Origin of the sequence: Nonomuraea sp. KM88 (assembly GCF_052245635.1) — a bacterium.
Classification (GTDB): Bacteria; Actinomycetota; Actinomycetes; order Streptosporangiales; family Streptosporangiaceae; genus Nonomuraea.
The window spans coordinates 1-56,543 of sequence record NZ_JBQQCC010000031.1; the positions used below are offsets into that span (position 1 = coordinate 1).

Sequence of the window (56,543 nt, forward strand, 5' to 3'; positions counted from 1 at the left end):
GTACGGAGGGATCGCGCCGTACACCCGGTCATCTGCCGGATTCGGCCAGGCGCCCCGGGGTCCCAGCGTGCTCACCGCACCTGCACCAGAAGGACCCGCCCGAGCCGCATGGAGACCCGCTGACGATCGCAAGAGACCGGCGCCGGGGCCCGTCGACGACGCGGGCGAGGATCGTTGACGCGGCTCGACGCACGGCTACGACCTGGTGCCGATGCGTTCGATCGCCCGTGCGGCGGGGGTCGACAGCCGGATGATGAGCTACCACTTCCGAGGTGGCCGGCGGACCGGTTCCTGCGCCTCCTCGACGATCCGGCCACGGCCGAACTGCTTGCCGTACTGGCGCGCAGCCCTGCCACCCCCGTGGCGGTCGGTCTTGGTGGGGGAGTGGCACCTGCTGCCGGCCGGGCAACTGGCCGCCGGAGACGCGGCGAGGTGGTCGACCTGGTCGGCCCGGCGCTCCAGCGCTACCTGTGTCCTTGGCCAGCTCGGCGGTCGGCGACTCGTCGCCTGGTCAAATGGCGGATTCGCGCTCCGGGGCCGCGGCATAACGTGAGACGGCGTGACGAAGAAGATTACCGTAATCGGTGGCGGCCTGGCTGGCTTGACCGCGGCCATCACCTGCGCGGAGGCGGGCGCCGACGTGACTCTGCACGAGGCGCACCGCACGTTGGGCGGACGAGGCCGCGCCACGCCCGCGCCATACGTCGCCCACGAGGGCGCACACGTCTTCTACGCCGACGGCCCGCACTGGAACTGGATGGTCGAGCGTGGACTGACCGGCCCGCTCGGCCGGCCACCCGTGCGCGACGCCGCCAAGATCTCGTTCCTGGTGGACGGTCGGCTGCGCCGGCTGCCGCCCGCGGGCTTCGTCCGGATGATGTTCCTGGACCGGAGCCGGGTGGCGCCCGTCGACGTGGACTTCTTCACCTGGGCTTCCAGCCGGTACGGCGAGCGGATCGCGCGCGTCGCGGCCAACGCCATCAGCGTGGTCACCTTCGACGCCGACACCGGACGGCTGTCGGCGGCCTTCGTGTGGAACCTGCTCCGCCGCGTCTTCGCACCCGGGCCACCCGCGGTCCGCTGGGCGATCGGCGGTTGGCAGGCGGTCATCGACCGGATGGCCGCCCGCGCACACGAGCTGGGCGTGCGCATCGAACTCGGCTCCCGGGTCACCGAACTGCCCGGCGAGCTGACGATCGTCGCGACCGAGCTGGCATCGGCCCGGCAGTTGCTCGGCGACGACACGCTGCACTGGGAGTGCGGCGAGTGCGTGATGTTCGACCTGGCGGTACGCAGCAGCCGGCGCGACCGGTTCATCTGCTGGGACCTCGACGCCGGCGGCTTCCACGAGAGCTACTCCATGCAGGACCCCACGATCGCGCCCGCGAGCGAATCGCTCTTTCAAATCGACCTGCCGGTTCGCGTTGGGGAGAGCAAGGCGGCCGCGCGGGAGCGGGTGCAGGCGTTCGCCGACCAAACCGTGCCCGGCTGGCGCGATCGGGTGACCTGGCAGCGCGTCGGCACGGCCAAAGGGCGGACGGGCGCGCTGGACCTGCCCGGGCGCACCTGGCGCGACCGCCCCGCGATCGATCGGGGCGACGGCGTGTTCCTGGCCGGCGACATGGTCGCGGCCCCCGGGATGCGCGGTGAGATCTCCGTCAACAGCGCGATCCGCGCCTCCGAGTCTGCTTTGACCGCGCTGCACCTGGATCTACCGCGCACGGCCTGATCTGCCATACGCGAGGATTCAGCGGGCATTGCGCGAGTCGATGTCCCTTTTGCTCTCCCCGCCGACCCGCGCCCGGCGGCCACCTGTGAAAGACGCGTGGATGACGAGCCGCATGGCAGATTCCGCGCCCGCCACCGCCCGGTTAGCGTTTCGCCCCGGATGTGGATGACCTGAGGAGTGGGAATGCGCGCGATCCGGCAGCGGGACCGGAGCGGGACCGAGCCGTTCGAGCTGGTCGATCTGCTGGTGCCGAAGCCGGCGCCGACCGAGGTGATGTTCAGACCCGATCACCAGAGGAAGCATGAGAGAACAGTTCGTCTTCGCCCTGCCGGCCGCTGCGGACACCTCTGTCGTGGAGGCCGGAGGGGGCGCGGCACAGGCGGGCCCGTCTTCGCCGAAGACGCAATGCGGCTCTCCGCGGTTGGGCCCGCCGTCGATCCTGTCGCCTTTCGGCCTGCCGCTTACGGTGGGCAGGCGGCTGGGCAGCACAGCGTCTCCACCGACGTGGCAGCGGTAGGTTCCAGGACATGGCGGCAAGGATGACGGCAAGCGAGCGGTACAGCGTGTGCAACCTGTGCGAAGCGGTGTGTGGCCTGCGGGTACGGGTCCAAGGCGAGCACGTGGTGTCGATCAAAGGGCTGGAGGAGGACCCACTCTCCCATGGGCACATCTGCCCCAAGGGCGTAGCACTGGCCGACCTGCACCATGATCCCGATCGCCTGCGGCGTCCGGTCCGCAGGGTCGGCGACGAATGGCACGAGGTCGGCTGGGACGAGGCGTTCGATTTGGTCGCCGGCGAGCTGTCGCGTATCAGAGCCGAACATGGGCCCGACGCCGTCGGCGCGTACCTGGGCAACCCGGTCACTCACAGCCTCGGCGCGATGACCCATGCACCGGCGTTCGTCGACCTGCTGCGTACCAGCAACAAATACTCTGCCGGCTCGGCGGACACCTGGCCGGCCCAGTTGGTGGCGCTGCTGATGTACGGTCACCAGTGGTTGCTCCCGATTCCCGACGTGGACCGCACCCACTACCTGCTCGTGTTCGGCGCCAACCCGATCGCCTCCAACGGAAGCCTCATGACCGCGCCTGGCTTCCCGCGCAGGCTGCGTGAGATGCGCGGACGCGGCGGCAAGCTCGTGGTGTTCGATCCGCGCAGGACCGAGACCGCCAAGGTCGCCGACGAGCACCACTTCATCAGGCCAAGCGCTGACGCGGCTGTCCTGCTGGCGATGGTCAACGTGGTTCTGGAGGAGGGCCTGGCGACCCTGCCGGCTTACGCCGACGGTCTCGACGAGGTACGGCGGGGCATCGCCGACCTCACCCCGGCCCTGGCGGCGCGATGGTCAGGGGTCGACGAAGCCGTGATCAGGCGGGTGGCCCGAGAGTTCGCCATGGCGAAGTCTGCCACGTGCTACTCGAGAACGGGTCTAAGCACCCAGCGGTACGGCGCGCTCGCCCACTGGGCGGTTCAGCTGCTCAATATCGTCACCGGCAACCTGGACCGGCCAGGCGGCCTGATGTTCACCAGGCCGGCGGTGGACGGTATCGACAGCGGCACGCTCGCACCCGGACATGTCGGCTCGCACCGATCGCGTGTGCGTGGGCTGCCTGACTTCAGCGGCGAGTTCACCGTCGCCACGCTGGCCGACGAGATCGAGACGCCCGGCCCCGGCCAGATCCGGGCCTTGCTGACCGTGGCGGGCAACCCGGTGTTGTCCTCACCTGGCGGTCATCGGCTGAACCACGCGCTGGCGGGGCTGGAGTTCATGGCGGCGATCGACTTCTACGTCAACGAGACCACCAGGCATGCCCACGTCATCCTCCCACCGACCGGGCATTTTGAGCGCGACCACTATGACGTGCTCTTCAACGCGCTGGCTGTGCGCAATACCGCGCGCTTCAGCCCCGCGCTGTTCCCCCGCTCCGCTGACGCAAGGCACGAGTGGGAGATCTTCCAGGAACTGGCCAGGCGATATCGACCGCGCGGCACGATGAAGGAGCGGCTGATGCTTTCGCTCAGCCCCAACCGCATGATCGACCTCGGACTGCGGCTCGGGCCGTACCGGCTTTCACTGCGCAAGCTGCGCCGCAACCCGGCAGGGATCGATCTCGGTTCGCTACGTCCCGCGCTGCCCGAACGGCTACACACCCCGGACAAGCGCATCGACCTGGCGCCACGCGAGCTGCTCGACGACCTGCCGCGACTGCGCGACTCCGCGCCAGAGGACGGCGAGTTGCTGCTCATCGGCCGGCGCCACCTGCGGGACAACAACTCTTGGATGCACAACAGCGGGCGCCTGATCAAGGGAGCACCTCGGCATCATCTGCTGGTCAACCCCGCAGATCTGGCCGTGTTCGGGTTGAACGACGGCGACACGGCATACGTACGGTCGCGCTCCGGTCGGGTGATGGTCGAGGTCAAGGCCACTGATGAGGTGATGCGCGGCGTGGTCAGTCTGCCGCACGGCTACGGTCACCAGCGTCCGGGCACCCGGATGGCCATCGCCTCCGCAGTACCCGGCGCCAGCGCCAACGACGTCACCGACCCCGGGGTGCTCGACGACGCCAGCGCTACAGCGGTGCTCAACGGTGTCCCGGTTCGGATCGAACCCGTGCGAACCACGGCGTGAGCGACGCGATGTCGAACTTCATGCGGACCAACGCCGGGCATTGCTGATATTGAGGGCGGTCACCACAGTGAAACCGCGCGGCGAAGACCTGGCGTGTCGTGCACAGACGTTCTGGCTTGCGGTGGTCGGCGTCCTGCACCCTTCGCTGGACGGCCGCTTCACAGGGTGACCCGGGATACTCCGCGACGCCGGTAGAGCCACCAGGCCACTGGCAACCACAGCACTCCCGCCACACAGCACGCGACTGCCATGAGTGGTCCTTGGACGGTGAGCCATCGCAAGACGTACTCGATCGCCTGGGGTTGGGGCCCGCTCTGATCCCATGCCTGCGCTACCAGGCCGAACGGTATTCCCGCGGCCATGGCGAGCAGCAGCAGACTGACGACACCAGGTTGCCAGTACGGGCGGCCCACCACGTACGCGCAGGCCAGTGAGACGCCAAGCGACATGCCGAACCCAGTAGCGAGCGTCAGCAGCAAGATCACGCCGGCAGGCAGCAGATCGTCAGTGAGCGGCAGAGCCAGGCTCGCCCCGGCGGACAGAACAGGTAGGGCGCAGCCGAGCAGTACGGCGGCCGGCGTCCCTCGGGCGATGGCAGGGAAGTAGACGAACTCCCAGCCGAACCTTCCGTTGGCGTCTGGACGGGTCGCCGCGGCGTTGGCGCCGAGCGGATACAGCTTCGTGGATCTGCGACGCCAGTCGCGCGGGCCGCGCAGCAGGTCCGTCAGCCCGCCCCGGTCCTTGGCGACGCTCACCAGCGCTCGCCCGGGGTGAGGCGGAAAGAGCGGGAGGCCGCGTCAGGACCTGCTGCACGCCTGCACGGGGACGTGCGGGAGAGTGCCAGTGTCATGTGCTCACCGAGATTCTCTGCAGCTCCTTCTGCGCCGCCACGTGCTGCCTGAAGGACTCGCCAAGCCCCTTGCCGACGCTCTGGCCACCCGGGCCGGTTCGGGAGCCGTGTGCAGCCCGAGCTCCTGTGCCAGCTCGGCCAGGCGGGCGAGGACGCCTGGCCGATGGACAGCGGAGTACGGCGCGATGAACCGGATCAGCGCAAGCATGTTGGCGTAGGGAACGCCTTGCATGTCCAGGGCGATGCCGTGCACCTTGAATGGCAGGCTGAAACTCGCGCGGCTGATGCCGTGCGCAGCGGCTTGTATGGGCTCCTCCCGTACGCTGGTGCCAGGCAACTCGAAGATGTGCCCTGCGCACATGGTCGGGCTGGCCATCGCCCGTCACGCGGTTCGGGTTCGAGCGCTCGTGACTGCCGAACCGGGCGAGGTGCATCGCCTAGATCACCCCCACCTTCCAGCGCTACCTCACCGGCTGCTGAGGCCATACGCTGCCAATCGCCTGCCCAGTGTGCCCCGAGGAGCGTTCAGCATCATGGCAACGGCATGCTCCGGCTGAGACACGGAGTACACGACGACGCTGAACAGCTGTGGTTTGCCCCCTGGCATCTTTGCTCCTCAATGATCACGCTATATCCTCACTCAAGGACTTTCAAGTCTTCGCATGTGGCTTATTGTCGAATATCGCCGCATACACGAATGCGCTACCAGGAGCCGCGCTTCGCCGACCATCTCGTCGTGCCTGTGCATCGTCACTACAGACCCGTGGCACTTCAGACGGACTCCCGGCAGGGTCTGTACGGTCACTGGCTCTGGCCCGCTTTCGGTGGTGACGGAACGTGATAGTCCGTGTCGGTAAACGATCCGCTCGCCGTGCTGTGCCACCGTGACGCCGGTGTGACGACAGCCGGGCTGAAATACGGATCGAAGATCGGCGCCAGGACCTGAGCAATCGCCTGCTGGATCAACCTGTCCAGCACAGAGGGCACCCCCAACGCGCGTTCCCCGCCCCCGGGTCTGGGGATCACCGCCCGGCGGACCGGCAACGGCCGATACGTGCCCGCGTCCAACGCCTCCCGGACACCCGCCCAGTGCTCACGGATCCACGGCCGTAACTCCCGCGTGGTCATCCCGTCCACACCCGGCGCGCCCCGGTTGGCCTCCACACGCCTCAACGCCCTGCCCACATTCGCCGGCGAAAGGAACTCCTCACACACCGACGTCTCCAGCCCAGGGATCACGTCCTCCTCAGAAAGCGCCGACCCGCCGCTACGCTCCACCGTGGTACTCACCGGAACTCACCGGCAGCGTAGCTTGCGGAGGATCTTCCAGCTCTTCAGCTGGGCGTTCGCGCGTTCACCAGGTCCGCGAAGGCGGGCGTGGGAGCGGTTGGCCTGCTTCTGCGACTCGGGCTTGCCCTTGCCCTTGTACGGGATGACGACCGGGCCTTCCGCGCCCTGATAGGCCTTGTCGGCCAGGGTGATGATGCCCGCCTTCTCCAGCGCGCGCAGGATGCCCCACATCCGGGCGGCGCTCAGATCATGTTCCTTGCCCGGCAGCGCTCCCGAGGTCCACAGGATCGTCCCGTCCGGCGAGGCGATGACCTGCACGTTCATGCCGTGCACGCGATGCTTGCCGGAGAAATACGGCCGATCGGCGGCGATCCGGTCGGTGTGGATCAGCGTGCCGTCCAGGACGAGGTAGTGCAGCCCGTCCCGCTGGGCCTTCCGCAAGGCCTGCTCAAGCTTCGGCGAGCGCGCCGACAGCAGCGTCACGGTCTCCTCCACATAACGCCAGGCTGTCGCCGTGGACACCCCGAAACCGGCCCCGAGTTCGTTGAACGTCTCGCCTTTGCGCAGGTAGACCAGCACCAGCAACGCCTGCTGGCCGGGGTTCAGCCGCCGCCAGAGCGACCCGATCGCCTTACGGTGGCGCCGGATCATCCCGGCGACGTAGATCAGGGTCTGAGGCGACAAATCGACGGCAGCACGATAGAAAAGCACCGGAAGCTCCTGGTTGCGACGGTGTGGGTTGTGGTGATCAACCCGTCTACCAGGAGCTTCTGTACGTCACCGGCCGAACACCGGCATCGCGATCATGCTGTGACCAGGGGCGCTCGCTAAGTGGTCCCGCCCGTAAGCCGTTCGGGGGTCAGCGGCTGAGGTGGAGATAGCCATTGTCATCCCGGACGCTGACCTACGCGGGCAGGGCCGCCGCCTCCCGTATGGCGTGACGGCCGCCGTTGGGATGTAGTTCTCGGGCACGCCGTCGACCATGATGATGTCTCCCTCGATGCGCCGCGAGCGCAGCGGCGCGATCTCCCGGTACGCGGGAGAATCCCACCACGCCCGTGCCTCGGCGATCCCCGGGAACCCGATCATCACGACATGTCCGGGCCAGTTGCCTTCCTTCACCTCGTGCTGGGTGGCGTGGACGAGGTAACGGCCGCCGTACGGCTCGAAGGTGGTAGGGAGCCGTTCGATGTACTCGGCAATCTCCGGGTGCGGGGCTGCCTCCTGCAGGTGGGCGATGACGTAAGCCGGCATGATGTCCTCCCGGTGAAGTGGTGTTCGGTGCGCTGCCGATCCTGACACGCCCTTCGTAGGCAGGGCGATTACCTGGCAGGTAGGCGATCTGGCATCGCAGGCCGACTTGTGGCATTCGTTTGAGCCGGTTCTCGATGATCGCCTGAAGGTGGTCGATGCCGTGGGCGGCGAGGTTGCCCAGGATGGCGACATCGCCGGCCTCTCGCGTCCGCACAGCACTCAGCTCTACGTCAACCCCCGAAGGATTTACGGAGCCAACACTAAGGAGCCTGGAAAGGTTCATTGGTTCGCCTCTCGTCCGAAGGAGCTCCGTGCGTGGTGGGGCGGGTTCCCGCGCCTGCGCGATGTGCCGGCCGGCGACGTTGGATGAGCCGAAGAAGAGCGCTTCTCGGTGGGTTTTCCGGATCTCCATCGCCACTGTACGGCTCATGCCTCGACCCCCGAGTGAAGTTCGTGTGACGAACCATATTAGTACGGTACACGAACTTCAAGTGCGTGCGCCGGGAAGATGTTCGTGAATCTGCCCACTCATGAGCACCATCAGGTTCGTCGCGCGAACTTTCTGGCGTGGCCGGCCCGCCGCGGGTGCCGGACACCCTGCTCCGCGGCCGGGGCGCGGCGAGCTCGTCCACATTTTGAACGAACGTACTAGTTGTACTATGGTTCAAGTATGTCGATGGAGAAGGACGTCATGACGCATGCGGGGACGCCACGTGCCGGAGTGCGGGAGTGGTGCGGGCTGGGGCTGCTGGCGCTGCCGACCGTGCTGTTGGGGCTGGACGTCACGGTTCTCTACCTGGTGTCGCCGAGCATAGCCGCGGAGCTGGATCCCACCGCCGCACAGACGTTGTGGATCATGGACGCCTACGGCTTCTTCATCGCCGGCTTTCTCATCACGATGGGAACGCTGGGAGATCGGATCGGCAGGCGGCGCCTGCTGATGATCGGCGTGGCAGTGTTCGCAGCCGTTTCGGTCGTCGCCGCGTTCGCCCCGAACGCCGGCCTGCTGATCCTGGCGCGAGCGCTGCTCGGCATCGCCGGCGCCACGCTCATGCCCTCAACGCTGTCGCTGATCAGCAACATGTTCACGGACGTCCGCCAGCGGGCCGTGGCCATCGGCGTGTGGGCCACCATGTTCGCCCTCGGCATGGCCGCCGGTCCGATCGTGGGCGGCGTCCTGGTCGACCGATTCTGGTGGGGGGCGGCCTTCCTGCTCGCGGTGCCGGTGGCGATGATCGTTCTGGCCGGTGCGCGTACGCTCCTGCCCGAGTACGCGGCGCCCGGCAAGGGACGGCTCGACCTCATCAGCGTCACCCTGTCGTTGGTCGCCATCCTGCCGGTGGTCTACGCCGTGAAGCACTTCGCCACGCACGGGGTCGACGTGCTGACGCTGCTGCTCGTACTGATCGGCGCGGCGGCCGGGTTCGCCTTCGTCCGCAGGCAACTCCGGCTCGCCTCCCCGCTGCTGGACATGACGTTGTTCGCCGACCGTGCCTTCTCCGCCGCCTTGGCGGTTCTGCTGATCGGGCTCGTCAGCGTGGGCGGCACGATGTACCTGGTCACCCAGTTCCTGCAGTTGGTCGAAGGGCTCTCCCCGGCTGTGGCCGGACTGTGGATGGGCCCACCGGCGCTGGCGATGTTCGCCGCCGCCATCGGCGCCCCCATCGTGGCCAGGAGCATCCGGCCAGGGACGGTCATGGCGGCGACCCAAGGGCTCTCCCTGATCGGATACGCACTCTTCGCGACGGCGAACACCGACAGTGCGGTGAGCATCGTGATCGGATTCGCGTTCGTCTATTTCGGCTTGGGGGCCATCGCCGCGCTGGGCACCGACATCGTCGTCGGGGCCGCTCCGGCCGCGAAGTCAGGATCGGCGGCGGCGATGTCCGAAACCGTGCAGGAACTCGGGCTCGCCGTGGGGGTCGCCCTGCTGGGCAGTCTCACCACGGCGGTCTACCGTTCCCAAGCCCAGCCGCCGTCGCAGGTGGCGCCCGAGATCGCCGCCCGCGCCACCGCCAGCCTGGACGGCGCCGTGGCGGTCTCCGACCGGCTCCCGCCAGACACCGTCCAAGGCGCACAGGAAGCGTTCACCACCGGGCTGAACATCGCCTCCCTCACAGCAGGAGCCGCGATTGTGGTCGTGACCGCGCTGTGCCTGCTCATGCTCAGGCACATCCGCCCCATCGGGGAAACCCAGCCGTGATCGTCTAATCTGATGCTCAGGAGGGGGCATGGGCGACGACGACAGATCCATGGATGCACGCAGAGCCAGAGGGCAGAAGCGCCGAGCTGAGATCATCGAGGCCACCCTGGCCGTCGTCCAGCGTGACGGCGCGGCCGGTGTCACCCACCGCACCGTCGCCAAGGAAGCCGGCATACCCGTCAGCCTGAGCACCTATTACTTCGCCACCATCGACGACCTGCTGATCGCTGCCCTGACCAGCATCGTCGAGGCCTACACCGCGCGCATCCGCCACATCATCGACAACCGCGACGACAAGGTTCGCGGCCTCGCCGAGCTCATCGCCGAATCCGCAGGCCCCGGACGGGACCGCGCCCTGGCCGAACGCGAACTGTCGACGCTCGCCGCCCGAAGACCCGCCCTACGCCCCATCGCCCGCCGCTGGCGCGAGAGCGTCGCCGAACTCGCCCAGCACTGCACCAACGCCCCCGATGCCGTAACTGCACTCGTCGCGACCTCTGACGGTCTCTGTGCCGCCATCCTGATCGACAACGCACCCGCCGACACCGACTACGTGCATGCCGTTCTGCGGCAAGCGCTCGGCTCCCAGCCCGAGACCACCAAGCAGTGAACGAACCTCAACCCGAAGTCATGGGTTCGCGGCCCGACCCTCCCGGGGCGGCTTCCAGCAACAGCTCCCTGAAGCCGCCCCGGCCCAGGGACCCTCGCGCGGGCAGACCGTGCGGGGACGTAGTTCGTCCCGCGAATTTGTTACCCTTGGGTAGTGAGCAAGCAGGTTGACGGTCCGCTCGGAGTGGTGGCCGCATTGGTGCGGTCCACATTTCTGGTGAACGCCGTGTACACGGAATGCGCCCGCGAGTACGGGCTCACCCAGCAGCAGGGCCAGCTGTTGTGTGTCCTGATGGCGCAGCCGTACGGCATGAGCGAACTGGGCGCGATGCTGGGGCTGGCCAAGTCGAGCCTGACCGGCCTGGTGGACCGGAGCGAGCGCAATGGCATGGTCCAGCGTGGATCTGATCCGCGCGACTTCCGCGCGGTGCGGGTGGCCCTCACCAGGCGGGGGGCCAAGCTCGCCGACGATTTCTACGCCGAGGCCTGCCGTCGCATCGAGGAACTTGCTGCCGGGTTCGCTCCCGTCGAGCGCGACACGCTCGCGGTCCTGCTCGGCCGGATCGTGGAGGACAACAAGGTGCCCAGCGTCTTCATGGAACCGAACCATTGACGCCGGCGGAGAGTAGGCCGCCGTACGAACCAATCGAGTTCGTCGTCTGAACGGCAATTCTGTTGTCGTTGGGATGTTGATCTCCGTCACGACCAGAACTCGAAGTCCTCGTCGATCTCCTCGCCCGCCAGGAACGGTGCCAGCAGTCTGGGCAAGAGGCGTGGGTAGAACCGTTCTTCACTGGCCACGGCCTCGGCGACGGGCCACCAGCGGAAGTTGAAGTAGTCCTCCTTCTCGTCCTCGTGCCGGCCGGACTCGTCCACCGCTGGACCGCAAGCCTCCAGCCGGACCTCGACGACGACCTCGTTCTGCAGAAAACGCACGTTTCTGTGGCGGAAGCAGGCCTGGCGCCGCCACGTGGGTAGTCCCACCTGCTCCGGCCTCACGACAAAGCCGGTCTCTTCGCGGAGCTCCCTGATGGCGGTGTCCAGGTAGGTCTCACCCTCGCCGATGCCTCCGCCGGGGAGTTCCCACCAGATGCCCAGTTCGGGCGCGGAGGACTCGCGGGTGTGGAAGAGCAGTATCCGGCCGTCAACGTCGCGCACCACGAGCCGGACGACATCACGTTCGACGATGGGAAGGTCTCGGGGAAGATCGAGCATCAGGGTCAGGCGCCCTCTTGACTGCGGCGGTCGCGCTCACGAGCCACGACGATCAGCTCGCATTCGACGGAGACGCCCTCGGGGAGCGCGGTGACGCCGATCGTGGTCCGGGCATGGCGTCCTACGTCTCCGAACATGTCGATGAGCATGCGTGAGGCGCCGTCGGTCACACTGGGCAACTCGTGGAAATCGGCTACGCACCGTACGTATGCGTTCATCTTCAAGATGCGCTCGACAAGGTCGAGGTCACCCAGCGCGGCCTCCAGGGATGCCAGGCAGCCGAGCACCGCGAGCCGAGCCGCTCGCCTGCCGTCCTCGAGGGAGAGTTCCGCGCCCACCCGTCCCTTGTGACGGAAGTCGCCGTCTCTGTAGGGGGCGTGTCCGGAAACGAAGATCATGTCCGCGTGCCGGATCGCGGGGACGAATTCGTGTGTCGGAGCCAGGTCCGGCCACCGCAGTCCGAGCGTCCGCAACGTGTCCTGGAACCGTGGTGCCCGTCTCAGCATGAGTTCAGGGCCTGGTCGAGATCGTCGATCAGATCTTCTGCGTGCTCGAGCCCGACGGACAGACGCAGGAGGTCATCGGGGAGCGAAGTGCCGGTGCCGTGCGTCGGGGAGGACGCCTGGTGCTGGATGAGGCTGTCCACCGCTCCGAGACTGGTCGCACGCCGGAAGAGCTTCACAGCGCCCGCGACCTGCAGAGCCCTCCGCTGCCCGCCCGCCACCCGGAAGGAGACGACGCCTCCGTAGCCGCTGAGAAGAGACGCGGCATCTGTACGGCTCGGCGATCCCGCCAGGCCGGGATGGTACACCTCGATCACATGCGGGTGGGTGGCGAGGAATTCGGCGATTCGGACGGCATTGGCGGCATGCGCACGCATACGGCATGGCAGGGTCTTCAGCCCGCGGTGGGTGAGCCAGCAGTCGAAAGGCGAAGGGACGGCGCCGTCGATCCATTGGAGCTCGCGCAGTCGTTCGGCAAGCGGGGCCGAATCGCTGAATATCACGCTGCCGCCCACCACGTCACCGTGGCCTGACAGGTATTTGGTGGAGGCGTGCACCACGTAATTCGCCCCGAAAGCCAAGGGCTGGTGAAACATCGGGGTAGCGAAGGTGTTGTCGACCACGTGGACCGCGTCCCGCTGGTGGGCCAGCGACGCGATCGCGCCGATGTCTGCCACTTTCAACAGCGGGTTCGACAGCGTCTCGGTCCACACCAGGGCGGTGTTCGGCTTGAAGGCGCGCCCGAGTGTCTCCATGCTGGTCATGTCGACCGCATCATGCTCGACTCCCCATTCGGAGAGGCGTTTGAGCAGGCGGGCGGTGCCCTGGAACACGTCTTCGGGCAGGAGCACGTGAGCGCCAGGGGAAAGAACCGCGCGCAGGACGGCGCTGATCGCGGCGGAGCCGCTGGAGAAAGCCAGTGCCTCGCCTCCACTCTCGAGGGCGGCCAGTGCACGCTCCAGAGCGGAGCGATTGGGGTTTCCCGCCGCCCCATAGTGATAGCCGCGAGAATGGCTGCCGTCGGCGTCCCGCTCAAAAGAGACCGACATGGTGATCGGCTCTGTGATCGCTCCGGTGCCGGGATCCACATCATGCCCGGCGCGAACGGCGACCGTGTCGATTCTGGTCGATGCCCTCATCGTCCTCGTTCCCTCCGTTCGCTCGGGACGCGGCGAACTTGCCCCGCACACCGCCGGACGCGATCGCCGACGGTCAGCGCCCATGGTCCGCACGCAGCGCTCTGCAATCCAGCTCAACCTTCAGCATCGGCTGAATCGGGGGAAGCTGCTTTCACCACGCCCGTTCGTGGCGGCGATGACCTCGCGAGCGGAAAGTCAGTCAGTCGCCGGTGCCGAGAGCAGGCGGCGCAGCAAACGTCTGGTGATCTGGAGGAGGTTCTCGCAGCGTCCGGCGAGATCGACGAGGAACGTGATGGTCATTAATTCGCTAATGGTCAAGGCGATAGTCTTGTGATATGCGCTTCGGGGTGCTGGGCCCGTTGCAGGTGTGGACGGCAGAGGGCGAACCGGTGCCGATCCCCGAGACAAAGGTGCGCGCGCTGCTGGCCGATCTTCTCGTGCACCAGGGACGCCCGGTGCCTGCCGCGGCCCTGATCGACGATCTGTGGGGAAACGACCTGCCCGCCAATCCCACCAGTGCGCTGCAGCTGAAGGTGTCACGCCTGCGAAACGCGTTGGAATCGGCGGAGCAGGGCGCGGGCAAGAGGGTGGTCTCTCATGCTTCTGGATATCTGCTCAAGACCGATCCTGATGGGACGGACGCGGACAGGTTCGCCGAGCTGATCTGCGAAGCGCAGAGAGCCGTGGGTCCTGAGACCAGGACGGCGGTGCTGGCAGAGGCGCTGGCGCTGTGGCGGGGGCCGGCGTTCGCTGATCACGCCACGGAAGGTTTCGTCCGCGCGGCCTCGCACCGGCTGGAGGAGCAGCGGTTGTCCACGATCGAGGCGCAGGCCGAGGCACGGCTCGAACTGGGCGACTTCGTCCAGCTGGCCGCCGAGCTCGGTGACCTGGTCGACCGATACCCGCTGCGCGAGCGGCTGCGCGCGGTGCAGTTGCGGGCACTGTACGGCGCAGGCAGACAAGTCGACGCCCTGGCCGGCTACCAGCGGCTGCGCGAGCAGCTCGCTGACGAACTGGGTCTCGACCCCGGGCCGGACCTGGTCGCCCTGCACCAGAAGATCCTGCAGCGGGACCCAGCCCTCGACCCGCCGGCCTCGACTGTGGCGCGAGCCGTTGCGTCGACCAACCTTCCCGCTCCGCTCACCGATCTGGTGGGCAGGACCCAGGCGATCGCAGAGCTCCGATCGCGCTTGGCCGTGGGACGGTTGGTGACGCTCACCGGACCTGGGGGAGTGGGAAAGACCCGCCTGGCCATCGAGACCGCCAGGCCCATGGTTGATCACTGCCCGGACGGCGCCTGGCTCGTCGAGCTCGCGGGGTACGGTCGCGGCATCTCGTCAGCAGAGATGGACCTCGTGCCGCGGGCGATCGCGGCGGTCCTCGGCATTCGTGACGACATTCTGACGGCAGGAGCGCCGCTTTCCTCCAGTGGACGACTCGCCGAAGCACTGCGGGCCAAGCGGTTGCTTCTTATCCTCGACAACTGTGAACACGTCATCGGGCCGGTGGCCGAAATGGTGGAGCTGCTGCTCAGGGAGGCACCTGACCTACGGGTTCTCGCCACCAGCCGCGAACCGCTCGCGCTGGCCGGTGAGACGGTCTGGCCGGTGCCGACCTTGGCCCTGCCCTCGCCGTCTGCGCCCACCGCCGAGCTCGCGCAGGCTGAGGCAGTCCAGCTCTTCGTGCAGCGCACCGCGGCCGTGGCTCCGTACTTCACCCTGGACGATGGTAATGCTCAGCAGATCGGAGAGCTGTGCCGACGGCTCGACGGAATCCCGCTGGCGCTGGAACTGGCGGCCACGCGCATGCCGTCTCTGGGCGTGCGCGAGTTCGTCGGCCGCCTCGACGACAGGTTCCGGCTTCTTACGGCTGGGCGGAGGGACGCGCCCGAGCGCCAGCAGACTTTGCGCGCGGTGATGGACTGGAGCTGGGACCTGCTCAGCGATCCGGAGCGGGCCGTTCTACGCCGACTGGCCGTCCATCCCGGCGGGTGCACCCTGACGGCGGCGGAGGCTGTCTGCTCCGGCGGCGACGTCCGTGCCGACCAGGTGGTCGATCTGCTGGCGCGCTTGGTTGACCGCTCCTTGGTCACTGTGAAGGAAGACTCCGACGGTGCTCGCTATCACCTCCTGGAGACGGTCGCCGACTATTGCCTGCAGCGCCTGCGTGACGCGGGCGAACTGGCTCCTGTGCAGGACCGCTTCCACCGTTACTACCTCGCGCTGGCCAAACGTGCTGAGCCGCGTCTGCGGGGTCATGACCAGCGCCGGTGGCTCGATCGCCTGGATCGCGAGAGCGCCAACGTGTCGAAGGCGCTGGATGGCATGGCGCATCAGGGCGATGACACCCATGCGCTTGAACTGGCGATGAGCCTCGTGTGGTGCTGGTTCCTCCTTGGCCGGCTGTGTCAGGCGCGCAGCGCTCTCGAGCGGTTGCTGTCCCCGGGCACGGACGTGCCGGCCGGCGCGCGTGCCATCGCCGGATCATGGCTGGCCGGGATGACCCTCCTGACGGGGTGGAGCCGCGACGATGCGACGCCTGCAGAGGTGGCGGAGCGGATGCTGGCGGACATCGAAGAGCCGCGTGATCGTGCCCGGGCGCAGTGGTTCCTCGGCTTCGCGATCTACACCAGCGCGGTCGACCTCGCGGCTAGTGAAGATCTTGTGCATCAGGCACTGGACACCTTCCGCGAGATCGGCGACCAGTGGGGGACCGCCGCGGCGCTCGCGACGGCGGCCAACCAAGCCATGGTGCGTGGCAATCTGCACCGGCTCGAACAGTATGGCGAGCAGAGTGCCGAGCTGTTCCGCGAGCTCGGCGACGCATGGGGATACCAGCAGACCGTGCGCGCGCTCGCCTACCTCGCCGAGGCCGCGAGCGGCGACTATGAGCGGGCCGCCCGCCTCCAGCGTGACGGACTGCGCCAGGCGGAAGAGCTGCGTCTTTGGCCTCAGGCCGCCGACCGGCTCAGCGGTCTCGGCCGGATCGCGCTTCTCCAGGGCGACTTCGCTCAGTCGCGAGAGCTTCACGAACGAGCCAGACGCCTGGCGGCTCAGCAGAACTACAAGGTAGGGGAGAAATACGCCGAAGTGGGCCTAGCCCTCACCGCACGCAGGGAAGGCGATCTCGATGACGCGGAAGAGCGGCTGAACAGCCTGCTCGCATGGCATCACGAGGTGGGGTTCGCGCCGGGCACCGCTTTGGTCCTCGCCGAACTCGGCTATGTCGCTGAACAACGAGGTGACGCCGAGAGCGCTTTGGCGCGGCACTTCGAGGGCCTCACCGCTGCCCGCACTGCCAAGGACCCGCGTTCATGTGCACTTGTCTGGGAAGGCTTGGCGGGCGCGCAGAACCTGTTGGGGCAGCATGACCAGGCCGCTCGGCTGCTGGGTGCGGCCGACGCGGCCAGGCGTTCGGTGGGAGCGCCGCTGCCCGCCGCCGAACGCGGTGACTGCGATCGAATCACCGCACGAGCCCGTTCGGCCCTCGGTGAGGAGGCCTTCGCTGCCGAGTTCGGACGCGGCGCCGAGATGGAGGTCGATCAATGCGTGGCGATGTTGCGGGGCAGCCGGAGCACGAATCGGGTGCCGCCCAGGGGTGAGTCCTCCGCGTGAAGGCTTCCCCGATGTGCTCGCGCTATGACGCGGGCGATCGGCAGGCCCAGGCCGCTTCCGCCCTGGTCACGGCTCCGCGCGGCATCCAGCCGGGCGAATTGGCCGAAGACGGTTTCGCGGTCGGCCTCCGGGATCCCCGGCCCGTCATCGGCCACGGCCAGTTCGACGGTGTCGCCATCTCGGCGAATCTCGATCAGTATCGAATGCCGCGCGTGCCGCTGGGCGTTGTCGAGCAGGTTGCCCAGCAACCGGTTGATGTCGGTGCGGACGGCCTGGATCGTTGCCTCACCGTCGTAGTGCAGGTCGATGCCAACGGTGTCCGGCCTCCAGGAGAGCTCGGCCCGCACAAGTTCGGCCAGATCCACCGTTTCCCGCTCGACGGATGTGTTCGCTTGCACGCGTGCCAGCAGGAGCAGGTCGCTGACGACGGCCTCAAGCCTGCCCAGGTCCCGCAGAGAGTGCGCGACGAGCACGGCGAGATCGGTCTGGTCAGGATGTAGCCGGGCCTCCTCCAGTTGCACACGCAGGCCGGCCAGCGGGGTCAGCATCTCGTGTGCGGCGTCCGCGGCGAACTGCCGCGTCAGCTCCGTTCCGTCAAGCACGGGCTCCGCGATCGGCCACAGCGTGTGACCGCGGGCCGGATGTCCTGCCATGAGTGAGCCGCCGCTCGCAGGCGAAAACGCCTGGCCGGACACGCAGACCTTCGTGGAAGGGCGGGAAACGCCGCCCCTTGCCGGGCTTGCTTGGTGCTTGGCCATGTCGTAGCCCTCCCTCTGGAGCAGAACGGCGGCATCGTCAGGCGGCGACGCGCTCCCGGATGGCGGGCGAATGGATGCAGTCGATCTCGCACCACACGCTGATCTGTGCCGGGCTCTGAACGACACCCCAGCGGCGGGAGAGACTGTCGACGATGAACAATCCACGCCCGGCTGTGGCGTCCGGGTCATTGCGGCCGAGTTCCGGCCGGTCTTCCCCGCCGGCGTTGGTGACCTCGATGCGTACAGCACCGTGGACGTGTGCCACCTGGAGCATGAAGTCGGCGCCGCCGGAGGCGGAGTGCTGGACGGCGTTCGCGGCGAGCTCGGAGACTGCCGTGACCACGTCGTCCACGGACGGATGGCCGGCCATGAGGTCTCCGACGAAGCGCCTCACGCGCCGGACTTCGGACGGTCGTGCACCGAACCGGTGGAGCTGGACCGCCTCTGCCTCGCACACATTCATGATCGATTTCCTTCCGCGGCCAGCGGGCTGCCGTGCTGTCCTTGCGTCCCTGGCCTGATCTTCCGCGGGCCGCTCGGGAAGCCTCCCGGTTCGGCCCTCGGAAGCCACACTGCCAAAGCGCGACGTCGATGCGTTGTCGGTCTCGAGCGTGCCGCTGTCGGTTCGCTGTCGAGACGGCGATGGCGCCCGCGCGCAGAAGGCCGGGTATCCCACTGATTCGGTCATTCCCGATGGCGAGGAGCCGGTCTCCCCGGGCCGTCGCCGTCGGACGAACAGCATCTCAGGGGCTCGGTCCGGTGAGGATCGGCCTGCACCGGCAGCGTAGGTGCTTGTCGAAGAACTCGGGAACGCGCCAGGAACCTCGCGGTCCTGTCACGGCTCAGGCGTGACGGACGGCTTTCCGTGGACGAGTGGCTGGAGGCCCTGGTCGGGCACGATCGTGGACAGGATGATCGATGTGGTGATCCGCCCCAGCCGGGTGAACCGGTCGATGACCCGTTCGAGGTGTGCGACGTCCGTCACCGCGACCTTCATGATGAAGCACTCGTGTCCGGTGCCGCGATGGCATTCGATGACCTCGGGCGTCTGGTTCACGAGGGCGGCGACTTCGTCCCTGATCGCGCCCACCGCGCCGATGCGAAGGTAGGCCGCCAGCGGGCGCCCGACGGCGGACGGGTCGACACGTGCCCCGTAGCCGGTGATGACGCCGGAGCGCTCCATCCGCCGGACGCGCTCGGTCACGGCGGGTCCTGACATGTGCACGCGCCGGGCCAGCTCCGCCATGGACAACCGGGCGTCGGCCTGCAGTTCGGTGAGAATGGCCCAGTCCACCTGGTCCAGGGGCGACGCCGCCTGATGTGCCTGCTTCTGCGGATCGCCGCGGTAGCCGCCGTTGGTAGTCGTTGTGACCCTGCTCACCACATCACCTGTTCATGTGCCTCGGCAGGCAGGCTATGCCCATATCGGCCGTTCCCCCAAGCCCTCGCCTCTCACGTGTAGTCTCGCTCGATCAGTCGAGGCCCACCCCTGGCTGCTGGATCGCCAGAGTGAAGCGGGCCTTCGCGGTCGTGGCGGGATTGCGGTAATGGTGGTCACGGTCACCGCGGAAGACCGCGGAGTCCCCCGCGGGCAGCAGCGCCACCTCCTCCGCGACCTTCACCTCCACCTGGCCCTCTATGACCAGCAGGAGCTCGCTGGTCCCGGCAGCGTGTGCGTCGCTGCCGTACGATTCGCCGGGCTGCAGAGTCCATTCCCACAGCTCGACGACGTTCGGCGGTTTCGTGCCGGCCATCAGCTTGGCCTCACCGCCGAGGGGTCCCCGCCACAGGACGGGGGCATCCTCCGCCCTGGTCACCGTCAGCGCGGGGGTGTGGTCGACCGCGACGAGCGCGGGCAGCCCGATCCCGAGGGTGTCGGACAGGCGTAGCAGGGTCGCGATGCTCGGATTGGTCCGGCCCTGTTCGATGCTGACGAGCATGCGCCGGCTCATGCTCGATCGGCTGGCGAGTTCGTCCAGCGTCCAGCCGCGTTCCAGCCGGCTCGCGCGCACCCGGCCCGCGATGGCGGCGGCGACCTCGCCCAGCTCCCGCATGTACACGTCCCCATCAACTGGTGCACTATTGAATGCATTATAGTGCACTAAATGATGGAAAGGGGAGGGTTGTGGTGGACAGGAACGATGGGCCGGACGACGATCTGCAACGGTTGCGGCTGCAGACGGTGTCGGTGGCGGCCGGCCGGCCGCCACGCCGGCCGGGCGAGCCGCTGAACGTGCCGCTGGTGATGGCGTCGAACTTTCACGCGGCCGGACCGGGGCAGGCGGCGGCAGAGTATTCGCGCGATGACGGCACCCCGACCTGGGCGGCGCTCGAGACGGCTGTCGGAGCGCTGGAAGGCGGGGGCGCCGTCGCGTTCGCCTCGGGCATGGCGGCCGTGTCGGCGATCGTCGAGCTTCTCCCGGTCGGAGCCCGGGTCGTCGTGGCGAGCGACAGCTATTCGGCCGTGCGCACGCTGCTCGCGGCCGGTTCCCCTCCTGGTCGCTGGGAACTCGACCACGTCGACGTCACCGACACCGGCGCGGTGCTGGCCGCCGCTCGGGGTGCGGACCTGCTGTGGCTGGAGTCTCCCACCAACCCGCTGATGGACGTGGCCGACCTGCCGGAGCTGTGCGCGGGGGCGCGTGCCGCGGGCGCGCTCGTCGCGGTCGACAACACGTTCGCCACGCCGATCCTCCAGCGTCCGCTGGCGATGGGCGCCGACATCGTGATGCACAGCGGGACGAAGTTCATCGGTGGTCACTCCGACCTGCTGATCGGTCTCGCCGTGACGGCCGACCAGGATCTGTACGAACGGTTGCGTGCCCGACGGGAACTGGCCGGCGCCACGCCGGGAGGATTGGAAGCCTTCCTCGCCCTGCGCGGGCTGCGGACCATGGCCGTACGTGTCGCGGCGGGGCAGCGGGCCGCCGGTGAACTCGCCGAACGCCTGCACGCCCATCCCGCGATCGACCGGGTGCGCTATCCGGGATTGGCCGGCGATCCCGGCCACGCGCGGGCGGCCGCGCAGATGGACGGGTTCGGAGCGGTCCTGTCTTTCGAGGTGCGTGGGGGAGCGCGGGCCGCCGATGCGGTGTGCGCGGCCGTCCGCCTGATCCACTCCGCCACCAGCCTCGGCGGGGTGGAGAGCACGATCGAACGCCGGGCGAAACTGCCGGGGCAGGAACACGTGCCCCCCGGCCTGCTGCGCCTGAGCGTCGGTTGCGAGCACGTCGAGGATCTCTGGGACGACCTGGACCAGGCGCTGGTCAGCGCTGCCGAAGCTGGACGGCAGCACCCTCTCGGGCTCCGTCATCGAGGCTCCTCCACCGGGCGGTTGCGGTGATAAATCTGGATATGTAATATCCAGATTCAGGCGGCGATGGAGTGGTCACCGCGTACTGCACACATGAGCGCAACCCTCAGCCGGGAACGGGTAGGGCCTCCCGGTCGGGTTCAGAGCATTCCGGCGGTTTCGAGCCAGGGCCGCCGGAGGTGCCTGTGGGGGCTGTGGAGCTCGAACGTCCCCTCTTCACGGCTGCATCCTTGGGAGAAAATTCTAGATGTTTCCTATCCAGATAAAAGCAAAGTCGGGAGGGTGGCTCGCGGTTCTCGCGGTGACCTTGGGGATCTTCTCCTTGATGACGTCTGAGTTACTGCCCGTCGGCCTGCTCACCCCGGTCGGCGACGAGCTGGGAGTCTCCGCCGGCATGGCCGGCCTGATGGTCACCGTGCCAGGGCTCGTAGCCGGGCTGGCCGCTCCCCTCCTCACAGTGCGGGCCGGAGCGATCGACCGGAAACTGATGCTGGCCGGGCTGGTCGGGCTGATGGCCGTGGCCAACCTGGCCTGCGCGCTGGCTCCGCACTTCGCCGTCGTGCTGGTGGCGCGCTTCGCCGTCGGAGTGAGCGTCGGAGGCTTCTGGGCGATCGCCGGCGGGCTCGCCGCCCGGTTGGTGCCACCCTCCCAAACCGGCACCGCGACCGCCGTCATCTTCGCCGGCGTCTCCACGGCCTCCGTGCTCGGCGTCCCTGCTGGGACCTTGATCGGAGACATCGCGGGATGGCGGGGTGGATTCGCCGCCGTCGGCGGCCTGGGGCTGGTCGCGCTGGTCTGCCTGCTCCTCCTCATGCCCAGCCTGCCGTCACAGCGCGCGATCGGTTTCGCCGACCTGCTCGCCCTGCTCCGGAAGAACCCCGGCGTGCGGATCGGTCTGGCCGTCGCCGTCCTCCTCATCGTCGGGCACTTCGCCGGCTACACCTTCGTTCGTCCCCTTCTTCAGGGCCTCGCCGACATCGACGACAGCATGATCAGCACGCTGCTCATGGTGTACGGCGTGGCCGGCATCGCCGGCAACTTCGCCGCCGGCCACTGGGTGTCCAAGCACCTGCGCGGAACGCTCGTACTGATCGCCTTCGCCCTGGCGGTGGTCACGGCGCTGTTCGCCGTGACCGCTGCGGGCCCGCTCACGGCGACCATCCTGTTGATCATGTGGGGCCTGGCCTACGGCGGCGTCTCCGTGACGCTGCAAACCTGGATGCTCAAGGCCGCACCCGAATTGACCGAGTCCGCGTCGTCGCTCTTCGTCGCCGCGTTCAACCTGTCCATAGCCTTCGGCGCCCTGCTCGGTGGGCTCGCCGCCGACGGGATCGCCACCGTCGCCGTGCTGTGGGTGGCTTCCGGGCTGACTCTGGCCTCCGCTTTGACCATCGTCTCCAGAAACACGAACACCAGCTCGAAAGGTATCTAGACCATGACACACGCCATCATCAACCCCGAGTCCCTGCACAATCCGGTCGGCTTCGGCTACAGCCACATCGCGCGCGCGTCTGGTGACCTCGTCTTCATCGCCGGCCAGTACGCCTCCGACGGCGACGGCCACGTCACCAGCGGGGACTTCGCCGAACAGGTCAGGCAGTCTTTCGCGAACCTGGGGACGGCGCTCGCCGCGGCCGGTCTTGACTATGGGGACGTCGTGCAGATCCGTACCCACATCGTCGACCACGACATCGCCAAGCTGGGGATCATCGCTCAGGCTGTGCAGGACATCTGGCACGATGTGCCGCCCACGCAGACGCTGACCGGGGTGGCCGCGCTCGCTCTGCCGGACATGCTGTTCGAGGTCGACGCTGTCGCCGTGGCGGGCAGCGCCGGCTGAGCCCGCCATCGGAGGGTGCAGGCCCGGGGCGCCGGCGGGAGCCGGTTGGAGCAGGTGTGACCCTGCCGGCGGCCGACCCCTGCTCACCACGGGTGCCCACGCTTGTGGCCCAACTATTTAGATATGTATTATCCAGATTGTGAGGATGAGTGAAGGCGTGGAGTGGGCGCTGCACACCTGCCTGAACCTGGCATGGGTCGAGGACGGCCAATGTGTGCCGACCGCCGTTCTTGCCGACTACTTCCAGTTGCCTCCCGCCTATCTCAACAAGCAGATGCAGGCTCTGGCGCGATCGGGGATCGTGTCGTCGGTCACGGGCCCGCGAGGCGGATTCCAGCTCGCTCGCCGGCTGCAGGACATCACGGTGCTGGACGTGGTGGTGGCGATCGAAGGCACCGAAGAGGCGTTCCAGTGCACCGAGATCCTCAGTCACGCCCCGGAAGCGCAGCAGGAAGCCGACTATCGCACGACCTGCGTGATCTCGCAGGTCATGCGCAAGGCAGAGCTGTCCTGGCGCAGAGAACTGGCCGGACAGACGCTGGCCGACGTGAAGGCCACGGTGGAGGCCAGATTTCCCGTGGTGCCGGCGCAGACTCGTCGCGGGCTCCAGAGGCGGCGATCCTGATCCACGCTCGGGCGACCGGCAGCGACGAAGGTAGGGGGTCGCGGTCGACGATCGTCAGTTCCCGCTTCACGGGGACCATGGCCACGATAGGCGCACCCGGCCGGCCAGGTCCGGCGACAGTTGCTGAACGGCAAGGTAGAGGTCCTGTCATATGCCACCCCCTGATCACGGCGAGCCGATCAAGACGCCTCCTGAGCACCAGGTGCTCCTGGCGGTCTATGACGGGGTTCAGCTGTTGGACACGGCAGGGCCGTTGGAGGTGTTCTCCGGGGCCGCGCATCTCATGGGGCATGGTTATCGCGTACGCCTGGCCTCGGTCGGCGGGTGCGACGTGGTCACGCAGTGGGGCGTCCGGCTCGGCGTCGACCTGGACCTCGCGCGCGTGAGCGGCTTCGGGGGAACACTGCTCGTGCCGGGCGGGCTTGGTTTCCAGGACGCGCTGCGGGACGCGGGGCTCCTCTCCGAGGTCGGCAGGCTGGCCCCGTTCGCCCGGCGCGTCGCATCCGTGTGCACGGGCGCGTTCATCCTGGCCGAGGCCGGGCTCCTCGACGGCCGGCGGGCCACCACGCACTGGGGTTACTGCTCGGACCTGGCTGAGGCCTACCCCTCGGTAGCGGTGGAGCCCGATGCGATCTTCGTGCGCGACTCGCCGATCATCACCTCCGCGGGGGTTACGGCGGGTGTGGATATGGCGCTCTCTCTGGTAGAGGAAGACTACGGCGTGGCAATGGCCCGCAGGCTGGCCAAGTGGCTGGTGGTGTTCATGCAGCGGCCGGGAGGTCAGTCGCAGTTCAGCATCTGGCAGCGGAGCCGCCCCGTGCGCAACGAGGCGCTGCGCCACCTGCTGAGTGACATCGTGGCCGCGCCGGAATCGGACTTCTCCATTCCCGCCATGGCGGAGCAGCTGTCGATGAGCGTCCGTCACTTCGGCCGGCTGTTCACCCGCGAGGTAGGCATCAGTCCCGGCCAGTACGTGGAACGAGTGCGTGTCGAAGCCGCCCGGACGATGCTGGAGACGACAGAGGAAGGGCTGGACACCGTGGGACGCCGATGTGGGTTCCGCAGCGCGGAGATCATGCGGCGCGCCTTCATCCGGCAGCTGGGCATCTCCCCCAGAGCGTGCAGGGAACGTTTCCGCAGCACTAGCGTGATCAAGGTGTGAGTCTCAGCCTCGCGATCGTTCTTCCATGAAACAGGCGCCCGATCGGCAGTGCGGAAAGTACGCCGTTGTGCTGGCGCGTCGCCGTTCCGCCGGAGTGCGGGCGCATGTCTCCTGGTGCGGCCGGCGAGTCGCCGGCCGCGGTCTGCCGTGCAGGTGTCATCGGATGAATCTGACGTCCGGGTGTCGTCGTGACGGTCCGTTGAGGATCGGTCTGGGCAGATCGCGCAGGTGCCTGTCGAAGAACGCCGGGACGTAGGCGCGCTGGGAGGAGATGATCCGTTTCGGATCGACCGTACCGATGTTGGCGGTGCGGAACTGCGGCGAGATATCCAGCTTGTCGTCGAGGGACGGTAGGAACGCCTGCACGTCGGTGAACGTGTAGTGGCGCCCCTTGGGGACGTTCAGGTCCCGCTTCCAGCCGGTGGACTTCTCCCAGAAAGACTTCCACGAAGGAGTCGTCACGTGTGTCTGGGTGTTGGCACCCATGAGCATGAAGGGCTGCTTCAGCCCTTCCAGCGCGACGGGCATCAGGTCATCGGTGGCGTACTGCATGGTGCCGTCCATGTCGATGCCCGCGTCGATGCGCCGGTCCTCTCGCATGGTCATGGCGGACTGGATCCCGCCCGCGGAGTGGCCGAACATCCCGATCTTCGACAGGTCCAGGATCGTTCCCAGATCTGCGGGAATCTCGCGCTGGCCGGCGTCGGGGTTGTGTCCTTGACGCAGAGCGGCGAGCTGATCGAGGACGAACCTGGTGTCCTCCACCCGGGTGCGCATCACCTTCTTACGCACCTCGGTGCTCGAGGCAGGCAGTTTCATGCCCTCGACTCGCCCGCCGGGGAATTCCACGGGAGCCGTCTCATAGGTGTGGTCCATGGTGACCACGACGTAGCCACGACTGGCCAGCTCTTCCACCAGAACGCTGCCCAGGGCGCGCGGGACCCCGAGCCCTGGCGAGTAGAGCACGACGGGCAGGCGACGTCCGGACCGTACCGGCGCCCCCTCCACGGCGTGGGTGGAGATGGCCCGCCAATCGACCTCTCCGGGCTTGGTGCCGAAGCTTCCCGCCTTGTCGATATGCGCCGCTGCGTTGGGGCGCAGGTATGGCGCAAACTGCAGGGAGCGGCTCCCCCTCTTCGAGACCCTTTCCGCCGTCGGATACCAGACGCTGATCATGAGCTCCCGCGGACTGTCCGGCACCCAGGGGTCCGGCCTGTCGCGATCGACCAGGTGCAACTCGGTAGTGCCGATGGAACGGGCGCCGCCGGGTTCGGGCAGATCGAAGGTGATGGGCGTGGTTCCCGTGGACGCCGCATCATATCGCTGGGACGTGTTCGCTGAGGCAGGCGAAGTGGCGCAGGTTGCCATGAATGCCAACGTGGTGGCGATGCCGACAGCGGTGCGCCGTCGAGGAGATTTCCCTGTGGACATGGCTTCACGGTGGCGGTTACGACCGCATTCCGGAGCCGACGAAAGTGATTCGGCGCCCCCATACTTTCGTCGTGGTCGAGCTGGCGGACGAACACGTCCGTGTCAGCGTTGCCCGTATTTTTGTGGACGTTCGTCAGCGCCCGGGACCTGTTTCACCCCCCTACGGAAGTAGTGACAGGCGGTGGCTCTGATCGGCGCACCGGGATGACGGTCCGTGCGCGAAGCCCGGGTTGCGGCCGGGGATAACTACGCCAAGATCCTCGGCAACCCCACCGACGGCCGAAGCATATTTCCGTCCCGTCCTGGTGCATTTTTCTTACTAGACAACTCGCATGGGAAAGCAGCGATATGACTGAAGATTTCATGCTGGACTCTCACGGATCAGCCCTTCCACTTCCCCCCGACCTCCTGAGCCCGGTGCCAGATGAGGTCGAACGTGCGCTGGCGATGTACAGGGCGGGCGATGTGCCGCAAGCGCGGGCGGTGCTTACCTCGATCGCCGGCACGGGACGTACCGCCGCGTCCGGCCATGCGGCCATGGCGCTGGCGGGCATCTCACTCGATGAGAACGGTCTCGGCGGCTCCTGCCGCAAACGGCTGGAGCAGGTGGCCGCGGGGGAGGACCCGTGGCTCGGCCCCTTGGCCGCCGTGATGCTCACACCGGAATTCGCATCGTTCACGTCCTCGGGCTCTGGCCGGCTGCTCCTGCGCAGCCTGGCCGCCCAGCTCAAAGGCGACCTGGATACGGCACGGAACGGATTCGAGCAGGCCGCCGACGCTCACAAGGGCGCTGAGCTCGGGGACCTCGCCGCCATCCTCCTCGGCAACCTCTTGCTCCAGACCGCTGACCAGGTCGCAGCTCTCGAACCGCTGACGTACGCACGAGAGATGTGCGACGGCCTGCTCGCCGGCTACGCGGCTTACCTCGAAAGTCACGTACTGATCGGGCAGGATGAGAAGGACAGGGCGGTGAGCGTACTCCAGTACGCTCACCGGGAGTCCCACCCCGCCAAGGGCGGGAGTGAAGGGCTGCATCCCTGGGTCGCCCTCCGGTACGGGGAACTCCTGGCAGGCGACCCGTACCTCGACGTCGTCCACGACCAGATGGAGAACAGCGCCGTCAGTGAGGGCGAAGTGGTGCGGGAGCCCTTCGAGTCCGCCCGCCACCACGGACAGGTCAGCCGTCCCGCGCTCGTCGATGTCGGCTTCTATCTCTTCCCTGCGGACTTCGGGCCGGTGCACGCAGGGCTGGAGCGTCTGAAGACCTGGAGCGACGAACGGTACGAACGCGGCCGCAGGCTGGTGCTCGCGCTCTACACCCACGTCGAGGACGGCCGCGACGAACCACGTACACAAGGGTTGGCGCAGCTGTGGGACAAGCTCGACCTTCCCCGCCCTCGCTGAGGAGACCACGGGCGAGATGCGAGAGGCCGGCGGTCCCAGCCGGTCACGGTCCATGGTAAAGAGCCCTACGGGAACCCCATCGGTTGTCCTGGAACTGCCGGCGACGTTCGTGGCTGCCTACTCGACCGCCTTCCCCAGCGCGAGTTCGATCAATGGATCCATGCGCAGTTCAACCCCACAGCGCTTCGCGGCTTCGAAGCGTGTGTCGCCCAGGTGGGCACGCGTGATCTCCTCGCACTGCCGGTGATATCCGGTCAGGTATCCGGAGAGAGAGCCGCCCAGCGATTGCCAGAGCTCGCCTGCGGCGCCGAGCAGCATGGCGGCGCGTCCACCTTCACCCTCGTGCGCGGCGATCCAGGCCAGCACGTCCACGCACATCGCCAGCCCCAGGCGGTCACGGAACGGCCGCTTCAGCCGGATGGCCTCGCGCACCAGCTCGCGCGCGCCTGCCATGTCCCCTGTCCGCCAAGCGCTTATGCCCGACATGCAGAGGGCGTACGACCTCAACCACACTTCGTCGTGCGCCTCGCATGTCGACACAGCGTCCGAGAACAGCGAGGAGGCCTCTTCATGATGGTCGAGATGGGCATGGGCGGTGGCGAGATACATCTGCGACAGCGCGGCGTGGATCGGGTCGTCCATGTCGAGATACCGCTGTCGAGCCCGACCGAACAGCACCACGGCTCCGGGCAGATCCTGACGAGACAACGCGCGGAGGCCGCTCACGTGTGTGAACATGGCGAGACTTTGCCCTTCCCCAAGACGCCGGGCCAGCGACTGACCTTCGTGCAGCATCGGTTCCACGGCGGCGAAGTCGTTCTGCAGGCTGGCCAGTCGTGCGTTCACGCTCATGGCTCTCGCGCGTGCCACGGTCGGCGCGTCGTCCAGGGCGAGCGCTAGTTCGAGCCAGCGCCGGCCTTCACGCAGGGCGCCCGCGGCAATCCAATAGCAGCAGAGATCGGCGGCCATCGCCAGGCCGACCTGGGCACCGCCGGGCTCTGTGACGCAGTGGTCGAGGGCGGCGCGGATGTTGCCCTGTTCGCCGCGCAACCGGGCGAACAACTCGGCCTGGCCAGGCCCGAGCCATTGGCGTTCACCTCGACGGACCAGGCTCCGGTACCAGTCGCGGTGCCGGGAACGAAATCGAGTGTGCGTGCCGGACTCCAGCAGCCGGTCACGCCCGTACTCGCGCAAGGTTTCCAGCAGCCGGTAGCGTGCCTCCTCGGTGCGCTCTTCCCTGATCAGAATGGATTTGTCGACCAGGCCGGTCACCAGATCGATGACCTCCGCAGGCTCGATGCCGTCTCCCGAGCAGACCGACTCCGCCGCCTTCAGATCCATGCCGTCGACGAACATCGAGGCGCGTGCCCACAACAACCGCTCCAGTTCGGTGCAGAGGCCGTAGCTCCAGTCGATCATGGACCGCAGCGTCTGCTGCCGAGACGGCGCCATCCGCATCCCGTTGCTCAGCAGCCGGAACCGATCATCCAACCGCTCCAGCAACTGCTCCGCGGACAGCACCTTGATGCGCGCCGCTGCCAGCTCTATCGCCAAAGGTATGCCGTCCAACCGCCGGCAGATCCGTTCCAGCATGGGACGGCTCGCGTCGCTCACCGCGTATCCCGGCGACGTCGCCGACGCACGTTCGGCGAACAACTGCACCGCCTCGCTCTGCCCGATCTCGCCGTCGCCCTCTTCCCCGACCGTGAGGGCGGGCACGGCCAGGACCTGCTCGCCTTCGATACGCAACGCCTGCCTGCTGGTGGCGAGAACGACCAGGTCAGGCAGGCAACGTACGAGCGACTCGGTCAGCCGGGCGCACTCGTTGATCAGGTGCTCGCAGTTGTCCAGCAGCAACAGCAGGTGCTTGCCGCGCAAGAAGTCGACCAGTACCTCCACCGGAGGGCGGGACGAGCGGTCCTGGATGTCGAGCGCCTCGCTGACCTTGTGCACCAACAGTTCGGGGTTCTCCACCGCGGCCAGCTCGACCAGCCACGCACCGGCCGGAAAATCGTTGCGCACCTCGGCCGCCACTCGCAGCGCCAGCCGCGTCTTGCCGACCCCGCCTGTACCGGTCAGCGTCACGATCCGGGCGTTGGACAGCTGGCGCTTGACCCGGGCTATCTCGCCTCCGCGCCCGACAAAGCTGGTCACCTCCGCGGGCAGGCGGCCGACGGGATGCTCGCAGGAGACGTTCGTAGCCGTGCCGGCCAGCAAAGCCGGGTCCTGCTCCAGGATCGCCTGGTGGAGAGCGATCAGTTCTGGGTCGGGGTCCAGGCCCAGGTCCTCGGCCAGACGGTTGCGTAGGTCCTCGTAGCTGGCCAGTGCGTCGGCTTGTCGCCCGGCTCGATACAGGGCGCGTATGTGGACCGCCCGCAGCCGCCCCCGCAGCGGATGTTGTTCCACGAGGTCGACCAGGTCACCGGTGAGCAGGGCGTGCTCGCCGGTCTCCAGCCGGGCCTCGGCCTGCACCTCCAACGCGGCCAGCCGCTGCTCCTCCAGCCGATGGGCTGCGGTCCGGGCGAAGCCGCTGTCGGCGAAATCGGCGAACGCCGGCCCTCGCCACAACGCCAGCGCCTCGTTGAGCAGCGTCACCCGGGTCCGGGGATCCGTCGCGTCCTGAGCCCGCAGCGACAGCTCGGCGAACCGTCCGGCGTCCGTCGCGTTGGGACCGACGTCGAGCACGTATCCGGGCGGCTGGGAAGCCACCAGTCGACCGCCACCCGGCTCCTGATCGAGCGCGTGCCGCAGCCTGGAGATTTTCAGTTGCAGTGCGCCGGTGGGATTGGCCGGCAGATCGTCCTCCCATAGATCTTCGATAAGCCGGTCCGTCCCCACAACCTGGCCCTGATGGGCGAGCAGGTCGGCCAGGAGGGCACGCACTTTGGTCTCGGGCACCGGCACCGGCTCGCCTTCAGCCGTCCACACCTGCACCCGCCCAAGCACCCCGAAGCGCATAATCCCAGGTTAACGCCACATATAAGCCCATCCTGCCCGTGAAAGGGCTGGTGGTAGCGAAGGGGCTCCCCATCGCGCATCGCCGGTGACGTGGCTCATGGGATCGAGTGCTTCTCCGCAGCTGCGGGCTCAACCGGCCGTCGCACCATGTAGACGTCGATCGGGTCCTGGGCCTCCACGGTGAACCCGTGACGCTCGTACAGTCGCTGGGCGCCGCTGCCCTGCAGAACGTTCAGACGAACGAGGGCGCCGTCGGCATCGATCCTCTTGAGCAGGGTCCGTAGGACGGCCGATCCGAGCCCTCTGCCTTGGAACTCCGGGGCGAGATAGAAGTGCTCCAGCCATCGCCCCTCATCGGCCGGGCGCACGGCGACGGAGCCCGCGAAGGCGCCGGCGGCCACGATGACCGAGGTGTGCTCCGGCGAGAAGGAGTCCCGCAGCCGCTGCCGGACCCGATGTTCGTCGAACCGTCCCAGTCGCTCGAGGTCCGGCCGCATCACTGTCGCCCGCAACTCCACGATCGCCTCGAGATCGGTGGGATCCGCGGAACGCAGCACCCATTCCAGCAGATGGTCCGGCGGGGTTCGGACCGTCTTCGTGTACGCGCCGCGTCACACAGGCGCCCTCACCTGCGTAGCCGCTGAAAGCTTTCGCCGACTGGGGGGTGCGCGCGAAGGCCGCACCCCGTCTACTACACTCAGCCCTATGCGTTCCGTCATCCAGAACTGGCATTTCATCCGCCTCCGGTCGGCGTTCTGACCGCGGTGCCGGCCGTCGCCGGCACTGGGTTTTCCGTTCACCGTTCGCCTTTTGGATGACGAGGATTCTTCTCATGCGCGCAACCTCGCGCCCCACTTTCGTGTTCGTTCACGGCGGCTCCAGCAACTCCCGGGCCTGGGGACTTCTGCAGAACGAACTGGCCCTGCTCGGGCATCGTTCGCACGCCGTCGACCTGCCTGGCCCCGGTGTGGCCCGACTGAACTGGCGCAGTGCCCACGCCGATGCGGAACTGTTCACCGACCGCATCACCCCGGCCGTCCAGGACTACATGATCCGCCAAGCGGACGCGCTGACCCCGTACAGCCCCTTCCAGGCGCACACGCTGGCGACCTCGCACGTCGGCTGCTTCAGCCGACCGCACGTCTTCGCGGAACTCCTGGCGAACCTCAACTGAGGCGTTCCGGCGCCCTCGCCGCCGGCCTCGGCGGCGAGGGCGCCGGGGTCGGCGGCTGACGGGGCTGACCCTGGGCGATGTGCACCTACGGCACCAATACCGAGGAGTTCATCGCCCTCGGGCCGGCGCCGAGTTGATGGAACAGCGGTCAGGACCGGACAACTGCGACAGGCCGATCCGGGTTCCTGGCCCCGGCCTTCATGGAGCCGACCCGTGGCCATCTCTGCCGACAGAGGGGACCACGCCGCCGCACAAACGCCCGGCCGATCCCCGGACAGCAGGCGCCGTCAAGACATCGCCGATCTCTTCCTGCACGGCGCGGCATCCGACCTGCCCGCCACCTGACCACGACAACCCCAGTCCCTGCTCACCCCGGCGGGGAGAACCATGCCCATTGCGAGCGGAGAAAGACCAGATGACCACCACCCACTGGCGGCGTAACGTCGCCCTGTTCCTTACCGGCCAGACCATGTCGTTGTTCGGCTCGATGATCGCGCAGTACGCGGTGATGTGGTGGGTGACGCTGCAGACCCGCTCCGGGCTGGCGGTGGCCCTCTACGCGGTGGCCGCGTTCCTGCCCCAGGGCCTGATGTCGATCTTCGGCGGCGTACTCGCCGACAGGATGAACCGCCGGCTCCTGGTGATGATCGCCGACGGCGCCATCGCCGCAGCGACGCTGGCGCTCGCGCTGCTGATGGCCAGCGGCGTGAACGACCTGTGGATCGTCCTGCTGGCCGTGGCCGTCAGGTCGCTGGGCGCGGGGGTCCAGACCCCCGCCGTGCAGGCGATGATCCCGCAGATCGTGCCGGGTGAGCACCTGATGCGCGTCAACGGAATCTTCCAGACCATCCAGTCGGCGATGATGCTGATCGCCCCCGCCGCCGCCGGTGCGATCTTCGCCGCCTTCGGCCTCGTCCCCGTCTTCTTCCTGGACGCGGTCACGGCGGTGATCGGGATCGGGCTGCTCGCCCTGGTCACCGTCCCGACCCTGGAGCGGGCGGCCGAGGCCAGCGCCTCCTACCGGCAGGACCTGACGGAGGGGATGCGCTACATCCGCACCCAGCCGATCGTGCGCTGGCTGCTCGTCGTGTACGCGGTCATCTTCCTGCTCACCGTGGCGCCCTCGTTCGTCACGCCGCTGATGGTCGCGCGCACGTTCGGCAGCGAGGAGTGGATGCTGGCGGTGCTGGAGATCGCCTTCGGCCTGGGCATGCTGCTCGGCGGCGTCCTGGTGTCCACGGTGCTGGCCAAGCGCAGCCGGATCGGGCTGATCCTCGTCGCCGTCTACGGCTTCGGGCTGGTGACCGTGGCGCTCGGGCTGAGCGGCAACCTGTGGGTCTTCTACGGCTTCATGTTCATGTTCGGACTGCTGGTGCCGCTGTTCTCGACGCCGTTCATGACGCTGATCCAGGAGACCGTCGAACCTGCCATGCACGGGCGCGTGTTCAGTTACGTCGGCATCGTGATGGCGCTGGCCACCCCGATCGGCATGGTCGTGTTCGGGCCACTGGCCGACGTGGTCAGCGTGCAGGTCCTGCTCATGGGTGCCGGGCTGGCCGCCATCGTCGTGATCGCGATTGCGGCCCGTGTGCCCTCCGGCCGGGCCACCATCGCCGCCGCCCGTGCCCACACCACGTCCCGCCCCGATGCCGACACTCTCCCTGGGGATGAGACCGTCAGCTGCCGGTGAGCACCGATCGAGCCGGCCCGCGCGGTGCCGCCGCGAGGGCCGGCCATCGGGCTTGGCGGTCGAGGCGCAGCGTTCCCACGCATAGCCAAAAACCGCCAGGCAACAATTTTCCGACAGGCCAGGCATGACTGGCCTGTCGGGACTCGCGGGGAAAGAAGGCAGGATCGGTCAGCGTGTAGGCGACGGCAGACGGCCGTATGCCGCTCGTCGCGGTGCGGTATGGCTGCGGTAGTCACGCAGGGAACGCAGAAGGCCGGCTCCGAAGATCGGAACCGGCCTCTAAGCTGGTACTACTCTGTCGGGGTGGCGGGATTTGAACCCACGACCTCTTCGTCCCGAAGGAAAGCCGGGAAGTCTGAGAATGTCGATTTGAGTCGATCGGGGTGCCTCTCACTTCGCAAAACACTCCGGGCAGGACCGGGAAAGTCTGAAAGGGCCGCAAGGCAGTGGCTCCCAGAATTGGCTCCCGTGGCTCCTCCCCGGGGTGGGAGAGGAATCCATGATCAACGAGTACTATCCCGACTACAACGACGGGCGTTTCCCCGAAGACACTCCCGTCCTCGTCAGGTATCCCCTACGCGATGACGAGAACGATGATCGCGACTCTTGGCCGTGGCTACCAGGCGCCGTCCTGGCTCAGTGCGGTCCCGACGAGTGGCGGGTCGTCGTCGAGGTGCCTGCACTGGCCATACCTGACCTCAGCGTGCCTGATGGCGACGCTCCGGAAAATCTTCTCTACCCGACGTGCTTCCGCGACGCATCTGAGATTCGCGCCGTCAACATGCACGTGTGGCAGCGTGTACGGAACGAGGTAGACCACGGCTGAACTCGGCAAACAGGCCACGGCCGTCTGTCGACGGTGGCCTGCTTGTGCGTGGGCTGCCGAGATCGCCGGAATGGGCTACCGTTGAATGCTTTGCATTCGTTTAAGTCTTGGCTTGCAAAGTCGACTCTTGTCAGGTCTCCTGATTCAGGCTCCTTCATCGTTGGCCGTGTCCCACGGCTCCACCGTCCAGCGGGCTAGGGCGCGCTGGACGGACAGGGTGTGGCGGTGCTTGGAGCCCAGTACGCGCTCGCGGATGGGGAGCAGGGCGGCAAGCTGGGTACGAGCCGCTTCCACGTTCCCTACTTCCCCCGTCCAGAGGGCGAGGCTGCACCGGGTGACCAGAGTGTCAGGGTGTTCGGGGCCCAGGACGCGCTCATAGTCGGAGAGCAGGGCGGCGAGGGCATCATGGGCAGCTTGCGGGTCCCCCTCCGGCTCCGCCCCTATGCAGTTGGCGAGGGCGCACCGGGTGACCAGAGTGTCAGGGTGCAGGCGGCCCAGTACGCGCTCGCGGATGGGGAGCAGGGCGGCAAGCCGGGCACGAGCCGCTTCCACGAACCCCAACTCCCAGATCCAGAGGGCAATGCGGAACTCGGTGGCCAAGGTGTCAGAGTGCTCGGGGCCCAGCACGGCCTTATGGATGGGCAGCAGATCGCCAAGTTGGTCATAGGCCGATTCCGCGTCCCCTGCCAGTCCGGTCCAGTTGGCGAGGCCGTACCGGATAGCCAGGGTATCGCGGTGCTTGGGACCCAGCTCCCGTTCATAGAGGGAGAGCAGGGTAGTGAGGGCATCACGGGCTACTTCTGGGTGCCCCGCCCGTCCAGTCCAGTGGGCGAGGGAGTTCATAGTGGCCAGAGTGTCAGGGTGCAGGCGGCCCAGTATTCGCTCGCGGATTGGAAGCAGGGCAGTGAGTTGCTCCTGGGCGCTGGCGGCGTTCCCTGCCTCTCCGACCCACATTGCGAGGTTGTGTCGGATGGTGAGAGTGTCCTGGTGCTCGGGGCCCCGCGCTCGCTCAACGATCGGCAACAGAGCAGCGAGCAGGTTCCGCGCCTCTGCCGCGTCGTTGGGGTGGTCGGCGGGTCTGAGCTGCTGCGCGGGAAGGTTGAGGCTTTCCGGCTTCGTCCCTCTGGCCGATGACACATCAGGTTTGGGCGATGGGCGGGGTCGGGCGTCGAGCCAGAGCTGGCGGAACTCCTCGACATCGCCGCCCCACGCCTTCACGACCAACTCGAACTGCCGCCACGCTGGCCGCTTCCGGCACCGCAGCACGGCATGCACAGTGGTGTGACTGACCTGCTCCTTGAGGTCCCTGGCAGTCTGCCGGGTGCTTGGCTCCCCCGCGTAGGCGTGCAACTGTTGCAGCCGCTCCCGCAAGAGGGCCAAGGCCTCATCGTTAGCCGTGCTGACAGACTCGCTCATAATGCCGTCGAGCATCCCAGGCTGTAAGCGGCTGTAAAGCTCATTTGCGGTAATTCGCTCGTGCCCGTTCATTTTCGTCAGCTCACGTCAAAGCTCGTTTGCGATCCCTCCGACCGCTCCTGGCAAACCACACAGTGGTAAGCACACCGCCCACACCGGGGCAGTCGCGCCTCAAGCGGTGCCCGGTCAGACCCGTCTCCGACTCGTGTGACCCGGACACCAAGGCGCTTCCTCGCAACTCGAAAGGGAACACCCACCGATGATGCCCCAGCTCAGCATGGTCGGCCTCGCCATCACCGCCGTGCTCGTCACCCTCGGCGGCGTCTATCTCTTCTCCACCGACCAAGCACGACGCTCCCGTGCCTGGCGCCTACTACGCCTGCTGTTTCGCCGCTGACGGTGCCGGGTCAACGACGACCGCAATGCGGGGCCATGGCTATCGGGCGCAGTCCTGGGTCAATGTGGTCCCGACGAGCGGCGGATCGTCATCGAGGTGCCCGCTCTGGCCATCCCCGACCCCAGCGTGCCCAACGGCGACGCTCCGAAGAACATGCTCTACCCCGCTCGCTTCCGCGACGCGACCGAGATCCGCGCCGTCAGCATGCAGGTGTGGCTGCGCGTACAGCACGAGGTAGTGGGCACAGGGTCAAGGCTGCAGCCCTGGACCTGGCCGACATCGATGCCGACCTCGTCTGCGGCTTCCTGGACCATCTCGAGGCCGACCGGCACAACGGCATCACCACTCGCAACGCCCGGCTGGCCGCGATCCACTCCCTGTTCGGCTACGCGGCGCTGCGTTGCCCCGAACATGCCCTGCTCATCCAGCGCGTCCTGGCCATCCCTCACAAGCGCCGTGATTCCACCGACGTGTGCTTCCTGACCCGCGCCGAGAGTGACGCGCTCCTCGCGGTTCCCGACCAGTCCACCCCGCTGGGCCGCCGGGACCACCTGCTGCTGCTCGTCGCCATGCAGACCGGGCTGCGCGTCTCCGAACTCACCTCGCTGACCTGCGCTGATGCCGAGCTCGGATGGGGCGCCCACCTACACTGCACCGGAAAGGGCCGCAAACAGCGCACCACCCCGCTCACCCGGCCCGCCCCTGGCCATCGCCGGTATCGCCCGCCTGGCCTGGCGCTACCGGTCCGAACTCGCCCCGCTCACCATCGGCGTGAGCGTCCTGGCCGCGAGCATGGTCCTGCGGCGCTGGTTCCCCGACTGGTGGCCCACCGTGATCATCGCCACCGCCCTCGTGGCTGGCGCACTGGCCCTGTGGGGCCCGTGGGTCAACCTCACCCGCCCGATCGAACGCGGCTACGCCGCCGTCACCACGGCGTTCGCCGGAACGTGGCTGACCCTGGCCGCCTACCTGGGGCCGTTCACCGACCCTCTACCCGCCGTGCTCGGCGTCGGCACCCTCGTGCTGGCCGTGCCCTGGTGGGCGCACCGCCGCAGGCGTGCCCGCGTACGCGTGGAGCGTACGCTGGCCGCCTGGCCGGACATCGCCCAAGCCGCCGGCCTGGCCGGATCCCGCATCCAATCGGCCATGGTCGATCTGTGGGGCTACCGCTTCCGGCTCGGGCTGGGCGTCGGCCAGACCGTCGAAGACGCCATCAACGCCGTCCCCCGCCTGGAATCGGCGCTCGGCACCACGCGCGGCGGCATCCGCGTCCAGCCCGTGGCCAGCAAGAAGGCCAACCGCGCCGACGTACGCGTCATCGAAACCGACCCGCACGCCGACGCGATCGCCTGGCCAGGCCCCTCCATCACCTCGATCACCCAACCGGTCAAGCTGGGCCTGTTCGAGGACGGCAGCCCGGTCCGCGTACCCCTGCTTCGCCGACATGCGCTGTTCGCGGGCATGTCCGGGGCAGGCAAGTCCGGAGGCGTCAACGTCCTGCTCGGCGACCTGACCGCCTGCCGGGACGTGATCCTGTGGGCCGTCGACCTCAAACGCGGTATGGAACTGCTCCCGTGGGCGTCCTGCATCGACCGGATCGCCACCACCCCGCAGGAAGCGGAGGCTCTGCTCGCCGACGCCGTGGTCATCCTCGACGGCCGCGCCGACGACCTCACCACGCGCGGCGAACGCGTATGGGAGCCCTCACCGGAACGGCCCGCGCTGATCATCGTCATCGACGAGTACGCCGAACTGGCCAGCGAGGCACCACGCGCGATCGACCACGCCGACTCGATCGCCCGCCGTGGCCGCGCGCCGGCGGTCAACCTGATCGCCGCCACCCAACGCCCCTCCAAGGACGCGATGGGCAAGAGCGCGGTCCGCTCCCAGATGGACGTCCGGCTGTGCTTCCGCGTCCGGGAAGCCCGCGACGGAGACCTGATCCTGGGACAGGGCATGGTGAAGACCGGATGGCATCCGCACAAGCTGGACGCCCCCGGCAAGTTCCTGATCAGCTCCCCGGAACACGACATCCCCCGCCGCGCCCGTACGTACCTGCTCGACGACGAGGGCGTACAGGCCACCGCCGAACAGCACGCCGACCACCGCCCGCCCCTCGACGAGGTGTCCGCTCAAGCCCTCAAACGCGCGGCAGAGATGCCCACCCCACCACCACAGCCCACCATCCGCCCCTCACCCCGACACGCGCGCGACAACCCCGTACGAGCCGCTGAAGACACCCTCACCGCCACCCTGAGGCAGGCTCCGAACGACGGGGTCAGCATCGGCGACCTCATGCGCGCAACCGGCATGCGCCGAACCTGGGTCTACCAACGCCTCCAAGAGCTGAGCCGCACGCGCCAGGTCGAACAGGTCTCACGAGGACGCTGGAGAGCCCTCCCAGAGGTACACGATCCGTAATCGTCCGCGTCCGCCGTCCGCGTCCGTCCGCGCGTCTGCGCGTGTAGAGGCAGCGACAGGCGCGGACGGACGAACCGGCGGACGATCACCATCCGTAACTTACGACCGTGCGCGGGACCCCCGCACGGAAGGGAGCCGCACACCCCGACGACCGAGAGGGGGGATGCACATGCAGGCATACACCGTCGAACAAGTCGCGGAGATGCTGAGCATCGGACGTGACAAGGTCTACTTCCTTCTCCGTACCGGACAGCTCAACAGCATCAAGATCGGCAAGCTGCGCCGGATCACCGACCGGCACCTTGCCGAGTTCGTTTCCTCGCTGGAATCGATAGACGAGGCGTAGAGCATCGTGCTACAACGTTCTACAAGGCCGGTTGTCCGGAACCGCCGCACAACCGGCCGGCGCCTCTTGATAACTGCATGACACAGGAAGGAAGCCGTCAATGACGAGCGACCGAACCACCCTGCCTCCCGTACGCGTGGACACGGAACTGAAAGACCGTCTCCGCAAGTACGCCGAGTCACAGGAACGAGATGTGTCGTGGGTGATCAGGAAGGCGATCGAGGAGTACCTCAACCGTCACGAGAAGGGGTGATCCCTTGGCCAAGATCCTGATCGGCAAGTACGAAGCGACCATCTACCCCGAGGGAGACGGCTTCACCGGAGCCATCTCCCTCGGGTTCGGCCCCGACGGCAAGCGCCAACGCCTCAAGCGCAAGGCCAAGACCAAGACGGCCGTCAGGGACAAGCTGATCAAGGCCGTCAAGGCTCTTGAGTCCGGCGTCACCGCATCGGAGACCTACACCGTGCGCGATGCCGTCAACGACTGGCTCAGCAAAGGCCTCAAGGGCCGATCCGAGAACACCGTAACCAAGCAACGCATCCTCGCCGAGTCGCACGTCATCCCCAGGCTGGGGAAGATGAAGCTCCAGCAGCTACGTGCGGATCATGTGGATGAGTGGCTGGACGCACTCTCCGGCGACCTGGCTACCAGGACGCTACGAGATGTCCACAGCGTGCTGAAGCGAGCCATCCGGCAAGCTCAGGCGCGTGACCTGGTGCTGAGGAACGTCGCCGAGCTGGTCACCACGCCCACGGGCAAGGACGGCAGGCCCAGCAAGGCACTCACTCGCCATCAGGCGGACGCGATGCTCCAGGCCGCCGAGTCGTCCGAACTCCACGCCTACGTGGTGCTCAGCCTCACGACGGGCGTCCGTACCGAGGAAGCCCGCGCGCTGCGCTGGGATCACGTCGTCGCCTGGATCCCCAGCCTCAAGGCGTGGCAACCGGTGACCGAGGCAGGGTTCAAGCACAAGAGGTTCGCCATCTACGTGTGGCGAGCTGACCGAGTAGGAGGTGACACCAAGACCCGCAAGTCACGTCGCACGCTGGAATTGCCCAGGCTCGCCGCCGAAGCACTCCGGCACCACCACGCTCGCCAAGCCGCGCAGAAGCTCAAGGTGGGCGGGCTGTGGCAAGATCACAACCTGGTGTTCTGTACGAGCGTCGGCACCCCGCTGGATGCCGCGAACGTACGGCGGGCGTTCCGGCAGATCACCAAGAACGCGGGGATCGGAACCGACTGGACACCCCGCGAGCTGCGTCACTCGTTCGTCTCCATCATGAGTGACCAGGGCGTACCCATCGAGACCATCGCCGATCTCGTCGGGCACGCAGGCACGAGCGTCACGGAAGCGGTCTACCGGCACCAGCTCAAGCCGGTGATCACCAAGGGCGCGCACACCATGAACACAATCTTCGGCGACAAGCCGACGGGTTGAGTCCGAGTGAGGTGGCTCCCCGATTGGCTCCCATCGACTTCAAGAAACGGAAAAGGGCCCGACCCGCTTAGCGGATCAAGTCCTCTACCTGGCAAAACTCTGTCGGGGTGGCGGGATTTGAACCCACGACCTCTTCGTCCCGAACGAAGCGCGCTGCCAAGCTGCGCTACACCCCGGTCGCACGCCGTCGTGCACGTGCTTGGAAAAGTCTAGCGGACTCCCAAGGTGGTTGTGACCGCCTTTAGCGTCGGGGGACCAGTGTCAGGAGCGTCGCTTCGGGGAAGCAGGCGAACCGGGCCGGTGCGTACGGCGAGGTGCCGAGGCCGGCGGACACGTGCAGCCAGGCCGAATCGTGGCGGCTCAGCCCTTTCACCCTGGCGCGGTCGATGCCGCAGTTGGTGACCAGGGCGCCGTAGAACGGGATGCAGAGCTGGCCCCCATGGGTGTGGCCGGCCAGCAGGAGTTGGTAGCCGTCGTCGGCGAAGCGGGTCATGTTGCGCGGCTCGGGGGAGTGCATGACGCCCAGCCGCAGGTCGGCGTCCGCGGGAGCGGGGCCGGCCACGAGGTCGTAGCGGTCTCGGGAGATGTGGGAGTCGTGGATGCCCGCCACGGCCACGTCGAGGTCGGCCACCTTGATGCGGGCCGTGGTGTTGTTCATGTCGAGCCAGCCCTCGGACGCCATGCCCGCGCCCAGCTCTTCCCACGGCAGGTTGGGGACCTGCTGGCGGCGTTCGTTCCTGGAGGTGCGCCACAGGTAGCGGGCCGGGTTTTTCGGCTGGGGGGCGTAGAGGTCGTTGGAGCCGTAGACGAACAGGCCGGGGCGGGACAGCAGGGGCTCGAGGGCGTGCAGGAGGGCCGGGACGGCCTCCGGGTGCGCGATCGAGTCGCCGGTGTTGACGATCAGGTCGGGCTCCAGGTCGCCCAGGGAGCGCACCCATTTGATGAGCATCGAGCGCCCGGGCGTCAGGTGCAGGTCGGACAGGTGGAGGATGCGCACGGGACGGTGGCCGCGCTCCAGCACGGGTACGTCGAAACGGCGCAGGCGGAACCAGTTGCGCTCCACCACGGAGGCGTAACCCAGTCCGGCCAGGCCGAGACCGAGCATGGACAGTGGCACTGCGACGGCTTTCCTCACCCATTCATGATGCCCGACATCCGGCGCGGGGCGTTCACGCAGGCGGCAAGATGGTGCGCATGAGCGCATTGAAAGACAAGCTGAAGGCCGATCTGACGGCTTCGCTGAAGAGCCGGGACGACGTACGCCTCCGGACGATTCGCATGGCCCTGGCGGCGGTCAACGTCGAGGAGGTCTCCGGCAAGGAGGCCAGGGAGCTGACCGATGACGAGATCATCAAGGTGCTGACCAAGGAGGCCAAGAAGCGGCGCGAGGCGGCGGAGGCGTTCGGCAACGCGGGGCGGGCCGAGCAGGCGCAGGCGGAGCTCGACGAGCAGGCGGTGCTGGAGGAATACCTGCCCGCCCAGTTGTCGGACGACGAGCTGGCGGCGCTGGTCGATGCCGCCATCGCCGAGACGGGCGCGTCGGGGCCGCAGGCGATGGGGCAGGTCATGAAGGCCGTCAACCCGAAGGTCGCCGGTCGGGCCGAGGGCGGCCGGGTCGCGGCCACGGTGCGCGCGAGGCTGGCGGGCAAGTAGGTCCGGTGTGATGGGCCTGAGGGCTGGATCCCGGTGCTGTGCGGGATCCAGCCGTTCAACCCGGCGTGCAGCGCCCTCAGCAGCCTTGAGCCGCTCTCTGTGGCCGTCTGGCGCGGCGGTCGGGTCTCAGACGGCGCGGCGTCTGGATGCCTGGCCGCTCTAGTCAGGCGTCCAGGATCTGTCGAGAGCAGGCCGGCAGGTAGTCATGGTCGCGGGTCAGGCGCCGGTGTCGATCCCGAGCCCGGCTCCATGGTCGGAGACCGTGTTCTTGAACCCCTGATCGACCAGGGCTGCGGTCTGTCACATCGATCTTCCCTCGCGGGCATCAAGGTGATGAACGGAGTCAAACCCGTACACCACTCCCGTGGGCGCAACCGCCGCGCCGGGTCTTACTCCGCCGGGAGTCGGCGTCGCGTGGTGGTTGGTTCGATGCGGTCAGATCACCATACCGCCCCACGGCCAGCGGCGTACCCGGTACGGCATCCACCAGGCAACGTCTCCCACCTGACCCACCAGCCCTTCGCTGACCAGGTCGTCGAGTACCGCAGCCGGCACCTGGTCGGCGCGGCAGCTCGACGAGAGCCTGTCGACTGCCCGCAGGTAGTCGACGTCGTCGATGACGTAGCGGGCCAGCGAACCTGGCCGCCGGTCCCGTACCTCCACGAACCCTGGTCCCTGCCGCCACATACATTTACCGAGGTAGAACTCCTCGCGCCAGTCGTCGCCGACATCGCGGCCCGCCGAGTCCAGCACCGCCCGAGGCGGGTAAAGGTGGCTGAGCAGCCGCCAGTTCTCCAGAGCCGGGCCCAGCCGTACCTCCCAGTCGACGACCAGTGCCCAGCTCGTGAGCTCGGTCAACAGCAGCAACCACCCGACCACGGTGGCGGCACCCTGTCGGTCGGTCAGATCGACCGGGCGATCGAGGGCGACTCGGCGTACTCCCTGGTGGTAGAGCGTGGCGGCCAGTTCCGCTGGTGGGTCGCCTGCGCCGACCCGACGGCTGCCCATGGCGACGGCCGGAAGCCGGAGCAGCTCCTGGTCGTGGTGATGCCACAAGGTCAGCGTCAGCGAACCCGGCGCCGTCATGTCGCGGGCACCGGGGAGGTTGCCGCCGGTGGGAGATGGTCGAAGAGGTCTGGGCTCGATCCGTCAAGGCGCTGACCGATGCGGAGCAGCTCCTGGTTGTCGGCCACTGCGGCGACGTGGACATAGTGACCGGCGTCGGCGAAGGCGATGCCCAGCCGGCACCATCGGTCGAGCAACGCGTCGACTTCGGGCTCCGTCACCGAGCCCGCGAGTTCACGCACCAGCCCGGGGACCGTACGCGGCTGGTCGAGCAGCCGGAAGGCGGCCACCTCTACCGGGTCGCGCAGCGAATGTACGGTCCAGTCGAACCGCGCGCGCCGACTGACCAGCACGATGGAGTCGCCCAGATCGAGGTAGCCGAACCGGCTCTCGGCATACGCCCGCTGCCACTCCCCCACCGCCTCCCGCAGCACGTCGGCGACCGACTCGTCGATCCCATGGCGCGGTGCGGCGAACATGTACGCCAGGTCCATCAGCTCCTCATTCGGGAGGTCGTAGATCCGGTGGTACTGGGAGGCGGGCTCCAGCGGCGCGAAGCCAAGCTCGGGCCGGTCGAAGTACGGGCTGAATCGCTCGATCACGAGCCTGGTCACCACGTCAGGCGGGGGAAGATGGTGCAGGGCCGGGAACTGCGCGATCAGTGGGAGGTAGTCCTCAGGCCGCTCGCCGGGAAAGCCGTAGAGGTAGTTCCAGGTCAGTGTCAGGCCGGTGCCGTAGGCGTCGCGCAGCAGCCGTACGTTCTGGCACCCGGAGACACCCTTGTCCATGATCTTCAGGACCCGGCTGCTCAGGTTCTCTATGCCTGGCTGAACGCTGACCACGCCGGCACCGGCCAACGCTCTCAGCTGGTCGCGCCTGAGGTTGGACTTGATCTCGTAGTGCAGCCGCAGATCGTAGCTGGACTCCGCCAGCCTGGGTATGAGCGTGGTGAGGTAGCCCATGTCGAGGATGTTGTCCACCACGTACATGTCGAGCACCTTGTGGCGGCGGACCAGCCGGATGATCTCGTCGTAAAACGCCGCGGGGTTCTTACTGCGGAATTCCATGAACGAGCCGTTGAGCCCGCAGAAGGTGCAGTGGTGCTTCTGGCCCCACCAGCATCCGCGGGCGCTTTCGACGACCAGCTTCGGCTCCACCCAGTCATGGGCCGCCGACGACTCCAGCCGCTCGAAGAATCCGTCGTAGTCCGGGGTCACGATCTCGCTCGGCGGCAGTGCTCGGCCGGTCATGGGGTTCGCGTGGTGGCCGCCGTCCGGCCCTCGCCAGCACAGGCCCGGGATAACGGCGAGCGCCGCGGGATCTGCGGCTGCGGCGGTGGGCTCGGCGAGCTCTGGGCCCGCCAGCACCTTCAGCAGCGCGGGGAACGCCACGTCTCCCTCACCGCGAATCACGTAGTCCACGAAGGGGAAGTTGCGGTGCAGGGCCGCACCCTGGGCGCCGTCGCAGTTGGCCCCACCGAAGGCGACACGCACCTGCGGCGAGGCCCGCTTGACCGCCTGCGCTGTGGCCAGCGCCGCCGTGTTCTGCTGGAACGTAGAAGTAAAACCCACCACGTCCGGCTCGGCCGCCACGATTCCGGCGGCGAGTTCCTCGACGAACTCCGGGGCTGAGGCGTGCAGGTCGAGGCTGAGCTCGTGACGCTCGTCAGTCAGCCATGTCTCCTCGCCCGGCTCGCCTGTCCGCCATTGCGGGTCGCGGTAGAGCGCGGAGGAAAAGACCCAGTCGCCGACTCCGGAGAAGTAACTGTCGATGCAGTAGTAGTGGTAGTCATGCGTGGTGAACCGATGCCGGCCCACGACCCAGTCGACGTAGTCGAGATTGGCGTGCACCACGGTCACCTCGGCGTCAGGGACGGCAGCCACGGCGGCGTTGCGCAGGATGCCAAGCGCCAGGGATGGCGCGTCGATCATCGCCCATGGCATGTTGACGAGGAAGATACGCACGAGAGTCCTCAGTGATCGTGTGCTTTCCATGAGCATCAGGGCGGCGCCGGTGAGGCAGAGGCCTGCCGAGGGCCGCCTGCCCCGAGCCGCCGCAGGAAAGGAGCAACCACCCCGATCGTCGGAGTGGTTGCCGGGGTGTTCCTACTTCGTGTGGGGCACGATGACTTCCCATCCGGATGTCTTCCATGCCCTGCTGGCCGGGCTCTGCTTGGCCCTGTCCAGAGGGTCGTTGTGAACGATCGTCTTCTTCACGCGGCGCACCTCCTGTTCGTGCAAGATGGTCGGCCACACGGTGCGGCAGGTTGCGAACATTCCCCTGACGCCGCTGTGACGGCCAGTCGGAAAGCGTGACGATTCCTCTCTTGGCGTACGGTGATTTTTACCGGTCAAGTTAATCTTTGGCCGAAATAGGGCGTCAAGGACCGATGGCGCCATATAAATGGCGTTTTATGCCATGCGGGAGACAGGCGCAGGGCTGACCAGAAAACATCAACCCTACGCAAAAGTCGACCTCTTCGACGCGTCGGGATGGCGGTCCCGGCAACGTTGTGATGTGTCCTGCCAGGGCCCCATCGACGGTCCGCGCGATGAACCGGACCGCGACGATCGCCATGCGCGAAGGTCTCGCGAGCCGCATCACCGCCGCCCTTCCTGCGGCTTGACGCGCAGCCACCTTGCCCCTCCGCGCTGGGAGCCGGCCAGGCGTGTCGAAGGTGTCGAGCCTGAGGCTCGCCAAGCGTCAAGCCCTGGGCGCCCTCTGAAGGACCCGGCAGATGCCTGAGCCGCCGGTCAAGCGGGCACCTGGTAGAGGGCGCCGTCATCCCAGGTCGCCGTGTAGATGGTGCCGGCGGCGTTCACACCGAGCGCGACGGGTGAGCCGAGGCCCGACATGACCGCGACGGCTCTTCCGTCCTGATCCACCCGCTTGATGGCGCCCGCTGCCCGATCCGTGGCGTACAGGCGATTGTCCCGGCCGACGACCAGACCGACTCCGAGCCCGTCGAAGTCATCGGAGTGCGTGGTCACCCGGCCGTCGCGGCCGATGCGTGACAGGGTCCCGCCCGTGTAGTTGGCCACGAAGATCGTGCCCCCTGCGTCCTCGGCCACGCCGACGGGCGTGCTGAGCCCACCGGCTACCCTGCTCACCGTGCCGTCGGGGGCGACTCGCATGATCTCGTTGCTGGCCCGGTTGCAGACCAGCAGGTTGCCGCGCGAGTCGAAACCGATGCCTGTCGGGGTGTGAAATCCCGTCGCGAACTCCTGGCGCCGCCCTGCCGGGCTGATCCGGTACACGGTGTCGCCGGAGTAACTGGCGACGTAAAGGTTGCCCTTGGTGTCCAGGGCCAGCCCGGCGGGCGCACTCACCTCCGCGAACGTCGAGCGCGCGCCGTCCGGGGTGACACGTTCGACCGTCCCGCCCGACCAGTTGGAGACGTACAGCGTCCCGTCCGGGGCGAACGCCAGACCGGTCGGCGCGGAGAAGCCGGTGTGGATCGCCGCGGACGCGGCTCCGGACGAAGCGAGCGGCGGGGCGCCGGTAGGGGGCGTCCGACTCGTCTCGCCGGCGCACCCGACTGTCAGCGCCAGCAGAACCACGCCCAGTAGACGTCGTACGACGTTCGCCCGCGCCCCACCGGGCATGCGCATGGCACCCGCGCCTGCCCTCCCACCGGGCGGGCTCGAGGGTCGAAGGGAATCCGCTGCCGCGTTCACCTGTCCTCCAGGAGGGCTCGGTAGTGCGCGATCTTCTTGTCCAGCGCGCGCATGCTCGAACGCAGGCTCCGTAAGCGCTGGTCGACGACCTTGCGATGGTCGCTCAGTAATTCCAGCCTTGCGGCGATGCTTTCGTCGCCGGCCCTGCGCAGTTCGGCGAACAGTTTCATGTCGGCGATCGACATACCCGTGTCGCGCAGGCGCATCAGGAAGGCGAGCCAGTCCATGTCGGCGGTCGCGTACCGGCGCACGCCGACAGGGCTACGGCGGACGGCTTGGATGAGCCCGGCCTTCTCGTAGTAGCGAAGGGTGTGGGCGGACAGGCCGGTTCTGCGGGATACCTCGGTGATCGACAGGGTCTGCGCGTCATCGTTCAGTTGCGGTGATGCTGACATGGGCCCACGCTAGGAGTTGGAGCGCGCTCCAACGCAAACCCGGCGTCTATCAGGGATAACGGGCGCTGAACACCTTTGCGGCGCGGGATGCTCGTGTAGATCGGCCGCAGCGACCGCGTGCAGACCCGCGTCCGGTCAGCCGCGGTCGCGCCAGCCGCCGGGCCGTCCGTCGCCGCCACGGCCCTCCCAGGGGGCCCGGTCACCATCACCGGGCCAGTCGCGGTTGCCCGGGTCGAAGATGTCGAGCGGGCCCCTGTCGCCTCGCCGGTCGTCGCGCTTCTTCTTGGGCTTGGGCGCGCAGTTGTCGGTGCACCCGCCGAACCGCGACTTGTCGACCGACGTGAAGTGCCGCGGCTCGACCCCCTTCAGGGCCGAGAGCATCGAGTCTTTCCAGATGCGCCCGGAGATGGAGGACCCGTACACGTACGGGTAGTAAGTGCCGCCGATCCTGATGCCGATCAGCTTGTGTGCCGAGGTGCCGCGCGGGTCGCCGAGGCTGACCGCGGAGGCCAGGTTGGGCGTGTAACCGGCGAACCATGCCGACATGTAGTTGTCGGTCGTGCCGGTCTTGCCGGCCGCGTCCCTGCCGATGCCGCCCACGCCGCTCATCGTGCCCTTGGTGAAGACGCCCTCCAGGATGCCGTTGACCGCGTCGGCGACCTCTTCGTCCAGCGCCTGGGAGCACTTCGGTTTGTACTGCTTCGTCGCGCCGTTACGGTCCGTGATCTCGGTGATGGCCAGCGGCTTGCAGTATTTTCCGCGGGCCGCGAACACCGCGTACGAGTTGGCGATCGTGACGGGGTCGACCTCGTTGACACCCAGCGTGAACGTCTCAACCTCGGAGAGTTTCTGGCCGTCGGCCCGCTTGACCCCGAGGCGCTTGGCCATCTTGACGACCTTGCAGAGGCCGACCTCCTGCGACAGCTTGACGAAGAAGGTGTTGACCGACCCCCACGTGCCGGTCTGCAGGGTCTTGAAGCCGCCGCCGCCCTCGCTGGAGTTGCGCACGGTGTGGCTCGGGTCGCCGACGTTCTTGCCTTCGCAGTTCTTGAACGAGCTGTAGCTGCCGGCCTTGTAGCCGGAGGGGGAGGGGAAGCCGTCGCTGTACTTCATGCCCTCTTCCAGGGCGGCGGCCAGTGTGTAGACCTTGGCCGTCGAGCCCTGCTGGAAGCCGCGCCCGCCACCGTGCGCCGCGTCGGCCACGATGTTGTAGCTCATCTCGTTCTTCTTCTTGCTGCCGCCGAACTTGCGGGAGGCGGCCATGGCCTTGATCTCACCGGTGCCGGGCACGATCATGGCCTGCGAGGCGACCGGCTTGTCCTTGGTGCTGACGTACTTCTTGATGGCCTTCTCGGCGGCGGCCTGCATCTTGGGGTCGATCGTGGTCTTGATCTTCATGCCGCCGCGCTGGAGCAGCTTGCGGCGCTCGTCCTGGTTCTTGCCGAAGTCTTCGTTGTTGAGGATCTCGTACTGGACGTAGAGGCAGAAGTACGGGAACTTGCTGGACTCGCAGCCGCCGGACATCTTGACGTCCTTGTAGCCCAGCTTCTCCTTCTTGGCCTCGGCGGCGTCCTTTGGCGTGATCTTGCCGATCTGGGCCATCCGGTCGAGCACGACGTTGCGCCGTTCCAGCAGCCGCTTGCGGGAGTCGGAGTCGACGTTGGGGTCGGTGCGCGCGGGGTTCTGCACGGCGCCGGCCAGCGTGGCGGCCTCGGCGAGGTCGAGCTCGGAGGCGGGCTTGTCGAAGAAGCGTTTGGCCGCGGCCTGGATGCCGTGGGCGCCGGCGCCGAAGTAGGCGATGTTCAGATATTTCTCGAGAATCTGGTCCTTGGTGTACTTCTTCTCGATCGCCATCGCGTAACGCAGCTCGGTCAGCTTGCGGGAGATGGTGGGCGCGATGGCCGCCTGGTATTCCTCCGGCGTCTCAGCCTTGTTGACCAGCACCTGCTTGACGTACTGCTGGGTGATGGACGAGCCGCCCTGTGTCACGCCGCCGCTGGTGAAATTCTTCATCAGCGCTCTGGCCGTTCCCTCCACATCGATCGGTCCGTGCTGGTAGAAACGGAAGTCCTCGATCGAGATGAGCGCCGTCCGCATGATCGGCGCGACCTTGTCGAGGGGCACGGACTGACGGTTTTCGAAGTAGAACCAGGCGATCTTCTTGCCGTTGGCATCGAGCAGCTCGGTCCGCTCGGGCAGAGGAGGCTCATCGAGGTTTTCCGGCTTGAGGTTGAGCCCTTCGACGGCGCTCTTCGTGGACATCCCGGCTCCGCCGACCGCCGGCAGCGCCACGGCGGCCGCGAGCACCCCGGCCGCCGATCCGGCGATGATCAGTCGCAGGATGTTGAGGACGGGGTTGGAGCGATCTTTGCCGCGAGCTTGCACGCTACCTAGCGTACGTCGAAACGGTGACCGAACCGGTAGCGCGACACCATTTCGCCTTGACTGATGGGGGTGACTAGTCATTCCCGGTCAAGATCAGGCCCGAGAAATTGGTCCTCTGGGGTCTGTCGGCCCGAACGTCTCGTTGCGTACGTTCTCCCTGCGGCAACTGAATACGGAGGCTCGGCGCCCGCGCCCGTCGGCCCCAAATGACGACTGACCACCTAAGGGGAGTGGGGTCGAAAAATGTGGATCACGGATTGGACCTCCCGTGCCGCCTGTAAGGGTGCGGATCCGGATGCCCTGTTCGTGCAGGGCGCCGCGCAGAACAGGGCGAAGCTCATCTGCCGGGGTTGCCCGGTCCGCACCGAGTGCCTCGCCGATGCGCTGGACAACCGCATCGAGTTCGGGGTGTGGGGCGGCATGACAGAACGAGAACGGCGTGCACTGCTTCGTCGGCGTCCTGACGTCGACTCGTGGCGAGACCTGCTCGAGTCGGCCAAGGAAGAGTACGAACGAACCAACGAGCTGATCGCGGGCTGATCAGGCCCACGAGCGAGTACGGCCGGCGCCGTCCGCCGGCCGTACTTTCTCTTTGTCAGGCGGTCGCCAGCAGGTCACCGATCTGTCGCAGACCTGTGAGATCGTGAACGTCCTCGGACATGGCGCGGACCTGCACCACGGGCACCGTGGGGTGGGCCGAGGCGAAGTGCTCCTGCTCGCGGCTCTCGCGAGCGGTGAGCTGCATCCGGCCGGCGTGCAGCCGCAGCACGGCGGCGGTCAGCTCATGCTCGCCCCTCGACTCCAGGTCTTCCGCGGCCGCCGCGCTGCGGGCGGCTGAGAGCGCTGGGGCGGGCGACACGTGCACGCGGTTGACCACGAGGCCGGCCAGGGGCATGCGCTCCTCGGCCAAACGCTCGACGAAATAGGACGCCTCGCGCATCGCGTCGCGCTCGGGCGCGGCCACCACGAGGAAGGCCGTGCCCGGGGCCTGCAGCAGCTGGTACGTCATCTCGGCCCGCTGCCTGAACCCGCCGAACACGGCGTCGAGCGCGGACACGAACGTCTGCAGATCCTTGATCACCTGAGCGCCGAGCAGCTTGGTCATCGCGCCCGCCATCAACCCGAACCCGGCGTTGAGCAGCCGGAACGCGCTGCGCCCCCCGGCCTTGGCCGGAGCCGTCAGCAGCCTGATGAACCTGCCGTCGAGGAAGCGCCCGAGGCGCTCGGGAGCGTCGAGGAAGTCGAGCGCGTTCCGCGAGGGCGGGGTGTCCACGATGATCAGGTCCCACTCGTCGGAGCGGCGGAGCTGGCCCAGTTTCTCCATGGCCATGTATTCCTGGGTGCCGGAGAAGCTGGACGAAAGGGACTGGTAGAAGGGGTTCGACAGGATCTGCCGGGCCCGCTCGGGATCGGCGTGCGCCTCGATGATCTCGTCGAACGTGCGCTTCATGTCGAGCATCATGGCGAACAGCTGGCCGCCGCCCTCGGGGGAGCTGACGAGGCGCGGCGTGTTGTCCAGCTCGGTCAGCCCCATCGACTGGGCGAGGCGCTTGGCGGGGTCGACGGTCAGTACGACCACGCACCTGCCGCGCTCCGCGGCGCGCAGCCCGAGCGCAGCCGCGGTCGTGGTCTTGCCCACGCCGCCGGCGCCGCAGCAGACGATGATCCGGGTGCCCTGGTCGTCGAGGATCGCGTCGATGTCGAGGGTGGCGGGCTTCTTCACGCTGCTCCCTGGGTGCGCATGCTCTCCGCGAGTTCGTACAGGCCGGCCAGGTCGACGCCGTCGGCCAGCAGCGGCAGTTCGTAGCTTTTCAGGCCCGCCTCGGCCAGCGACTCGCGCTCGGCCTTCTCCAGCTCGGTGCGGTGGGCGTGTTCGACGAGCTCCTCGGCGAGCGCCTCGGCCATCGCCGTGGCCTCGGCGCCGTCGGCCACGCCCGCGGCCTTGAGCCCCAGTACGAGCTCACCGGCGTCGAAACGGCCCTTGACAGCCGTGTCAAGGGCGGCCTGCGGCAGCAGCGACTCGCGGACCATGTTGACGAAGATGCCGCCGGGGGGCAGGCCGGCGGCGCGGAGCTCGGCGACGCCGTCGAGCGTCTCCTGGACCGGCATCTCCTCCAGCAGCGTGACGAAGTGCACGGCGGTCTCGGGGGATTTCACCACGTTGTTGACCAGCTCGGAGTGGTTCTTGATGGGCCCGACCTTGGCCAGGCCCGCCACCTCCTGGGTGACGTTGAGGAACCGCGCGATGCGGCCGGTCGGTGGAGCGTCCAGGACGACGGCGTCGTAGATCCGGCGGCCGTTCCTGCCCCGCCGGCGTACGGCCTCGGTCGTCTTACCGGTGACGAGGACGTCGCGGAAACCCGGTGCCACGGTGGTGGCGAAGTCGACGATGCCCATCTTGGTCAGCGCCCGGCCCGCGCTGCGCATCCCGTAGAACATCTCCATGTATTCGAGCATGGCCGCTTCCGGGTCGATGGACAGCGCGAAGACGTCGCCGCCCGAGGGCGCCACCGCGATCTTGCGCTCTTCGTACGGCAGCGGCGGCAGGTCGAAGATCTGCGCGATGCCCTGCCGGCCCTCCACCTCCACGAGCAGCACCTTTCGGCCGCCGGAGGCGAGAGCCAGAGCGAGAGCGGCGGCCACGGTCGTCTTGCCGGTGCCGCCCTTGCCGGTGACCACGTGCAGCCGCACGCCGGCCCAGTCCGTGTCCGGAGAGTCCACGATTCGAGGCTACCGAACGGTCACTTGTCGAAAGCCGACGACCACCCTTTGAGATTGCTCACACTGGCGCCGCGTCGGTGGAAGGTGCTGTCAGCGGTTCTTGTGAGACGCTGACAGCCATGAAGAAATGGGAATATCTCACAGCCCCGGTGTTGATCCACAACACCAAGATGATCCTCGACAACTTCGGCGCCGACGGCTGGGAGTTGGTGCAGATCCTGCAGGGCGCCACGCCCGAGCAGCTCGTCGCCTACTTCAAGCGGGAGAAGCAGTGACGCCTGAGCAGAAGATCGAAGAGCTGGGCCTGACGTTGCCGCCGCCCGTCGCGCCCGTGGGCTCCTACGTCGCCACCGTACGCACCGGCGACCTGGTCTACACCTCGGGCCAGGTGCCGATGCTGGAGGGCAAGCTGCACCAGACCGGCAAGCTCGGCGTCGACCTGGGCACCGACGAGGGCCGGGCGCAGGCCCGCATCTGCGCGCTCAACGCCGTCGCGGCGCTCAAGGGCGAGCTGGGCGAGCTGTCCAGGGTGCGGCGGATCGTCAAGGTCGTGGTGTTCGTGGCCAGTGCACCCGGCTTCACCGAGCAGCCGCAGGTGGCCAACGGCGCCAGCGATCTGCTCGCCGAGGTCTTCGGGGAGCAGGGCAAGCACGCCCGCAGCGCGGTGGGTATGGCCGTGCTGCCGCTGGACGCGCCCGTGGAAGTGGAGCTGATCGCCGAAGTAGCCTGAATCGGGATATGTCACCATGACCGAGTGATGTTCTAAGGAGGTCAGGTGACCGGAATTCCGCTTCCAGCCGAGCTCGCCGCGCGGGCGCGGGACGTTCTCGCCGGACGGGTGGAGCCGGTGCCCGCGCGGGACGCCGCCACCGTGGTGTTGCTGCGCGAGGGCCCCGAGGTCTACCTGCTCCGGCGCAAGTCCACGATGGCCTTCGCGGCGGGCGCGTACGTCTTCCCCGGCGGCTCCGTGGACGAGCGCGACGCCGACCAGGCGGTCGCCTGGTCCGGGCCGTCCCCCGCGGAGTGGGGCGCGGTGTTCAAGGCGAGCGAGCGGCTGGCGCGGGCGCTGGTGTGCGCGGCCGTACGCGAGACGTTCGAGGAGTCGGGCGTGCTGCTGGCCGGGCCCGGGCCCGGCTCCGTGGTCGCCGACACGACCGGCGACGACTGGGAGGCCGACCGGCTCGCCCTCATCGACAGGAGCCTGGCCTTCGCCGACTTCCTCGCCCGGCGCGGCCTGGTGCTCCGCTCCGACCTGCTCAAGCCGTGGGCGCACTGGATCACGCCGGAGATCGAGCGCAAGCGCTTCGACACGCGCTTCTTCGCCGCCGTGCTGCCCGACGGGCAGCGTACCCGTGACGTGGGCGGGGAGGCCGACCAGGTCGTGTGGCAGCGCCCGGCCGAGGCGGTCGAGCTGGCGCGCCAGGGGAAGATCTTCCTCATGCCGCCCACGCACCGGACGCTCACCGAGCTGGCGGCCTACGGCAGCGTGGGCGACGTCCTGGCGACGCCCAGGGAGATCGTGCGCATCATGCCCAGGGCGGTCGAGATCGAGGGCGAGATGCGGCTGGTGGTGGCTCCGTGAGCGGTCTGCGCATCCCGATCGGCACGCCCGACGGATCCCGTACGGAGCACGCCGAGAACCTGCTCGCCCCCAACCCCTCCGCCATGACGCTCGACGGCACCAACACGTGGGTGATCGGCGCGGGCGAGGAGGTGCTGGTCGTCGATCCGGGGCCCGAGGACGAGTCACACCTTCAGCGCGTACGCGACCATCTCGGCGAGCGCCGCGTCACCGAGATCCTGCTCACCCACGGCCATTTCGACCACAGCGGCGGCGCCAGGCGCTTCGCCCGGATGGTGAACGCTCCCGTGCGGGCTCTCGACCCGCGCCACCGGCTGGGCGACGAGGGCCTCGCCGACGGCGACGTGGTGACCGTGGCAGGGCTGGAGCTCCACGTGTACGGAACGCCTGGCCACTCGTTCGACTCGCTGTGCTTCTGGCTGCCCGCGGACAGGGCGATGCTGACCGGCGACACGGTGCTCGGAAGAGGCACCACGATCATCGCCCGCGACGGCGGCCTGGCCGACTATCTCCGCAGCCTCGACCGGCTGAGGGCGGCGGCGGAGAGCATGGAGGCGCGGGCGCTGCTGCCGGGCCACGGGCCTGTGCTGCCCGACCCGATCGGGGCGCTCGACGGCTATATCGCGCACCGGCGCGAGCGGCTCGACCAGATCAGGGCAGCGCGCGAGCAGGGCGCGCGCACGGCACGCCAGATCGTCAAGATCGTGTACGCCGACGTCGACCGGTCGCTCTGGCCGGCGGCGGAGATGTCGGTGCTGGCCCAGCTGGACTATCTCGACGCCTCCTGACCGGCGGGCCGACGGCTATCTGGAGCGGTTGTAGAGCCGGTCGATGTCGAGGATGACCACGGCCTTGGCCTCGATGCGCAGCCAGCCGCGCTGGGCGAAGTCGGCCAGCGCCTTGTTGACCGTCTCGCGGGAGGCGCCGACGAGCTGGGCCAGCTCTTCCTGGGTCAGGTCGTGGTGCACCCGGACGCCGTCGTCGGTCTTGATGCCGAACCGCTCGGCCAGGTCGAGCAGCTGCTTGGCCACTCGTCCGGGCACGTCGGTGAACACCAGGTCGGCCAGCACGTCGTTGGTGCGGCGCAGCCGCTGGGCGAGCGCGCGCAGCAGGTGCAGGGCCACCTCGGGCCGGCCGGTCAGCCAGGGCCGCAGGTCGTCGTGGCCGAGCCCGGCCAGGCGCACCTCGGTCAGCGCGGTCGCCGTGGCCGTGCGCGGCCTCGGGTCGAACAACGACAGCTCACCGAACATCTCGCTCGGCCCCAGCACGCTGAGCAGGTTTTCCCGCCCGTCCGGCGACGTGCGGGAAAGTTTGATCTTGCCGTCGAGCACGACGTAGAGGCGGTCGCCCGTCTCGTTCTCGTGGAAGAGCGTCTGTCCTTTGGGCAACTGGACCTCGGTGATGCTGGTGCGCAGCGCCGCGGCGCTCTCGCGGTCCAGCGCGGCGAACAGGGGGGCCTTGCCCAGCACATCTTCGGTGTTCACACTGCCTCCTCTGCTGCCATTGTGACTCACCCCACTTCGGGCGGCACACACAGGTTATGGGAATGCCGGGGTGTTCCGGGCATGCCCGTGTTGATCGGGTTTACCGGATTCCGGGAGGAAAGTTACCCGACGCACCTCTGGGTGCCCCACAGGAGGCCACCCGCTGCGGCCATCGCGGGTTCAACCGTTTGCCAGAGCTTCTACTCTTGCGGCATGGCCACGAACGCGGCGGGGCGCAAGCCGGAGACCCAGCTCGCACGAGTGCGGCGGGCGCGCAAGATGAACCGCATCCTCGCGGAGACCTATCCTGATGCTCATTGCGAGCTCGACTTCACCAACCCCCTTGAGCTGCTGGTGGCGACCATCCTGTCCGCGCAGTGCACGGACAAGCGGGTCAACATGGTCACTCCCATCCTGTTCGCGAAATATCCGTCGGTGGCCGACTACGCCGCCGCCGACCGGTCCGAGATGGAAGAGATCATCCGCTCGACCGGCTTCTTCCGCGCCAAGACCAACAGCATCATCGGCATGGCGCAGGCGATCTGCGAGCGCCACGGCGGCGAGGTGCCTGGCCGGCTGAAGGACCTGGTCAAGCTGCCCGGCGTGGGCCGCAAGACGGCCAACGTGGTGCTGGGCAACGCGTTCGACGTGCCAGGGCTCACCGTCGACACCCACTTCCAGCGGCTGGTGCGCCGCTTCGGCTGGACCGACGAGACCGACCCGGTCAAGATCGAGCACATCGTGGGCGAGCTGCTGCCCAAGCGCGAGTGGACGATCTTCTCCCACCGGGTGATCTGGCACGGCCGCCGCATCTGCCACGCCCGGCGCCCCGCGTGCGGCGTCTGCCCGCTGGCCGCCCTCTGCCCCTCCTACGGCACCGGTCCCACGGCCACCGCCGAGGCGGCGAAGCTTGTCAGGAACGGCCCCTTCTCCTGAACAGGGGAAGTGATCGACGCCACGGCGTGTTGGAGGATGCGTGACACAAGTGCCCGACTGGCTCGACACCCTGGCAGCGCAGGCACAGCGGGCCCGAGTGCCCCAAGCTCTGCGACCACCAGTGACAGGCGGGAGGGAGGCGGCGGTGCTCATGTTGTTCGGCGACGGGCCGCTCGGGCCCGACGTGCTGCTCATCCAGCGCAGCAACCGCGGGCGCAGGCACCCTGGCCAGCCCGCGTTCCCCGGCGGCGGCGTCGACCCCGAGGATGCCGGTCCCGTCGAGGCGGCGCTGCGCGAGGCCGAGGAGGAGACCGGCGTCGACCCCGCCGGCGTCCACGTGCTGGGCACGATGCCCGAGCTCTACCTGAGCTTCAGCGACAACCGGGTCACGCCCGTGATCGCCTGG

Annotated in this window: 52 protein-coding genes, 1 tRNA gene and 1 pseudogene (1 of these 54 running past the window's edge); 28 read left to right on the forward strand and 26 right to left on the reverse strand. The window is 67.8% G+C overall.

Features of this window, described 5'->3' with window-relative positions:
• Positions 1-559 precede the first annotated feature (559 nt).
• Together ACTWPV_RS46725 and ACTWPV_RS46730 are read left to right on the forward strand one after the other, a co-directional pair.
• Positions 560-1,729: an FAD-dependent oxidoreductase gene (locus tag ACTWPV_RS46725; RefSeq protein WP_443156774.1), complete on the forward strand. Its 1,170-nt coding sequence runs from the start codon at positions 560-562 to the stop codon at positions 1,727-1,729.
• Positions 1,730-2,256: 527 nt separating this feature from the next.
• The gene (locus ACTWPV_RS46730; protein ID WP_443156775.1) at positions 2,257-4,362 is read left to right on the forward strand and encodes a molybdopterin-dependent oxidoreductase; all 2,106 of its coding nucleotides are present in this window, start codon (positions 2,257-2,259) and stop codon (positions 4,360-4,362) included.
• A gap of 158 nt (positions 4,363-4,520) precedes the next feature.
• Here the strand turns inward: ACTWPV_RS46730 and ACTWPV_RS46735 are convergent, their stop codons facing one another.
• From ACTWPV_RS46735 to ACTWPV_RS46750, 4 genes and pseudogenes are all read right to left on the reverse strand, one after another.
• On the reverse strand, positions 4,521-5,117 hold the full coding sequence (locus tag ACTWPV_RS46735; RefSeq protein WP_443156776.1) for a hypothetical protein: 597 nt from the start codon (positions 5,115-5,117) through the stop codon (positions 4,521-4,523).
• A gap of 896 nt (positions 5,118-6,013) precedes the next feature.
• Positions 6,014-6,502, reverse strand: a complete 489-nt coding sequence (locus tag ACTWPV_RS46740; protein ID WP_443156777.1) for a hypothetical protein — start codon at positions 6,500-6,502, stop codon at positions 6,014-6,016.
• A 12-nt stretch (positions 6,503-6,514) separates the two neighbouring features.
• Positions 6,515-7,213 (reverse strand): annotated as a pseudogene (locus ACTWPV_RS46745) (transposase family protein); the annotation flags it as partial.
• A gap of 66 nt (positions 7,214-7,279) precedes the next feature.
• Positions 7,280-7,756 carry a DUF1330 domain-containing protein gene (locus ACTWPV_RS46750; protein WP_443156778.1) on the reverse strand — a complete coding sequence of 159 codons (477 nt, stop codon included), beginning with the start codon at positions 7,754-7,756 and terminating at the stop codon, positions 7,280-7,282.
• Between the two features lie 670 nt (positions 7,757-8,426).
• Here ACTWPV_RS46750 and ACTWPV_RS46755 point away from each other — a divergent pair.
• From ACTWPV_RS46755 to ACTWPV_RS46765, 3 genes are all read left to right on the forward strand, one after another.
• Entirely contained in the window at positions 8,427-9,959 is a 1,533-nt protein-coding gene (locus ACTWPV_RS46755) for an MFS transporter (RefSeq protein ID WP_443156779.1), read from the forward strand.
• A gap of 28 nt (positions 9,960-9,987) precedes the next feature.
• Positions 9,988-10,569: a TetR/AcrR family transcriptional regulator gene (locus tag ACTWPV_RS46760; RefSeq protein WP_443156780.1), complete on the forward strand. Its 582-nt coding sequence runs from the start codon at positions 9,988-9,990 to the stop codon at positions 10,567-10,569.
• Positions 10,570-10,722: 153 nt separating this feature from the next.
• Positions 10,723-11,181: a MarR family winged helix-turn-helix transcriptional regulator gene (locus ACTWPV_RS46765; RefSeq protein ID WP_443156781.1), complete on the forward strand. Its 459-nt coding sequence runs from the start codon at positions 10,723-10,725 to the stop codon at positions 11,179-11,181.
• Positions 11,182-11,267: 86 nt separating this feature from the next.
• On the opposite strand, the gene ACTWPV_RS46770 is transcribed toward ACTWPV_RS46765, so the two are convergent.
• Genes ACTWPV_RS46770 through ACTWPV_RS46780 form a run of 3 tightly spaced genes read right to left on the reverse strand, consistent with a single transcriptional unit; the run spans position 11,268 to position 13,425 of the window.
• Positions 11,268-11,783 (reverse strand): NUDIX hydrolase, encoded by a 516-nt coding sequence (locus ACTWPV_RS46770; protein ID WP_347650025.1) that lies wholly within the window; start codon positions 11,781-11,783, stop codon positions 11,268-11,270.
• A gap of 5 nt (positions 11,784-11,788) precedes the next feature.
• Entirely contained in the window at positions 11,789-12,289 is a 501-nt protein-coding gene (locus tag ACTWPV_RS46775; protein ID WP_443156782.1) for a RidA family protein, read from the reverse strand.
• Complete coding sequence (locus tag ACTWPV_RS46780) at positions 12,283-13,425, reverse strand: trans-sulfuration enzyme family protein (protein ID WP_443156783.1); 1,143 nt, start codon at positions 13,423-13,425, stop codon at positions 12,283-12,285. The genes ACTWPV_RS46775 and ACTWPV_RS46780 overlap by 7 nt, the downstream gene beginning before the upstream one ends.
• A gap of 335 nt (positions 13,426-13,760) precedes the next feature.
• Between ACTWPV_RS46780 and ACTWPV_RS46785 the strand changes: the two genes are divergently transcribed.
• Complete coding sequence (locus tag ACTWPV_RS46785; RefSeq protein ID WP_443156784.1) at positions 13,761-17,039, forward strand: BTAD domain-containing putative transcriptional regulator; 3,279 nt, start codon at positions 13,761-13,763, stop codon at positions 17,037-17,039.
• On the opposite strand, the gene ACTWPV_RS46790 is transcribed toward ACTWPV_RS46785, so the two are convergent.
• From ACTWPV_RS46790 to ACTWPV_RS46805, 4 genes are all read right to left on the reverse strand, one after another.
• Positions 16,967-17,797, reverse strand: a complete 831-nt coding sequence (locus ACTWPV_RS46790; protein ID WP_443156785.1) for a sensor histidine kinase — start codon at positions 17,795-17,797, stop codon at positions 16,967-16,969. The genes ACTWPV_RS46785 and ACTWPV_RS46790 overlap by 73 nt on opposite strands.
• A gap of 37 nt (positions 17,798-17,834) precedes the next feature.
• A complete protein-coding gene (locus ACTWPV_RS46795) occupies positions 17,835-18,539 on the reverse strand; it encodes an ATP-binding protein (RefSeq protein ID WP_443156786.1) in 705 nt (234 codons plus the stop codon).
• A gap of 93 nt (positions 18,540-18,632) precedes the next feature.
• On the reverse strand, positions 18,633-19,178 hold the full coding sequence (locus tag ACTWPV_RS46800; RefSeq protein WP_443156787.1) for an Lrp/AsnC family transcriptional regulator: 546 nt from the start codon (positions 19,176-19,178) through the stop codon (positions 18,633-18,635).
• 91 nt (positions 19,179-19,269) lie between these two features.
• Positions 19,270-19,851, reverse strand: coding sequence for a helix-turn-helix domain-containing protein (locus ACTWPV_RS46805; RefSeq protein WP_443156788.1), 582 nt, complete (start codon positions 19,849-19,851; stop codon positions 19,270-19,272).
• A 74-nt stretch (positions 19,852-19,925) separates the two neighbouring features.
• On the opposite strand from ACTWPV_RS46805, the gene ACTWPV_RS46810 reads away from it, so the two are divergent.
• From ACTWPV_RS46810 to ACTWPV_RS46830, 5 genes are all read left to right on the forward strand, one after another.
• A complete protein-coding gene (locus ACTWPV_RS46810; protein WP_443156789.1) occupies positions 19,926-21,140 on the forward strand; it encodes a trans-sulfuration enzyme family protein in 1,215 nt (404 codons plus the stop codon).
• 217 nt (positions 21,141-21,357) lie between these two features.
• Complete coding sequence (locus tag ACTWPV_RS46815; RefSeq protein ID WP_443156790.1) at positions 21,358-22,542, forward strand: MFS transporter; 1,185 nt, start codon at positions 21,358-21,360, stop codon at positions 22,540-22,542.
• 3 nt (positions 22,543-22,545) lie between these two features.
• Complete coding sequence (locus ACTWPV_RS46820) at positions 22,546-22,950, forward strand: RidA family protein (protein WP_443156791.1); 405 nt, start codon at positions 22,546-22,548, stop codon at positions 22,948-22,950.
• 145 nt (positions 22,951-23,095) lie between these two features.
• Complete coding sequence (locus tag ACTWPV_RS46825; RefSeq protein ID WP_347650055.1) at positions 23,096-23,575, forward strand: RrF2 family transcriptional regulator; 480 nt, start codon at positions 23,096-23,098, stop codon at positions 23,573-23,575.
• A gap of 151 nt (positions 23,576-23,726) precedes the next feature.
• Positions 23,727-24,737, forward strand: a complete 1,011-nt coding sequence (locus ACTWPV_RS46830; protein ID WP_443156792.1) for a GlxA family transcriptional regulator — start codon at positions 23,727-23,729, stop codon at positions 24,735-24,737.
• 156 nt (positions 24,738-24,893) lie between these two features.
• Here ACTWPV_RS46830 and ACTWPV_RS46835 read toward each other — a convergent pair whose 3' ends face one another.
• Positions 24,894-25,913, reverse strand: coding sequence for an alpha/beta hydrolase family protein (locus ACTWPV_RS46835; protein ID WP_443156793.1), 1,020 nt, complete (start codon positions 25,911-25,913; stop codon positions 24,894-24,896).
• A 672-nt stretch (positions 25,914-26,585) separates the two neighbouring features.
• Between ACTWPV_RS46835 and ACTWPV_RS46840 the strand changes: the two genes are divergently transcribed.
• On the forward strand, positions 26,586-27,572 hold the full coding sequence (locus ACTWPV_RS46840; RefSeq protein ID WP_443156794.1) for a hypothetical protein: 987 nt from the start codon (positions 26,586-26,588) through the stop codon (positions 27,570-27,572).
• A 117-nt stretch (positions 27,573-27,689) separates the two neighbouring features.
• On the opposite strand, the gene ACTWPV_RS46845 is transcribed toward ACTWPV_RS46840, so the two are convergent.
• Positions 27,690-30,530, reverse strand: a complete 2,841-nt coding sequence (locus tag ACTWPV_RS46845; RefSeq protein WP_443156795.1) for a BTAD domain-containing putative transcriptional regulator — start codon at positions 30,528-30,530, stop codon at positions 27,690-27,692.
• A gap of 95 nt (positions 30,531-30,625) precedes the next feature.
• The gene (locus tag ACTWPV_RS46850; RefSeq protein WP_443156796.1) at positions 30,626-31,087 is read right to left on the reverse strand and encodes a GNAT family N-acetyltransferase; all 462 of its coding nucleotides are present in this window, start codon (positions 31,085-31,087) and stop codon (positions 30,626-30,628) included.
• 275 nt (positions 31,088-31,362) lie between these two features.
• Between ACTWPV_RS46850 and ACTWPV_RS46855 the strand changes: the two genes are divergently transcribed.
• From ACTWPV_RS46855 to ACTWPV_RS46865, 3 genes are all read left to right on the forward strand, one after another.
• Positions 31,363-31,704 (forward strand): hypothetical protein, encoded by a 342-nt coding sequence (locus ACTWPV_RS46855; RefSeq protein WP_443156797.1) that lies wholly within the window; start codon positions 31,363-31,365, stop codon positions 31,702-31,704.
• Positions 31,705-32,119: 415 nt separating this feature from the next.
• Entirely contained in the window at positions 32,120-33,394 is a 1,275-nt protein-coding gene (locus tag ACTWPV_RS46860; protein ID WP_443156798.1) for an MFS transporter, read from the forward strand.
• Between the two features lie 499 nt (positions 33,395-33,893).
• A complete protein-coding gene (locus tag ACTWPV_RS46865; protein ID WP_443156799.1) occupies positions 33,894-34,220 on the forward strand; it encodes a hypothetical protein in 327 nt (108 codons plus the stop codon).
• Between the two features lie 144 nt (positions 34,221-34,364).
• Here ACTWPV_RS46865 and ACTWPV_RS46870 read toward each other — a convergent pair whose 3' ends face one another.
• Positions 34,365-35,708: a tetratricopeptide repeat protein gene (locus ACTWPV_RS46870; RefSeq protein WP_443156800.1), complete on the reverse strand. Its 1,344-nt coding sequence runs from the start codon at positions 35,706-35,708 to the stop codon at positions 34,365-34,367.
• A gap of 187 nt (positions 35,709-35,895) precedes the next feature.
• On the opposite strand from ACTWPV_RS46870, the gene ACTWPV_RS46875 reads away from it, so the two are divergent.
• Positions 35,896-36,033, forward strand: coding sequence for a hypothetical protein (locus ACTWPV_RS46875; protein ID WP_443156801.1), 138 nt, complete (start codon positions 35,896-35,898; stop codon positions 36,031-36,033).
• Positions 36,034-36,191: 158 nt separating this feature from the next.
• Here the strand turns inward: ACTWPV_RS46875 and ACTWPV_RS46880 are convergent, their stop codons facing one another.
• Positions 36,192-36,677, reverse strand: a complete 486-nt coding sequence (locus ACTWPV_RS46880) for a hypothetical protein (RefSeq protein ID WP_443156802.1) — start codon at positions 36,675-36,677, stop codon at positions 36,192-36,194.
• On the opposite strand from ACTWPV_RS46880, the gene ACTWPV_RS46885 reads away from it, so the two are divergent.
• The 4 genes from ACTWPV_RS46885 (at position 36,567) to ACTWPV_RS46900 (ending at position 40,239) form a co-directional block, all read left to right on the forward strand.
• Positions 36,567-38,267 (forward strand): hypothetical protein, encoded by a 1,701-nt coding sequence (locus ACTWPV_RS46885; RefSeq protein WP_443156820.1) that lies wholly within the window; start codon positions 36,567-36,569, stop codon positions 38,265-38,267. The two genes, ACTWPV_RS46880 and ACTWPV_RS46885, sit on opposite strands and share 111 nt — an antisense overlap.
• A 356-nt stretch (positions 38,268-38,623) precedes the next feature.
• Positions 38,624-38,800 (forward strand): helix-turn-helix domain-containing protein, encoded by a 177-nt coding sequence (locus ACTWPV_RS46890; RefSeq protein WP_443156803.1) that lies wholly within the window; start codon positions 38,624-38,626, stop codon positions 38,798-38,800.
• A gap of 100 nt (positions 38,801-38,900) precedes the next feature.
• On the forward strand, positions 38,901-39,053 hold the full coding sequence (locus ACTWPV_RS46895) for a CopG family ribbon-helix-helix protein (RefSeq protein ID WP_106240258.1): 153 nt from the start codon (positions 38,901-38,903) through the stop codon (positions 39,051-39,053).
• A 4-nt stretch (positions 39,054-39,057) separates the two neighbouring features.
• Positions 39,058-40,239 carry a site-specific integrase gene (locus tag ACTWPV_RS46900; protein ID WP_443156804.1) on the forward strand — a complete coding sequence of 394 codons (1,182 nt, stop codon included), beginning with the start codon at positions 39,058-39,060 and terminating at the stop codon, positions 40,237-40,239.
• Between the two features lie 102 nt (positions 40,240-40,341).
• Here the strand turns inward: ACTWPV_RS46900 and ACTWPV_RS46905 are convergent.
• Both ACTWPV_RS46905 and ACTWPV_RS46910 read right to left on the reverse strand, forming a co-directional pair.
• Positions 40,342-40,415, reverse strand: a tRNA-Pro gene (locus ACTWPV_RS46905).
• Positions 40,416-40,480: 65 nt separating this feature from the next.
• Entirely contained in the window at positions 40,481-41,344 is an 864-nt protein-coding gene (locus ACTWPV_RS46910) for a metallophosphoesterase (RefSeq protein ID WP_443156821.1), read from the reverse strand.
• Positions 41,345-41,433: 89 nt separating this feature from the next.
• On the opposite strand from ACTWPV_RS46910, the gene ACTWPV_RS46915 reads away from it, so the two are divergent.
• Positions 41,434-41,892: a GatB/YqeY domain-containing protein gene (locus tag ACTWPV_RS46915; protein ID WP_347650878.1), complete on the forward strand. Its 459-nt coding sequence runs from the start codon at positions 41,434-41,436 to the stop codon at positions 41,890-41,892.
• Positions 41,893-42,327: 435 nt separating this feature from the next.
• On the opposite strand, the gene ACTWPV_RS46920 is transcribed toward ACTWPV_RS46915, so the two are convergent.
• The 5 genes from ACTWPV_RS46920 to ACTWPV_RS46940 all read right to left on the reverse strand — a co-directional run bounded on the left by ACTWPV_RS46920 (position 42,328) and on the right by ACTWPV_RS46940 (position 49,414).
• A complete protein-coding gene (locus ACTWPV_RS46920; RefSeq protein WP_443156805.1) occupies positions 42,328-42,978 on the reverse strand; it encodes a DUF5825 family protein in 651 nt (216 codons plus the stop codon).
• A complete protein-coding gene (locus tag ACTWPV_RS46925; protein ID WP_443156806.1) occupies positions 42,975-44,921 on the reverse strand; it encodes a RiPP maturation radical SAM C-methyltransferase in 1,947 nt (648 codons plus the stop codon). Before ACTWPV_RS46925 ends, ACTWPV_RS46920 begins: the two co-directional genes overlap by 4 nt.
• Positions 44,922-45,710: 789 nt before the next feature.
• The gene (locus tag ACTWPV_RS46930; RefSeq protein ID WP_443156807.1) at positions 45,711-46,568 is read right to left on the reverse strand and encodes a Vgb family protein; all 858 of its coding nucleotides are present in this window, start codon (positions 46,566-46,568) and stop codon (positions 45,711-45,713) included.
• 62 nt (positions 46,569-46,630) lie between these two features.
• Complete coding sequence (locus ACTWPV_RS46935; RefSeq protein WP_443156808.1) at positions 46,631-47,029, reverse strand: MerR family transcriptional regulator; 399 nt, start codon at positions 47,027-47,029, stop codon at positions 46,631-46,633.
• A 135-nt stretch (positions 47,030-47,164) separates the two neighbouring features.
• Positions 47,165-49,414 (reverse strand): transglycosylase domain-containing protein, encoded by a 2,250-nt coding sequence (locus tag ACTWPV_RS46940; RefSeq protein WP_443156809.1) that lies wholly within the window; start codon positions 49,412-49,414, stop codon positions 47,165-47,167.
• Between the two features lie 243 nt (positions 49,415-49,657).
• Here ACTWPV_RS46940 and ACTWPV_RS46945 point away from each other — a divergent pair, with 243 nt between their 5' ends.
• Positions 49,658-49,954 (forward strand): WhiB family transcriptional regulator, encoded by a 297-nt coding sequence (locus tag ACTWPV_RS46945; RefSeq protein ID WP_090771382.1) that lies wholly within the window; start codon positions 49,658-49,660, stop codon positions 49,952-49,954.
• A 55-nt stretch (positions 49,955-50,009) separates the two neighbouring features.
• Here the strand turns inward: ACTWPV_RS46945 and ACTWPV_RS46950 are convergent, their stop codons facing one another.
• Together ACTWPV_RS46950 and ACTWPV_RS46955 are read right to left on the reverse strand one after the other, a co-directional pair.
• Positions 50,010-51,137, reverse strand: coding sequence for an ArsA family ATPase (locus ACTWPV_RS46950; RefSeq protein WP_443156810.1), 1,128 nt, complete (start codon positions 51,135-51,137; stop codon positions 50,010-50,012).
• Complete coding sequence (locus ACTWPV_RS46955) at positions 51,134-52,135, reverse strand: ArsA-related P-loop ATPase (RefSeq protein WP_347650888.1); 1,002 nt, start codon at positions 52,133-52,135, stop codon at positions 51,134-51,136. The genes ACTWPV_RS46950 and ACTWPV_RS46955 overlap by 4 nt, the downstream gene beginning before the upstream one ends.
• Before the next feature lie 119 nt (positions 52,136-52,254).
• Here ACTWPV_RS46955 and ACTWPV_RS46960 point away from each other — a divergent pair, with 119 nt between their 5' ends.
• From ACTWPV_RS46960 to ACTWPV_RS46975, 4 genes are read left to right on the forward strand one after another with little or no spacing between them, the layout of a single operon-like run.
• Complete coding sequence (locus tag ACTWPV_RS46960; RefSeq protein ID WP_165959776.1) at positions 52,255-52,410, forward strand: hypothetical protein; 156 nt, start codon at positions 52,255-52,257, stop codon at positions 52,408-52,410.
• Positions 52,407-52,865, forward strand: coding sequence for a RidA family protein (locus ACTWPV_RS46965; RefSeq protein WP_443156811.1), 459 nt, complete (start codon positions 52,407-52,409; stop codon positions 52,863-52,865). The genes ACTWPV_RS46960 and ACTWPV_RS46965 overlap by 4 nt, the downstream gene beginning before the upstream one ends.
• Positions 52,866-52,919: 54 nt before the next feature.
• Positions 52,920-53,717, forward strand: a complete 798-nt coding sequence (locus tag ACTWPV_RS46970) for an NUDIX hydrolase (RefSeq protein ID WP_443156822.1) — start codon at positions 52,920-52,922, stop codon at positions 53,715-53,717.
• Complete coding sequence (locus ACTWPV_RS46975; protein WP_347650890.1) at positions 53,714-54,505, forward strand: MBL fold metallo-hydrolase; 792 nt, start codon at positions 53,714-53,716, stop codon at positions 54,503-54,505. Before ACTWPV_RS46970 ends, ACTWPV_RS46975 begins: the two co-directional genes overlap by 4 nt.
• Positions 54,506-54,520: 15 nt before the next feature.
• On the opposite strand, the gene ACTWPV_RS46980 is transcribed toward ACTWPV_RS46975, so the two are convergent.
• Positions 54,521-55,201 (reverse strand): Crp/Fnr family transcriptional regulator, encoded by a 681-nt coding sequence (locus ACTWPV_RS46980; protein WP_347617301.1) that lies wholly within the window; start codon positions 55,199-55,201, stop codon positions 54,521-54,523.
• Positions 55,202-55,414: 213 nt separating this feature from the next.
• Here ACTWPV_RS46980 and nth point away from each other — a divergent pair, with 213 nt between their 5' ends.
• Both nth and ACTWPV_RS46990 read left to right on the forward strand, forming a co-directional pair.
• Positions 55,415-56,137 (forward strand): endonuclease III, encoded by a 723-nt coding sequence (gene nth / locus ACTWPV_RS46985; protein ID WP_347650891.1) that lies wholly within the window; start codon positions 55,415-55,417, stop codon positions 56,135-56,137.
• 40 nt (positions 56,138-56,177) lie between these two features.
• Positions 56,178-56,543 carry the 5' portion of an NUDIX hydrolase gene (locus ACTWPV_RS46990; RefSeq protein ID WP_443156812.1) on the forward strand. The gene runs 270 nt beyond the window's last position, so only the first 366 of its 636 coding nucleotides appear in the window; the start codon lies at positions 56,178-56,180; its stop codon lies beyond the right edge, outside the window.

Bases quoted from the DNA above. Each gene is read 5' to 3' on its own strand.
- ACTWPV_RS46750 (WP_443156778.1), bottom strand. From the start codon at position 7,756: ATGCCGGCTTACGTCATCGCCCACCTGCAGGAGGCAGCCCCGCACCCG.
- ACTWPV_RS46855 (WP_443156797.1), top strand. From the start codon at position 31,363: ATGCGCGCAACCTCGCGCCCCACTTTCGTGTTCGTTCACGGCGGCTCC.
- ACTWPV_RS46780 (WP_443156783.1), bottom strand. From the start codon at position 13,425: ATGAGGGCATCGACCAGAATCGACACGGTCGCCGTTCGCGCCGGGCAT.
- ACTWPV_RS46730 (WP_443156775.1), top strand. From the start codon at position 2,257: ATGGCGGCAAGGATGACGGCAAGCGAGCGGTACAGCGTGTGCAACCTG.
- ACTWPV_RS46860 (WP_443156798.1), top strand. From the start codon at position 32,120: ATGACCACCACCCACTGGCGGCGTAACGTCGCCCTGTTCCTTACCGGC.
- ACTWPV_RS46815 (WP_443156790.1), top strand. From the start codon at position 21,358: ATGTTTCCTATCCAGATAAAAGCAAAGTCGGGAGGGTGGCTCGCGGTT.
- nth (WP_347650891.1), top strand. From the start codon at position 55,415: ATGGCCACGAACGCGGCGGGGCGCAAGCCGGAGACCCAGCTCGCACGA.
- ACTWPV_RS46935 (WP_443156808.1), bottom strand. From the start codon at position 47,029: ATGTCAGCATCACCGCAACTGAACGATGACGCGCAGACCCTGTCGATC.
- ACTWPV_RS46865 (WP_443156799.1), top strand. From the start codon at position 33,894: ATGATCAACGAGTACTATCCCGACTACAACGACGGGCGTTTCCCCGAA.
- ACTWPV_RS46795 (WP_443156786.1), bottom strand. From the start codon at position 18,539: ATGCTGTTCGTCCGACGGCGACGGCCCGGGGAGACCGGCTCCTCGCCA.
- ACTWPV_RS46915 (WP_347650878.1), top strand. From the start codon at position 41,434: ATGAGCGCATTGAAAGACAAGCTGAAGGCCGATCTGACGGCTTCGCTG.
- ACTWPV_RS46870 (WP_443156800.1), bottom strand. From the start codon at position 35,708: ATGAACGGGCACGAGCGAATTACCGCAAATGAGCTTTACAGCCGCTTA.
- ACTWPV_RS46785 (WP_443156784.1), top strand. From the start codon at position 13,761: ATGCGCTTCGGGGTGCTGGGCCCGTTGCAGGTGTGGACGGCAGAGGGC.
- ACTWPV_RS46945 (WP_090771382.1), top strand. From the start codon at position 49,658: ATGTGGATCACGGATTGGACCTCCCGTGCCGCCTGTAAGGGTGCGGAT.
- ACTWPV_RS46910 (WP_443156821.1), bottom strand. From the start codon at position 41,344: ATGCTCGGTCTCGGCCTGGCCGGACTGGGTTACGCCTCCGTGGTGGAG.
- ACTWPV_RS46775 (WP_443156782.1), bottom strand. From the start codon at position 12,289: ATGCTGAGACGGGCACCACGGTTCCAGGACACGTTGCGGACGCTCGGA.
- ACTWPV_RS46790 (WP_443156785.1), bottom strand. From the start codon at position 17,797: ATGGCCAAGCACCAAGCAAGCCCGGCAAGGGGCGGCGTTTCCCGCCCT.
- ACTWPV_RS46830 (WP_443156792.1), top strand. From the start codon at position 23,727: ATGCCACCCCCTGATCACGGCGAGCCGATCAAGACGCCTCCTGAGCAC.
- ACTWPV_RS46875 (WP_443156801.1), top strand. From the start codon at position 35,896: ATGATGCCCCAGCTCAGCATGGTCGGCCTCGCCATCACCGCCGTGCTC.
- ACTWPV_RS46930 (WP_443156807.1), bottom strand. From the start codon at position 46,568: ATGCGCATGCCCGGTGGGGCGCGGGCGAACGTCGTACGACGTCTACTG.
- ACTWPV_RS46960 (WP_165959776.1), top strand. From the start codon at position 52,255: ATGAAGAAATGGGAATATCTCACAGCCCCGGTGTTGATCCACAACACC.
- ACTWPV_RS46805 (WP_443156788.1), bottom strand. From the start codon at position 19,851: ATGCGGGAGCTGGGCGAGGTCGCCGCCGCCATCGCGGGCCGGGTGCGC.
- ACTWPV_RS46760 (WP_443156780.1), top strand. From the start codon at position 9,988: ATGGGCGACGACGACAGATCCATGGATGCACGCAGAGCCAGAGGGCAG.
- ACTWPV_RS46770 (WP_347650025.1), bottom strand. From the start codon at position 11,783: ATGCTCGATCTTCCCCGAGACCTTCCCATCGTCGAACGTGATGTCGTC.
- ACTWPV_RS46825 (WP_347650055.1), top strand. From the start codon at position 23,096: ATGAGTGAAGGCGTGGAGTGGGCGCTGCACACCTGCCTGAACCTGGCA.
- ACTWPV_RS46895 (WP_106240258.1), top strand. From the start codon at position 38,901: ATGACGAGCGACCGAACCACCCTGCCTCCCGTACGCGTGGACACGGAA.
- ACTWPV_RS46890 (WP_443156803.1), top strand. From the start codon at position 38,624: ATGCAGGCATACACCGTCGAACAAGTCGCGGAGATGCTGAGCATCGGA.
- ACTWPV_RS46820 (WP_443156791.1), top strand. From the start codon at position 22,546: ATGACACACGCCATCATCAACCCCGAGTCCCTGCACAATCCGGTCGGC.
- ACTWPV_RS46755 (WP_443156779.1), top strand. From the start codon at position 8,427: ATGTCGATGGAGAAGGACGTCATGACGCATGCGGGGACGCCACGTGCC.
- ACTWPV_RS46835 (WP_443156793.1), bottom strand. From the start codon at position 25,913: ATGATCAGCGTCTGGTATCCGACGGCGGAAAGGGTCTCGAAGAGGGGG.
- ACTWPV_RS46920 (WP_443156805.1), bottom strand. From the start codon at position 42,978: ATGACGGCGCCGGGTTCGCTGACGCTGACCTTGTGGCATCACCACGAC.
- ACTWPV_RS46845 (WP_443156795.1), bottom strand. From the start codon at position 30,530: ATGCGCTTCGGGGTGCTTGGGCGGGTGCAGGTGTGGACGGCTGAAGGC.